The 57,671-nt window shown below is 69.4% G+C and carries 50 protein-coding genes, 2 tRNA genes and 1 pseudogene (1 of these 53 only partly in view); 19 read left to right on the top strand and 34 right to left on the bottom strand.

Annotated elements, in window-relative coordinates; all coding sequences use genetic code 11:
- Positions 1-773, top strand: partial view of a Stk1 family PASTA domain-containing Ser/Thr kinase gene (pknB, locus tag CR470_RS00805; protein ID WP_097865626.1) — the 3' portion only. 1,231 nt of this gene lie to the left of the window's left edge; 773 of the gene's 2,004 nt are visible here — the last part of the coding sequence; its start codon lies off the left edge, out of view; it ends in the stop codon at positions 771-773.
- Positions 774-875: 102 nt separating this feature from the next.
- Here pknB and CR470_RS00800 read toward each other — a convergent pair whose 3' ends face one another.
- The 6 genes from CR470_RS00800 to CR470_RS00775 all read right to left on the bottom strand — a co-directional run bounded on the left by CR470_RS00800 (position 876) and on the right by CR470_RS00775 (position 5,491).
- Positions 876-1,610: a class E sortase gene (locus CR470_RS00800; protein ID WP_097865625.1), complete on the bottom strand. Its 735-nt coding sequence runs from the start codon at positions 1,608-1,610 to the stop codon at positions 876-878.
- A 25-nt stretch (positions 1,611-1,635) separates the two neighbouring features.
- Positions 1,636-3,060: a class E sortase gene (locus CR470_RS00795; protein WP_097865624.1), complete on the bottom strand. Its 1,425-nt coding sequence runs from the start codon at positions 3,058-3,060 to the stop codon at positions 1,636-1,638.
- A complete protein-coding gene (locus CR470_RS00790) occupies positions 3,057-3,695 on the bottom strand; it encodes an aminodeoxychorismate/anthranilate synthase component II (RefSeq protein WP_097865623.1) in 639 nt (212 codons plus the stop codon). The genes CR470_RS00795 and CR470_RS00790 overlap by 4 nt, the downstream gene beginning before the upstream one ends.
- On the bottom strand, positions 3,692-3,880 hold the full coding sequence (locus tag CR470_RS00785; RefSeq protein ID WP_003967905.1) for a hypothetical protein: 189 nt from the start codon (positions 3,878-3,880) through the stop codon (positions 3,692-3,694). Before CR470_RS00785 ends, CR470_RS00790 begins: the two co-directional genes overlap by 4 nt.
- Before the next feature lie 78 nt (positions 3,881-3,958).
- Complete coding sequence (locus CR470_RS00780; protein WP_097865622.1) at positions 3,959-4,693, bottom strand: class E sortase; 735 nt, start codon at positions 4,691-4,693, stop codon at positions 3,959-3,961.
- A 30-nt stretch (positions 4,694-4,723) separates the two neighbouring features.
- Entirely contained in the window at positions 4,724-5,491 is a 768-nt protein-coding gene (locus tag CR470_RS00775; RefSeq protein WP_097865621.1) for a DUF881 domain-containing protein, read from the bottom strand.
- A gap of 142 nt (positions 5,492-5,633) precedes the next feature.
- Between CR470_RS00775 and crgA the strand changes: the two genes are divergently transcribed.
- The gene (crgA, locus tag CR470_RS00770; protein ID WP_097865620.1) at positions 5,634-5,888 is read left to right on the top strand and encodes a cell division protein CrgA; all 255 of its coding nucleotides are present in this window, start codon (positions 5,634-5,636) and stop codon (positions 5,886-5,888) included.
- 270 nt (positions 5,889-6,158) lie between these two features.
- Here the strand turns inward: crgA and CR470_RS00765 are convergent, their stop codons facing one another.
- On the bottom strand, positions 6,159-7,061 hold the full coding sequence (locus CR470_RS00765) for a rhomboid family intramembrane serine protease (RefSeq protein WP_097865619.1): 903 nt from the start codon (positions 7,059-7,061) through the stop codon (positions 6,159-6,161).
- A gap of 168 nt (positions 7,062-7,229) precedes the next feature.
- Positions 7,230-7,757 (bottom strand): peptidylprolyl isomerase, encoded by a 528-nt coding sequence (locus tag CR470_RS00760; protein ID WP_097865639.1) that lies wholly within the window; start codon positions 7,755-7,757, stop codon positions 7,230-7,232.
- 281 nt (positions 7,758-8,038) lie between these two features.
- Here CR470_RS00760 and CR470_RS00755 point away from each other — a divergent pair, with 281 nt between their 5' ends.
- A complete protein-coding gene (locus CR470_RS00755) occupies positions 8,039-8,758 on the top strand; it encodes a DUF5324 family protein (RefSeq protein WP_097865638.1) in 720 nt (239 codons plus the stop codon).
- 153 nt (positions 8,759-8,911) lie between these two features.
- Here CR470_RS00755 and CR470_RS00750 read toward each other — a convergent pair whose 3' ends face one another.
- The 3 genes from CR470_RS00750 to CR470_RS00740 all read right to left on the bottom strand — a co-directional run bounded on the left by CR470_RS00750 (position 8,912) and on the right by CR470_RS00740 (position 12,813).
- Positions 8,912-9,496 (bottom strand): TerD family protein, encoded by a 585-nt coding sequence (locus CR470_RS00750; protein WP_097865618.1) that lies wholly within the window; start codon positions 9,494-9,496, stop codon positions 8,912-8,914.
- 392 nt (positions 9,497-9,888) lie between these two features.
- The gene (locus CR470_RS00745) at positions 9,889-11,721 is read right to left on the bottom strand and encodes a hypothetical protein (protein WP_097865617.1); all 1,833 of its coding nucleotides are present in this window, start codon (positions 11,719-11,721) and stop codon (positions 9,889-9,891) included.
- Between the two features lie 207 nt (positions 11,722-11,928).
- Positions 11,929-12,813, bottom strand: coding sequence for a LysR family transcriptional regulator (locus CR470_RS00740; protein WP_257138304.1), 885 nt, complete (start codon positions 12,811-12,813; stop codon positions 11,929-11,931).
- A 224-nt stretch (positions 12,814-13,037) separates the two neighbouring features.
- On the opposite strand from CR470_RS00740, the gene CR470_RS00735 reads away from it, so the two are divergent.
- A complete protein-coding gene (locus CR470_RS00735) occupies positions 13,038-13,916 on the top strand; it encodes a carbon-nitrogen hydrolase family protein (RefSeq protein ID WP_097865615.1) in 879 nt (292 codons plus the stop codon).
- Positions 13,913-15,283, top strand: a complete 1,371-nt coding sequence (locus tag CR470_RS00730) for an APC family permease (protein ID WP_097865614.1) — start codon at positions 13,913-13,915, stop codon at positions 15,281-15,283. The genes CR470_RS00735 and CR470_RS00730 overlap by 4 nt, the downstream gene beginning before the upstream one ends.
- Before the next feature lie 310 nt (positions 15,284-15,593).
- Here the strand turns inward: CR470_RS00730 and CR470_RS00725 are convergent.
- Positions 15,594-15,666, bottom strand: a tRNA-Ala gene (locus tag CR470_RS00725).
- A gap of 178 nt (positions 15,667-15,844) precedes the next feature.
- Here CR470_RS00725 and CR470_RS00720 point away from each other — a divergent pair.
- Together CR470_RS00720 and CR470_RS00715 are read left to right on the top strand one after the other, a co-directional pair.
- Positions 15,845-16,393 carry a helix-turn-helix domain-containing protein gene (locus tag CR470_RS00720; RefSeq protein WP_097865613.1) on the top strand — a complete coding sequence of 183 codons (549 nt, stop codon included), beginning with the start codon at positions 15,845-15,847 and terminating at the stop codon, positions 16,391-16,393.
- Between the two features lie 137 nt (positions 16,394-16,530).
- The gene (locus tag CR470_RS00715) at positions 16,531-17,925 is read left to right on the top strand and encodes a serine/threonine-protein kinase (protein ID WP_097865612.1); all 1,395 of its coding nucleotides are present in this window, start codon (positions 16,531-16,533) and stop codon (positions 17,923-17,925) included.
- A 21-nt stretch (positions 17,926-17,946) separates the two neighbouring features.
- On the opposite strand, the gene CR470_RS00710 is transcribed toward CR470_RS00715, so the two are convergent.
- Entirely contained in the window at positions 17,947-19,296 is a 1,350-nt protein-coding gene (locus CR470_RS00710; protein WP_097865637.1) for a hypothetical protein, read from the bottom strand.
- Positions 19,297-19,618: 322 nt separating this feature from the next.
- A complete protein-coding gene (locus CR470_RS00705) occupies positions 19,619-19,753 on the bottom strand; it encodes a DLW-39 family protein (protein WP_003958712.1) in 135 nt (44 codons plus the stop codon).
- A gap of 291 nt (positions 19,754-20,044) precedes the next feature.
- On the opposite strand from CR470_RS00705, the gene CR470_RS00700 reads away from it, so the two are divergent.
- Entirely contained in the window at positions 20,045-20,422 is a 378-nt protein-coding gene (locus tag CR470_RS00700; RefSeq protein WP_097865611.1) for a DUF6344 domain-containing protein, read from the top strand.
- Between the two features lie 168 nt (positions 20,423-20,590).
- Positions 20,591-21,286: a DUF4352 domain-containing protein gene (locus CR470_RS00695; RefSeq protein ID WP_097865610.1), complete on the top strand. Its 696-nt coding sequence runs from the start codon at positions 20,591-20,593 to the stop codon at positions 21,284-21,286.
- A 169-nt stretch (positions 21,287-21,455) separates the two neighbouring features.
- On the opposite strand, the pseudogene CR470_RS00690 reads toward CR470_RS00695, so the two are convergent.
- From CR470_RS00690 to dnaA, 10 genes and pseudogenes are all read right to left on the bottom strand, one after another.
- A pseudogene (locus tag CR470_RS00690) lies at positions 21,456-21,750 on the bottom strand (DUF3303 family protein).
- Positions 21,751-22,239: 489 nt separating this feature from the next.
- A tRNA-Ile gene (locus CR470_RS00685) sits at positions 22,240-22,316 on the bottom strand.
- Between the two features lie 71 nt (positions 22,317-22,387).
- Positions 22,388-23,011 carry a DUF3566 domain-containing protein gene (locus CR470_RS00680; protein ID WP_097865609.1) on the bottom strand — a complete coding sequence of 208 codons (624 nt, stop codon included), beginning with the start codon at positions 23,009-23,011 and terminating at the stop codon, positions 22,388-22,390.
- 93 nt (positions 23,012-23,104) lie between these two features.
- The gene (gene gyrA, locus CR470_RS00675) at positions 23,105-25,744 is read right to left on the bottom strand and encodes a DNA gyrase subunit A (RefSeq protein WP_097865608.1); all 2,640 of its coding nucleotides are present in this window, start codon (positions 25,742-25,744) and stop codon (positions 23,105-23,107) included.
- A 47-nt stretch (positions 25,745-25,791) separates the two neighbouring features.
- Complete coding sequence (gyrB, locus tag CR470_RS00670) at positions 25,792-27,861, bottom strand: DNA topoisomerase (ATP-hydrolyzing) subunit B (RefSeq protein WP_097865607.1); 2,070 nt, start codon at positions 27,859-27,861, stop codon at positions 25,792-25,794.
- Between the two features lie 447 nt (positions 27,862-28,308).
- Complete coding sequence (locus CR470_RS00665; RefSeq protein ID WP_097865636.1) at positions 28,309-28,812, bottom strand: DUF721 domain-containing protein; 504 nt, start codon at positions 28,810-28,812, stop codon at positions 28,309-28,311.
- Between the two features lie 212 nt (positions 28,813-29,024).
- Entirely contained in the window at positions 29,025-30,155 is a 1,131-nt protein-coding gene (recF, locus tag CR470_RS00660) for a DNA replication/repair protein RecF (protein WP_097865606.1), read from the bottom strand.
- A gap of 67 nt (positions 30,156-30,222) precedes the next feature.
- Positions 30,223-31,107 (bottom strand): phosphogluconate dehydrogenase (NAD(+)-dependent, decarboxylating), encoded by an 885-nt coding sequence (gene gnd, locus CR470_RS00655; RefSeq protein WP_097865605.1) that lies wholly within the window; start codon positions 31,105-31,107, stop codon positions 30,223-30,225.
- 161 nt (positions 31,108-31,268) lie between these two features.
- Positions 31,269-32,399, bottom strand: a complete 1,131-nt coding sequence (gene dnaN / locus CR470_RS00650; RefSeq protein ID WP_003967886.1) for a DNA polymerase III subunit beta — start codon at positions 32,397-32,399, stop codon at positions 31,269-31,271.
- Positions 32,400-33,440: 1,041 nt separating this feature from the next.
- Complete coding sequence (dnaA, locus tag CR470_RS00640; RefSeq protein ID WP_097865604.1) at positions 33,441-35,309, bottom strand: chromosomal replication initiator protein DnaA; 1,869 nt, start codon at positions 35,307-35,309, stop codon at positions 33,441-33,443.
- A gap of 381 nt (positions 35,310-35,690) precedes the next feature.
- Here dnaA and rpmH point away from each other — a divergent pair, with 381 nt between their 5' ends.
- From rpmH to CR470_RS00595, 9 genes are all read left to right on the top strand, one after another.
- A complete protein-coding gene (gene rpmH, locus CR470_RS00635; RefSeq protein WP_003967884.1) occupies positions 35,691-35,828 on the top strand; it encodes a 50S ribosomal protein L34 in 138 nt (45 codons plus the stop codon).
- Between the two features lie 21 nt (positions 35,829-35,849).
- On the top strand, positions 35,850-36,221 hold the full coding sequence (rnpA, locus tag CR470_RS00630) for a ribonuclease P protein component (RefSeq protein WP_097865603.1): 372 nt from the start codon (positions 35,850-35,852) through the stop codon (positions 36,219-36,221).
- On the top strand, positions 36,218-36,577 hold the full coding sequence (gene yidD, locus CR470_RS00625; RefSeq protein ID WP_006125986.1) for a membrane protein insertion efficiency factor YidD: 360 nt from the start codon (positions 36,218-36,220) through the stop codon (positions 36,575-36,577). The genes rnpA and yidD overlap by 4 nt, the downstream gene beginning before the upstream one ends.
- 3 nt (positions 36,578-36,580) lie before the next feature.
- The gene (gene yidC, locus CR470_RS00620; protein WP_097865602.1) at positions 36,581-37,846 is read left to right on the top strand and encodes a membrane protein insertase YidC; all 1,266 of its coding nucleotides are present in this window, start codon (positions 36,581-36,583) and stop codon (positions 37,844-37,846) included.
- Positions 37,847-37,860: 14 nt separating this feature from the next.
- Positions 37,861-38,376 carry a Jag family protein gene (locus tag CR470_RS00615; RefSeq protein WP_097865601.1) on the top strand — a complete coding sequence of 172 codons (516 nt, stop codon included), beginning with the start codon at positions 37,861-37,863 and terminating at the stop codon, positions 38,374-38,376.
- 109 nt (positions 38,377-38,485) lie between these two features.
- A complete protein-coding gene (gene rsmG / locus CR470_RS00610; RefSeq protein WP_097865600.1) occupies positions 38,486-39,202 on the top strand; it encodes a 16S rRNA (guanine(527)-N(7))-methyltransferase RsmG in 717 nt (238 codons plus the stop codon).
- 327 nt (positions 39,203-39,529) lie between these two features.
- Positions 39,530-40,606: a ParA family protein gene (locus CR470_RS00605; protein ID WP_097865599.1), complete on the top strand. Its 1,077-nt coding sequence runs from the start codon at positions 39,530-39,532 to the stop codon at positions 40,604-40,606.
- On the top strand, positions 40,603-41,697 hold the full coding sequence (locus CR470_RS00600) for a ParB/RepB/Spo0J family partition protein (RefSeq protein ID WP_097865598.1): 1,095 nt from the start codon (positions 40,603-40,605) through the stop codon (positions 41,695-41,697). Before CR470_RS00605 ends, CR470_RS00600 begins: the two co-directional genes overlap by 4 nt.
- Positions 41,698-41,999: 302 nt before the next feature.
- A complete protein-coding gene (locus CR470_RS00595) occupies positions 42,000-42,617 on the top strand; it encodes a GNAT family N-acetyltransferase (RefSeq protein WP_097865597.1) in 618 nt (205 codons plus the stop codon).
- Between the two features lie 95 nt (positions 42,618-42,712).
- On the opposite strand, the gene trxA is transcribed toward CR470_RS00595, so the two are convergent.
- From trxA to CR470_RS00560, 7 genes are all read right to left on the bottom strand, one after another.
- Positions 42,713-43,045: a thioredoxin gene (gene trxA / locus CR470_RS00590; protein ID WP_097865596.1), complete on the bottom strand. Its 333-nt coding sequence runs from the start codon at positions 43,043-43,045 to the stop codon at positions 42,713-42,715.
- A gap of 45 nt (positions 43,046-43,090) precedes the next feature.
- Positions 43,091-44,062: a thioredoxin-disulfide reductase gene (gene trxB, locus CR470_RS00585; protein ID WP_097865595.1), complete on the bottom strand. Its 972-nt coding sequence runs from the start codon at positions 44,060-44,062 to the stop codon at positions 43,091-43,093.
- Between the two features lie 126 nt (positions 44,063-44,188).
- On the bottom strand, positions 44,189-45,157 hold the full coding sequence (locus CR470_RS00580; RefSeq protein ID WP_097865594.1) for an anti-sigma factor family protein: 969 nt from the start codon (positions 45,155-45,157) through the stop codon (positions 44,189-44,191).
- Positions 45,154-45,870 (bottom strand): RNA polymerase sigma factor SigM, encoded by a 717-nt coding sequence (gene sigM / locus CR470_RS00575; RefSeq protein WP_097865593.1) that lies wholly within the window; start codon positions 45,868-45,870, stop codon positions 45,154-45,156. The genes CR470_RS00580 and sigM overlap by 4 nt, the downstream gene beginning before the upstream one ends.
- A gap of 162 nt (positions 45,871-46,032) precedes the next feature.
- Positions 46,033-47,763 carry a protein kinase family protein gene (locus CR470_RS00570; protein ID WP_097865592.1) on the bottom strand — a complete coding sequence of 577 codons (1,731 nt, stop codon included), beginning with the start codon at positions 47,761-47,763 and terminating at the stop codon, positions 46,033-46,035.
- A 129-nt stretch (positions 47,764-47,892) separates the two neighbouring features.
- Entirely contained in the window at positions 47,893-50,055 is a 2,163-nt protein-coding gene (gene murJ / locus CR470_RS00565) for a murein biosynthesis integral membrane protein MurJ (protein ID WP_097865591.1), read from the bottom strand.
- Positions 50,056-50,105: 50 nt separating this feature from the next.
- Entirely contained in the window at positions 50,106-52,400 is a 2,295-nt protein-coding gene (locus CR470_RS00560) for a DUF6049 family protein (RefSeq protein WP_097865590.1), read from the bottom strand.
- A 180-nt stretch (positions 52,401-52,580) separates the two neighbouring features.
- Here CR470_RS00560 and CR470_RS00555 point away from each other — a divergent pair, with 180 nt between their 5' ends.
- Complete coding sequence (locus tag CR470_RS00555) at positions 52,581-54,023, top strand: CCA tRNA nucleotidyltransferase (protein ID WP_097865589.1); 1,443 nt, start codon at positions 52,581-52,583, stop codon at positions 54,021-54,023.
- 99 nt (positions 54,024-54,122) lie between these two features.
- Here CR470_RS00555 and CR470_RS00550 read toward each other — a convergent pair whose 3' ends face one another.
- The 3 genes from CR470_RS00550 to CR470_RS00540 form a co-directional block, all read right to left on the bottom strand.
- Entirely contained in the window at positions 54,123-55,391 is a 1,269-nt protein-coding gene (locus CR470_RS00550) for an MFS transporter (RefSeq protein WP_097865588.1), read from the bottom strand.
- A 127-nt stretch (positions 55,392-55,518) separates the two neighbouring features.
- Positions 55,519-56,601, bottom strand: a complete 1,083-nt coding sequence (locus tag CR470_RS00545) for an inositol-3-phosphate synthase (protein WP_097865587.1) — start codon at positions 56,599-56,601, stop codon at positions 55,519-55,521.
- A 59-nt stretch (positions 56,602-56,660) separates the two neighbouring features.
- A complete protein-coding gene (locus CR470_RS00540) occupies positions 56,661-57,368 on the bottom strand; it encodes a PadR family transcriptional regulator (protein ID WP_097865586.1) in 708 nt (235 codons plus the stop codon).
- Between the last annotated feature and the right edge of the window lie 303 nt (positions 57,369-57,671).

Here is a 57,671-nt window from a genome sequence, read left to right as displayed (position 1 = left end):
AGCCGTGCGAGGAGCAGGAGAAGGGCGAGATCTGCTCGCAGGATCCGGCGGTCGACGCGCTGATGGACAAGGACGGCACCGTCACGGTCGTCGTCTCCACCGGAGCGCCGAAGACCGAGGTTCCCAACGTCCTTGAGAAGTCCGAGGACGGCGCCCGCGAGGTCCTCGAGGAGAAGGGCTTCACGGTCAACGTCACCACGGAGGAGTCCGAGAAGACCGAGGGCACCGTGATCGAGCAGGACCCCAAGGGCGGCGCGAAGGCCGAGGAGGGGGCCGAGATCACCATCACCGTGGCCATGCAGACGACCGACCCGATGCCCGACGTGCGGACCCGTCAGTACGACGCCGCCGTGGCCCAGCTCAACCAGCTCGGGTTCACCAACGTCTCACGGGCCGACGTGGACTCGGAGAAGCCGGCCGGAGAGGTGGTCGAACAGACCCCCGCGGGCCCGAGCAAGCAGGCCAAGGACGTGCAGATCGTCCTGAAGGTCTCCAAGGGGCCGGCGCAGCCGGAGCAGGTCCAGATCCCCGGTAACATCGGCAACAGGCCGTACCAGGACGTGAAGGCCCAGCTCGAAGGGCTCGGCTTCGTGGTCGCGCTCTCCCAGGGTTCGGTCGACAAGCCGAACGCCAAGGTGATCACCAGCAGCCCGGCGCCGACCACCCAGGCGGACAAGGGCAGCACCGTCACCCTCGTGACCATCGAGGGCGGCGGGAACGGCGGAAACGGGAACGGCGGAGGCGGCCTCTTCGGAGGCATGGGCGACGACTGAGCCACCGCACCCCGCCCGGCACGGGAAGGGCCCCGGTCACCATGATGGTGACCGGGGCCCTTCCCGTGTGCGGCCGAGCGCGAGCGGCTGTCCCGCGGCGGCTCAGCGCAGTTCGACCGGCTTCGTGCGGTCCTTGTCGACCTTCTCCGTACGCTCCAGCTCGCCCCACACGATGTACCGGTACTTCGAGGTGTAGACCGGGGTGCAGGTCGTCAACGTGATGTAGCGGCCCGGCTCCTCGACGCCCGACTCCTCCGGGACCGGCTGGATCACGTCGACGTTGAACTTCGACGTCTCGGGGAGCGTCTTGTAGACCTTGTAGACGTACCAGGTGTCCTTGGTCTCGAAGACGACCGGATCACCGTTCTTCAGCTTGTGGATGTTGTGGAACTTCGCGCCGTGCCCGTCGCGGTGCGCGGCCAGCGTGAAGTTGCCCTCGTCGTCCCAGGGGAGGCCCGACTCGACCGGGTCCGTGTAGTAGCCCGCGATGCCGTTGTTGAGGGTCTCGGGGTCGGTGCCCTTCTTGACCAGCACCTCGCCGTTCTTCATGGCGGGCACGTGCAGGAAGCCGATGCCGTCCTTGGTGTCCAGGGCGCCCGGTCCGCCCGCCCACCTGCTGCGGACCGTGTCGCCCTGCTTGTCGGCCTCGCGGTCGGCGAGCACGTTGGTCCACCACAGGGAGTACGCGACGAACAGCGCGAGCACCAGGCCCGCGGTGATCAGCAGTTCGCCGAAGAGGCTGATGGCCGTCGCGACGGGGTGGCGGCCTCGCCGGCGGGCCGGGGGCGGGGAGGTGGACGTGTCGGCCCGCTCGTCGTGCTCGGTCCTCGCTGCCACCGCACCGTCCCTGTCGTGAGGATGTTCAGCCGACGAGCGCGTCGGGCTTTCCCTGGCTGCGCGGCCGTTCGTCGACCATCTTGCCCCAGACGATCATCCGGTAGGTACTCGTGAATTCCGGGGTGCAGGTCGTCAGCGTGAGGTACCGGCCCGGCCCCTTGAACCCGGAGCCCGCCGGTACCGGCGCGATCACCGAGATGTTGGACGGCGAGGTCTGCGGAAGGATGCCGGCCATCTCGTACGTGTAGTACGCGTCCTGCGTCTCGACCACGATCGGGTCGCCGGGGTTGAGCTTGTTGATGTAGCGGAACGGTTCGCCGTGGGTGTTGCGGTGACCGGCCACGGAGAAGTTGCCCTGCTTGTCGGAGGGCATCGCCGTCTTGAGCCTGCCCTCCCCGTAATGGCCGATCATCCCCCGGTCGAGCACCTTCTCCTTGTCGATGCCCTCGGCGATCGGGGCGACCACGTCCAGCTTGGGGATGTGCATGATGGCGAAGCCCTGACCGGGCTCGAACTCCCCGGGTTTCCGGTCGCCGTTGGCCCACTCGTCCTGGATCCGGTTGGTCTCCTTGCCGGCGATCTGCTCGGCCCGGATGTTGGTCCACCAGAGCTGGTAGGTGACGAACAGCAGCATCAGGACGCCCAGCGAGATGAACACCTCGCCGACCACCCGGCTGGCGACGACCGCCGGACTGTCCTTCGCCGCCTTCGCCGCGCGCCGGGCCTCCACCCGGGACATCGGAGCGGCCGGGGCGGCCGGGGCGGCCTGCTCCGCGACCGGTTCCGGGCGCCGCCGGCCGCGCCCCTTGGCCGCCCGCCGCCGCTCGGCCCGCCCGCCGGAGGGAGGGGGTCCGGGGCGGGCATCAGGGTCGGGCTCGGGCTCGGCCGGGATGCGGCTGATGACTTCGGTGCGGGGCTCGGCGGGCCCCCCGACGGCGGCGGCGATGACTTCGGTGCGCGGTTCGGCGGGGAGGTCCGGGGCCGGGGCCCGTTCCTCGGCCGGAGCTCTGCTCGCAGACGGCTCCTGGGGCCCGTACCAGTCGCGTTGGTACCCGGCGGGGTCGTACCACTCGTTCGGGGCTCCCTGGGGCTGCTGAGGCCCGTGGTGGGGCGCGTAACCGGCCTCGTGCGGCGGCGCCGCCGTGGGTACGTGTCCGAGCACGGGCTCCGGTACGTGTCCGAGCACGGGCCCAGGCCCGTACTCCGGCGCTCCGGGGCCCGGTCCGGGCGCCGGGCCCGTACCGGGTCCGGGCCCGGGTCCGTCCGCTCCCGGTCCGCCCGGGATGGTGCCCGCCCGGAACCACGGCGAGGTTCGCCCGCCGGGCAGCGGATCGTTGAGCGGGTCCGCGAGGCCGTCCACCGCCGCCACGAACGCGCCGTCGGCCCCGTACGCCCCTTGCGCGTAAGGGCCCTCCGGTCCGGCACCGTGTCCGGGGTGGCCTGCGGTCACGCGACGGCCTTGCCCACCACCGGCGCGAGCCCCGCCGACCGCGCGACGGCCCCCTGGTCCCCGCACTGTTCCAGCCAGTTGGCGAGCATCAGGTGTCCGTACTCGGTGAGCACCGACTCGGGGTGGAACTGCACGCCCTCCACCGCCCGGTCGCGGTGGCGCAGCCCCATGATGATGCCGTCCGCCGTGCGGGCGGTGACCTCCAGCTCCGGGGGCAGCGCGCCCGGTTCGGCGGCGAGCGAGTGGTAGCGCGTCGCGGTGAAGGGGGACGGCAGTCCGGCGAAGACCCCCTGGCCCTCGTGGGCCACGGGGGAGGTCTTGCCGTGCAGCAGCTCGGGGGCCCGGTCGACGACACCGCCGTACGCGACGGCCATCGACTGCATCCCCAGGCAGACGCCGAAGACCGGGACGCCGGTGTCCGCGCAGTGTCGCACCATCTCGACGCATACGCCGGCCTGCTCGGGCGTGCCGGGACCCGGCGAGAGCAGGACGCCGTCGAAGCCGTCCTGCGCGTGGGCGGTGGTCACCTCGTCGTTGCGCAGCACCTCGCACTCGGCCCCGAGCTGGTAGAGGTACTGGACGAGGTTGAAGACGAAGCTGTCGTAGTTGTCCACGACGAGAATGCGTGCGCTCACTGGTCGGCTCCTGCTCCACCGGCGCTCTCGCCGTCGACGGTCACGTCGCCGAACGGAAGCAGCGGCTCCGCCCAGGGGAACACGTACTGGAACAGCGCGTAGACGACCGCCAGAACCAGCACGAGCGAGATGACACCCCGCACCCATGCGTTGCCCGGCAGATGCCGCCAGATCCAGCCGTACATGCTGACCCCTCCATTCGGTACCCGCCCCAGACTAGAGGGCCGCGGCCGGGGAGGGGGTCGGCTGGGGAAAAGCCCGGGTCAGCCGGAAAGCTCCGGCGGCCTTCCGTCGCTCACCGGCCGCGTGGCGTCCAGATGCGCCCAGGCGATCAGCCGGTGGCTGCTGCCCCATTCCGGCTCGCAGGTGGTGAGCGTCAGATAGCGTCCGGCGTCCTCGAATCCGGAGCCGCGGGGCACCGGGTCGACGACGGCGGTGTCGGTGGGAACGGTCCGGTACGGCTTCTTCGCGATGCGGTACGTGAACCAGGTCGTGCCGTCGTTCACGACCACCGCGTCGCCGGGCCTCAGCTTCGGGAAGTCCTTGAAGGGGTCGCCGTACGTCCGCCGGTGCCCGGCCACCGCGAAGTTGCCCGTGTCACCGGGGCGGGCCGTTCCGCTGTAGTGCCCGAGCCCCTTCCGCAGGGTTCCGACCGCGGTGTTCTCCAGGACGGGCCACTCCCAGTCGGCGCCGAAGCGGGGGATGTGCATCATCGCGAAGGGTTTTCCGGCCCGGTACGGGACCGCGTTCGGGTTCTGGTTCGGTTCCGGGTTCCGTTCCGGGTCTTTTGAGGGGGAAGCCTCCGCGGAGGCGGGCGGCGGGGCCGGCGCCACGGGCTCCCGGGCCCACTGGCTCTGGAGGGTGTCGATCTCGCCCTCGGCCGCGTCGGCCGCTTTCACACCCGTCCAGAACAGGAAGTAGACGACGAAAAGGATGATCAGCGCACCCACGGTGATGCAGAGTTCGCTGAAGGTTCTGACGACGAGTCGCACCGACACCGGACGGCCTCCCCGGGGCTCAGCTCGGGCTCACTCCACAGGCTGTGCGTAATGGAGATCCACTGTGCCCGAGTACCCGGGAAGAGTCACCGCCTCGTTCTCGTCGACTTTCCAGCCCAGCCCGTACGCCTTCACGTACAGCAGGTAGTTCTGGATCGCGGTGGAGTCGTTGAGCGCCCGCTTGAGCTTGCCCGGGTCCCCGACCGCGGTGACCTTGTACGGCGGCGAGTAGACGCGGCCCTGGAGGATCAGCGTGTTGCCCACGCAGCGGACCGCGCTGGTGGAGATCAGCCGCTGGTCCATCACCTGGATCCCGCGCGCCCCGCCCTGCCACAGCGCGTTCACCACCGCCTGCAGGTCCTGCTGGTGGATGACCAGGTCGTTGGGCTGGGGTTCGGGGTAACCGGGGTTGGCGGTGGCGTCGGGGGGCGCGTCGTCGAGGGTCACGCTGACGGAGTCGCCGGTGATCTTCGTGGTGCCGGCCGCCTTCTCCAGCGCCTTCAGCCGGGCGTCCTCGGCCTTGGTGGAGCCGTCGTCCCGCTGGGCGAGGGCGTCGATGTCCGCGCGGGCGCCGGCGACCGAATCGTTCAGCTCGCCGTTCTTCTCGCTGCGCTCCCTGATCAGGTCGGAGAGCTTCAGCAGGGAGGAGTCGCTGCGCAGGTTGGTGCCCTTGGCGGTGTTGGCGCTGGTGACGAAGATCAGTCCGGCCAGGGCGAAAACAGCAGCGGTGAGCCCCCGGACCGCCCACGCGGAGGTGCGCCGGACCGGGCCTTCTGGGGAGTCCGCAGAATTGCTCAACGTACCCTTATCTCATCAGGCGCCAGAGAAGCACTACGCTAACGGACGCTCGGGGGAGGCAGCATGCCCCCTGGCACCCCGCCCCCGGCGCCCGCCACAGATCCCTGCGCGGTCACGCAGCGCATCGACAGGAGAGTCCCTCGTGCCGAAGTCACGTATCCGCAAGAAGGCCGACTTCACGCCGCCCCCGGCGAAGCAGGCAACGACCATCAAGCTGACCAACCGCAGTTGGGTCGCTCCGGTGATGCTGGCCCTGTTCCTCATCGGGCTGGCCTGGATCGTGGTGTTCTACGTGACCGAAGGCGACCTGCCGGTCGATGCCCTGGGCAACTGGAACATCGTGGTCGGCTTCGGCTTCATCGCCGGCGGTTTCGCCGTGTCGACGCAGTGGAAGTGACGGACCACCTCCGCACAAGCCTTGCCCTGAGTTACCCACAGAGTTATCCACAGTCGGGGGAAAAGGTCAGACGATCTGTGGATAACCTCCACTCGTGTTGACGCCGGTGTGACTGCAGCCTCCCTCGTCGAGGGGGGCTGCACCCCGTTGTCCGGGCGGAAAGACCCAGCTCAGCGACGAGGGGAACGACTGTTCCTCTTGCCATGCACAAGATTCTCCGCACACTGTGGACAACTTTGGTCCACCTGGGGGTGGAGGGCCCCATTCCGCTCAGGTGAGGGACATCGTGCGGGCGACGATCATCACGACCGTCGCCAGCAGGACAAGCGCACAGGTGCCGATCTGCACGGCCGTACGCCGCTCGCGCGGGGCGTGGACCATGGCGACGGCGATGGCGACGCCCGCGATCAGACCGCCGACGTGCGCCTCCCAGGCGATGCCGCCCCAGGTGAAGGTGAAGACCATGTTGATCGCCAGCAGCACCAACACCGGCCGCATGTCGTAGTTCATCCGGCGCATCAGAACGGCGGTGGCGCCGAACAGGCCGTAGACCGCACCGGACGCCCCGAGCGAACCCTGGTTGGGCGCGGCGATCAGATAGGTCAGGGCGCTGCCCGCGAGACCGGACAACAGATAGAGCGCGAGATAGCGGGAGCGGCCGAGCGCGGCCTCCAGCTGTCCGCCGAGCCACCACAGCCCGAGCATGTTGAACCCGATGTGCACCACTTCCTGGTGCAGGAACATCGAGGTCACCAGGCGATACCACTGACCCTCGGCGACGCCTTCGACCGATCCCGGCGGCGGGCTCGGGTCCCATGCCAGCCCGAGCAGCGTCAGATCGTTCACCAGCGCGGGCCGGACGGAGACCAGGAGGAAGACGGCCAGATTGACGCCGAGCAGGATCTTGGTGACCAGGCGCGGGTCGGCGGCCACCGCACCGCCCGCCAGCGTGCGCGGCCGGGCGGCGGCCGGGTGGTGCCCGGTGCCCGAGCCCTGGCGTACGCAGTCGGGGCACTGGAAGCCGACCGAGGCGCTGACCATGCACTCGGGGCAGATGGGTCGCTCGCAGCGCGTACAGCTGATGCCGGTCTCGCGGTCGGGGTGGCGGTAGCAGGTCGGCGTCGGCACACCGCTTCCCGCGGCTGCACGGTCTCCCGGCGGCTGCTGGTCCATCGGTCCTGGCCTGCCTCTCGGTCCTCGTCGCTCGGCGGCGCGAACAGGGCCGCCCCGCTGGTCCGCTCTGTATCAGTACGGACGGGCAGGGCGGTTGGTTCCCGCGAGGGGTCGTCCGGCGAGAGGTCTGCGGCGAGGTCTCCGGCCGGGCCCCTCGGGAAGCGATCGTCAGCGGGTCTCGACGACCACGGACTCGATCACCACATCCTGCAGGGGACGGTCGGTGCGCGGATTGGTCGGGGTGGCCGCGATGGCGTCGACGACCGCGCGGCCCGCCTCACCGGACACCTCACCGAAGATGGTGTGCTTGCCGGTCAGCCAGGCGGTGGGGGACACGGTCAGGAAGAACTGCGAGCCGTTCGTCCCCGGACCCGCGTTCGCCATGGCCAGCAGATAGGGCTGGGTGAAGCCCAGCTCCGGGTGGAACTCGTCGGCGAACTTGTAGCCGGGGCCGCCGGTGCCGTTGCCCAGCGGATCGCCGCCCTGGATCATGAAACCGCTGATGACACGGTGGAAGACGGTGCCGTCGTACAGCCGGTCCGTGGTTTTCTCCCCGGTCTCCGGATTGACCCACTCGCGCTGCCCGGTGGCCAGCTCGACGAAGTTCCGGACCGTCTTGGGGGCGTGGTTCGGCAGAAGCCGAATCTCGATGTCGCCCCGATTGGTCTTCAAGGTGGCGTAAAGCTGCTCGGCCACGGTCTGCCTTCCTTCGTCCTTCACCTGACGTCACATCCTTCGCTGACGTCCGCCGATCCTCCCACGGACCGGGAAATGTGCGGCCGGATGCCGGACGAAACGGCGCGTTCACCACCGAACCGTGGCATTGTCGTCGGCACACTTCACATGAACCGTTTCGGCCGCACACGGCGATCATGACCCGGATGCCCGTCCCGCATGCCGGGCTTGGACGCAACAGGCATGATTTCGAACTGGGCGGACAGGCGGAGTACCTACCCGCCACCAAGGAGGAGGATCTCGTGACCCGCATCGACAGCGTGCGCGCCGCAACCGACTCGGCGAAGGACAGCGCGCAGCACGCCGCGGAAGTGGTGGCGCCCTACGCCGACACGGCCAAGGAGCAGGCGGCCCACTACGCGCACGAGGCGCGCGTACGGCTCGCGCCCAAGGTGACGAAGGCGGCCCAGCAGGCCCGTGTCCAGTACGCGTCCCATCTCGCACCGCGCCTCGAACAGGCCCGTACGCACGTGCCACCCAAGGTCGACGAGGCCGCGCATCGCGCCAAGGCCTCCACCCGCAGGGCCGCACGGAGCGCCGCCGACTACACCGCCCCCCGCGTCGAACACGCCCGGTCGGTGGCCCTGCCCGTCGCCGAGCAGGCTTCCGCCCGCAGCGCGGCCGCCCTGGCGGCGCTGCGCACCCAGGTGACGGCCAAGGAGATCCAGAAGCTGGCCAGGAAGCACCAGCGGCGGGCCAAGGCGGGCCGGGCCGCGAAGGGGTTCCTGGTGCTGGGCGTCCTGGCCGGCGGCGCCTACGCCGCCTGGCGCTGGTGGGACAAGCAGGCCAACCCGGACTGGCTGGTCGAGCCGCCCGTCGCCACCGAGGTGGGCGACGAGCGTGCGCCGCTCAGCTCGGTCGACGGCAGCGACCGGGCCGACCTCGACCCGGAGGTCCAGGCCAAGCAGGCCGAGGCCGAGTCGGGCGAGGGGGGCACCCCCGGGCTCGACGACCGGCCCTGACCGGGCCGGCACGGGGCGCCCCGTGCGCACCCCCTGACAGAACGAACGCGGCTGCGGTAACCGCCCGGGCGGTTACCGCAGCCGCGTTCGTTCTGTCGCGTCCTCTCGCCCCGGATCGCCGTAAGACGGCGACGGAGCCCCGCCCCCTGGCGACTACCGGCTCACGGCGAAGCGCATCAGGGCCTGCTCGTCGCCCTGCTTGATCTTCCCGGTCTCGTTGATCACCTGGAGCTTCCAGCCCGCGCCCTCACGGATCGCCTTGGCCACGGCGACGCCGTTGTCCTGGGTGAGCATGCTCGGCCAGATGTCGGCGACCTGCTGCGTGCTGCCGCCCGTCGCGTCGTACACCTTGAAGCTGATGTTGCGCGCGTTGCTGAACGCGCTCCGCTTCTTGTACGCGGCGGCGATGAAGACGATCGCCGTGATGTTCGAAGGAATCTTGGCGAACTCGACGGTCACCGTCTCGTCGTCACCGTCACCGTGCCCGGTCTGGTTGTCCCCGCTGTGCACCAGCGAGCCGTTGCCCAGCGGGTCCAGCGAGTCCAGACCTGCCAGCCGCACCGGGTCCCCGCCCTGCAGCGCGATGGCGATCAGGTCGAGGTCCGTGCCGGCCTTCTGCCGGATCTTCCCCATCAGGCCGCCGCTGCTCCCGACGGTGGGGTCCCAGGACGCCCCGATGGACAGGTGGGTCACCCCACCCAGGTCGGCCGGGCCGTCTTCCTTCGTCAACGTGATCATGCCTGAGTCCTTTTTGTGGCTCGACTGTTTACGTATGAAGTGTGCCTGGTGCCTCCGGTACACGGTCCCGGAGGAAGCGCGCCGGTTCCGGATCGTACGAGATCGGGTCCCGGCAGGCGGCCAGGCGCTCGGCGGTCCTCCGATGCGAGAGAAGACGAGAAGGACCCCCCTGAGCCGCGTTATCGCAGTTCAGGGGGGCCACTGCAGGTGGAGCCCAGGAAATTCGAACCCGAAATCGTTACCTTCTTGTCCTGCGGTTTTACCGAAGAACCGGGCGTCCGATCCCGTTCCATCCTCCTGAGCCCCGCTCGATCCCCCTCGCACTCGTCAACCCTCTCGGATCGAGAGTCCGCTCCGTGAGCCCAGGCAGATGAGTGTGCGCTCGACGGGGGTTACCTCGCAGCGGTCGCCGCGCCGGTCATGGGCGCCAGCTTGTCGGCTTCGGCGACGGCGGCGCTCCAGCTGAACTCGTTGTTGTCGCTGAAGTAATAGTAGGTGGCGCCGTTGGGCATCATCGCGACCGTGATGCCGCCGTACCCGGACATGAACGGTACGTGGAACGGGCTGGTGTAGGCGGGGTTGTCGGCGGATGTGAACTCGACGCCCCAGAAGCCGTTCTGGTATCTCATGGGCTTGGTACCGGTGGTGGTCATGCCACGAGCCTGCGGTGTGCGTTGCATGCTGGCCGCGAGCAGTGCCGGGTCGAGTATCTGCGTGCCGTTGACGGTGCCGTGGTCGTTGTTGAGGAATTTCGCGAACCGGGCGACGGAGTCCTGTGTCCAGAACATGCCGTAGCCGCCGAAGGGTGCTCCGCCGGGCCTGTTGTCGGTGCGGGAGGAGATGAGGGAGTCGGGCCCGATGCCGATGGGTTCGAGCACGTCGTCGCGGAGCATGTCGAAGATGTCGGCGCCCGTACCGGTCTTCTCCTGCAGGTAGTTGTTCATCGCGCGGGTGGCGAGGAAGGTGTCCGAGGTGTGGTACACCCACTTGCTGCCCGGGGTGGCCTTACGGGGGAAGGACAGGGCGAGTCGCATCTTGTCGGCGTAGGACTCGGCTGCGAAGAAACCCGCCATGGTGCGGCCCGCCTCGTCCGTCTCGTAGCCGGGCCAGGTGTAGTTGCCGGTGGCCATGTCGAGGGTGTGGTCGAGGGTGACGCCACTCCACGCGCTGTTGCTGGTGGTCTCGGGGATCCGGTCGGAGAGCTTCTCCTGGGCCACGGCCGGGCCGTAGCGCTTCGCCAGACGCAGCATGGCTGTTCCCGCGAATGCCGACTTCGCGGTCGAGTACGAGGGCAGGAGCATCTGGCCGCAGAACGGGTACTCCCCTTGCCGGGTCCGGCAGTTGCCGACGTAGTGGACTTCGTCGAAGTAGAAACCGAAGGTGCTCAGTGCGGACGGCGTGATGCCGGAGCCGAACTTCGAGATATCCACCCCACTGCCCGGGTGGTCGGTCGTCAGCGCCGAGATGGGCTTGGTCGGGAGCCGGTCACCCACTTCGGAGGCGTACGCATCGCGCAGGTTCTCGGCGCCGTCGACGGGGCCGGGCCGGTAGTCGGCCGGTACCTGGCCCCACATGTCGAACTGGAAGTAGGCGCAGGTCTCGGTCGTTATCTGGTAGCGGACTTCGGATACCGATGTGGCGTCGAAGAGGAACGTCAGGGTGCCGTTGTGCACGCAGTTCGCGTTGCGCTCGATGAGTGCGAAGGGGAGCGAGGCGCGGGTGCGTTGGCCGTCGCCGTCCTCGTTCCACGCACGGCCGGGGCCCACCGCAAGGTTCCACGCCTGATTCCCCGTGTACTGCAGCCCCCGCTTCGCCGGGACGAGATGGCTGCCGTTCTGCACGAGGGCCATGTCGACCGGCGGCAGGTGTCGGGTGGCTGCTGCGTCTCCGTATCCGTGCGGGTCTTTCCGTACGCGGAAGCCGCCGGTGGTGGAGAGTCCCTCGAGGGTGAGGGTGCCTTCGAAGCTGTGGGTGGGTGGCGCCGCGTGCGCGGGGAGCGCGAAGGCGTTGTCGGGCACGGTGTCCTCGGCGGTGCCCCCGGTGAGTTGGCCGGCGGTGAGTTCGGTCCGGTTCACCGCACCGCTTCCGGTGAGCGGATCACCGGGTACGGGCACGGTTCCGGCGGGCGCCGCCATCGTCGGAGGCGGGGCGGCGAACAGCCCCACGAGCACGGCGGCGGTGGCGGCGGCACGGCGTAGCCGCCGGGATCGGAACGGTCTCGGCATGGTGCGAAGTCCTCTCGGGCCGGCAACTGATGCGGGATATCGCCGCATGGTGGGGCGCACCGGGGCCGCCGTCCAATGCCTGCCCGGTCTGGTCAGGCTGCCCGCCAGGCATACGTCCAGCTCTCCTGGGACTGCCGGCCGTCGGGCCGGCGGGCGATCACGCCTCGCGTCGCGGCGAGGGCTGTGGCCCGCAGTCGTCGCTGCGGTTCATAGGCGGGTGGCGGCCTGCGGCCCGTACCGCTCGATACAGAAGCGGGACAACCCGGCCGCGAATGCCTCGATGCTGCGCAGCGCATAGTGTCCGGCGTCCCACGCGGCGTGCAGGTGGATCTGCAGCGGCTCACCCACGCTGTCGAGGATCAGCAGCGCGCGCAGGTCGAAGCGGGGATCGTCGGAGACCACCGCGACACCATGGCCCGAGGCCGCCATGGCCTGTGCGACGTGCGGGGTATCGCATTCCAGCACGATGTCGTACGAGGCGTCCGCATCCTGCACGGCATGGTCCAGGATGCGGCGGGTGCCGTGCGCCGGGGTGAGGACGATGAGGGGCTCCGCGGCGAGTTCCCTGATGGTGACCTGGTCCCGGTCCGCCCAGGCGTGGTCGGCACGGACGTAGGCCCACAGCGGCAGGCGGGCCACCGGGAGCCCGGCGAAACGGCGCCTCGGAGGTGCCGAGGAGATGGCTACATCGGCGCCCCTCGCAAGGGCCTGGTACGCATACGCCGGGCTCTCCGCCTGCACGGTGACGAGCGGATCCTCCGGCCCCCAGGTGGCCAGGAACGGCGCGATCACGTCGGTGATGGTGGTGGGCGGCGCCGCCACGGTGATCCGCATGGCACGACCGGCAGCCAGCGCACCGACTGCGGCCTCGGCGGCGTCCGCGCGGGCGACCAGATCGCGGGCCAGTGGCAGGAAGCGTCGGCCGGCCGCCGTCAGGACCAACTGTTTGCCGCCGCGGTCGAAGAGGGTCATGCCCAATGCCGCTTCCAGGCCGCGCAGTTGGCGCGACAGCGACGGCTGGGCGACGTGGACCACCTCGGCGGCCCTGGTGACGGAACCGGTCTCCACGATGGTCAGGAAGTAGCGCAACACTCGGAGTTCCATGGCGATGGCCCCTCGGGAGATGGAGGAGGCAGGACACCTTCATGCCTCAAAGGCATGGTAATCAGCCCTCCCAAGTATTTGAGGCTATGGCTGACTGGCTGCATTCTTGTCCCACCCTCGGCCCCGCCATCCGGAGTCCATGGCCGTCGGCGCCCTGCATCTCCCGTCGGCTCCCCAGAGAAACCCTCCCTTCGATTGGCTGGTGTTCCCGCATGGCCCGCCCTCTGCCCCTGATCCTTGCCCAGGCACCCGGCCGCCCGGCCGACGACCTCGCAGGCTTCACCGCCGACGTGGAGCGGCGCGTGAAGCTGCGCGCACCCGGAGCCCTCGTGGTCTACCCCGAGCTGCACCTCGGCGAGAGTGCCCCTGGCGTGCCGGCGGCCCCGGAGAAGGCCGCCGAGCTGCTCGACGGCAAACGGGATGCGGCCTTCGCCGAGCTCGCGGGCGATCTGGGCATCTGGCTGGTCCCCGGCAGCGTCTACGAGCGGGGCACCGGTGACCGCGTCCACAACACGACACCGGTCTATTCACCGCGGGGCGAGCGCCTCGCCGCGTACCGCAAGATCTGCCCGTGGCGCCCGTACGAGACGACCACACCGGGCAACCGGTTCGAGGTCGTCGACCTGGTCGGGGTCGGCCGCATCGGACTGTCCATCTGCTACGACAGCTGGTTCCCGGAGATCTCCCGCCATCTGGCGTGGATGGGCGCCGAGTTGATCGTCAACGTGGTGCGTACGTCGACGAGCGACCGCGCGCAGGAGGTCGTCCTCAACCGCGCCAATGCCATCACCAATCAGGTCTTCGTCGCCAGCGTCAACTCCGCCGCCCCGTCCGGTATCGGCCGCAGCCTCGTCGTCGATCCGCAGGGCACGGTGCGTGCCGAAACCGTCGATGCCGGCGACTCCACCCTCACCGACGTGATCGACCTCGACGAGGTCAGCAACGTCCGCCGCTACGGCACCGCCGGCCTCAACCGGATCTGGAGCCAATTCCGCCCCGGTGACCCGGCCCTCGATCTCCCGCTGTACGGGGGCCGCATCGACCCCACCACCTGGAACCCCGCCCACACCACCGAGGAGCCACCACGATGAGCAGCGAGACCACAGGGAACACCGCGAGACTGAAGGGCGACCTGAGCCTGTTCTCCGTCGTCCTGTTCGGCCTGGCCTACATCTCCCCCGGCATCGTCGTCACGCTCTTCGGCGTGGTCGCCGCCACCAGCGGCGGCGTGGCCCCGACCGCGTTCGCCGTCGCCGCCCTCGCGATGCTGCTCACCGGGCTGAGTTACGCGAGGATGGCGCGCGCGGTGCCCGGCTCGGGGTCGGTCTACACCTACGCCCGCAAGATGCTCGACAGCCGCATCGGTTTCCTGTCCGGCTGGGCGATGCTGCTCGACTACTTCTTCATCCCGATGGTCGGCTGGCTGATCACGGCGATCTACTTCAACGCCCAGTTCCCCGGCATACCCAAGTGGGTCTGGCTGATCGTCTCGGTGGGCATCACCACCGTCATCAACATCTTCGGCATGAAGCTCGCGGACCGCGTCAACAAGGTCCTGATGTTCGTCGCACTGGGGTCGCTGGTCCTCTTCGCCACCCTGTGTGTCGTCTTCCTCGGCGAGAACGGCTCATCCGCCCCCGTCACGGACACCGTGTGGAACTCCGGTACGGCGATCGGCGCGGTCACCGCGGCCGCCGCCATCGCCGCGTACTCCTTCCTCGGCTTCGACGCCGTCTCCACGCTCGGTGAAGAGGCCAAGGGCGGGGCGAGGACGATCGGCCGAGGCATCATCGGCTGCGTCATCGCCGCCGGAGCGATCTTCATCGTGCTGTCCTTCGTGATGCAACTGGTCCACCCCGGCGCGGAGTTCGCCGACGTCGACGCGGCCGCCTACCACTTGAAGGTCCAAGTCGGCGGCGAGACGTACGCCGAGATCATCAACTTCGTCACCATCGCCGGATCCATCGCCTCCTGCATCGCCCTGCAAGCCTCCGCCGCCCGCCTCATGTACGTGATGGGACGCGACGGCGTACTGCCCAAGGCCGTCTTCGGCAAGCTGTCGACGAAGACGGGCACGCCCGTCCTGAACCTGCTGCTGACCGCGGCCGCCGGTGTCATCGCCATGAAGCTCGACCTGACCACAGCCACCTCGTTCATCAACTTCGGCGCCTTCCTCGGCTTCACCCTGGTGAACGTCTGCGTGATCGCCCACCTGGTCCGCGAACGCCGACAGGGCCGCACCCCCAACCTCTTCTCGCACCTGGTGATGCCAGCCATCGGCGCCGCCGTTTCCGTCTACCTCCTCACGAGGCTCGGTGATGTCGCACTCCAGATCGGCGGCGTCTGGCTGGCAATCGGCATCGTCTACCTGGCCGTCCTGACCAAGGGCTTCCGCCGGCCCGCACCGGAGATGACCTTCGACGACGACACCGAGGCCAAGGACAAGGTCACCGCGTAGCTCGCCTCCCGCTCCTGGGCTCGTCGTGCGGTATCACGACGCCAGCACCGGCCGAGCCGCCCACTGAACGGGCAACACCGTCAGGTCCGGAGTCGCGTCATCGTCCGGGCCTGCGGCATCGCCACCGACGACTTCCCATACGGGGCCGGCCCCTCGGGGAGCCGGGATTCGATCTGCACCCACAGGCGGCAGATGGCACCCGCGGGGAGGGGGGCCGCGTCAGCACCATCGGGCTGACACGTCAACACAGAAAACCAGGACAAAAACACCCCCCTGACTGCGTTTACGCAGGTCAGAGGGGTGTTGCAAGTGGAGCCTAGGAGATTCGAACTCCTGACATCTGCCTTGCAAAGGCAGCGCTCTACCAACTGAGCTAAGGCCCCGGGCCACAACGAACGAGGGCAACGCCCAGCACGTCCGCGCCAGGGCTACCGTCGCAGACCAGAGTACCGGGTGACCCCCGCAATTCTGCAAAAGGATAGGGACTCCCGGTGGCCGACCACGCTCCGTAAGATGCTCGCAAGGTTCGCAGCAGCGAAGCGGCAGCGATGGGGAGACGCCATGGACGCAGCGCAACAAGAGGCGACGGCAAGAGCCAGAGAGCTTCAACGCAGTTGGTACGGGGAGCCGTTGGGGGCGCTCTTCCGTCGACTGATCGATGATCTCGGCCTGAACCAGGCCCGGCTGGCCGCTGTTCTCGGGCTCTCCGCCCCGATGCTCTCCCAATTGATGAGCGGCCAGCGGGCCAAGATCGGGAATCCCGCGGTGGTCCAGCGCGTCCAGGCCCTCCAGGAGCTGGCGAGCCAGGTGGCCGACGGCAGCGTCAGCGCGGGCGAGGCCACCGACCGCATGGAGGAGATCAAGAAGTCGCAGGGCGGGTCGGTCCTGACCGCCACCGGCCAGACCACCTCCACCGGCAGCGCTCCCACCGTCCGCCGTGTGGTGCGCGAGATCCAGTCCCTGTTGCGGTCGGTCGCGGCGGCCGGCGACATCATCGACGCTTCGGACGCCCTCGCCCCGACCCACCCGGAGCTGGCAGAGTTCCTCAAGGTGTACGGAGCGGGACGCACCGCGGACGCGGTCGCGCACTACGAGGGGCACCAGAGCTAACGGCTCCGGGCCACGACGGACGACGGACCAGGGCACGCGCACCGCGCGACGCCCTGGTGCCGGCAGGGGCACGGGGGCCGGACACGGGCCGCGGCGGACGCCGCGGCACCACGGGAACGGGGAGCGGGCGCAGCGCAATGGGTGAGGTCTTCGCCGGTCGGTACGAGCTGATCGATCCGATCGGGCGGGGCGGGGTCGGCGCCGTCTGGCGCGCCTGGGACCACCGCCGCCGCAGGTACGTCGCGGCCAAGGTGCTCCAGCAGAGCGACGCGCACACGCTGCTGCGCTTCGTCCGCGAGCAGGCGCTGCGCATCGAGCACCCGCATGTCCTCGCCCCGGCCAGCTGGGCCGCCGACGACGACAAGGTCCTGTTCACCATGGACCTGGTGAGCGGCGGCTCGCTCGCCCATGTCATCGGCGACTACGGCCCGTTGCCCCCGCGCTTCGTCTGCCTGCTGCTGGACCAGCTGCTCTCCGGCCTCTCCACGGTGCACGCCGAAGGAGTGGTGCACCGCGACATCAAGCCCGCCAACATCCTGATGGAGGCGACCGGGACGGGCCGCCCGCATCTGCGCCTCTCCGACTTCGGCATCTCGATGCGCAAGGGCGAACCCCGGCTGACCGAGACCAACTACGTGGTCGGCACGCCCGGCTACTTCGCCCCCGAGCAGATGATGGGCGCCGAGCCCGACTTCCCCGCGGACCTCTTCGCGGTCGGCCTGGTCGCGCTCTACCTCATCCAGGGCCGGAAGCCCGACTCCCAGGCGCTGGTCGAGCACTTCGCCGCGCACGGCACCCCGAGCGCCCCCAACGGCATTCCCGAGCCGTTGTGGCAGGTTCTCGCCGGTCTGCTCCAGCCGGACCCGCACGCCCGGTTCCGGACCGCGACGGGCGCGCGCAAGGCCCTCACCGCGGCGGTCGAGATGCTGCCCGAACCCGGCCCGGACGACGAGCCGGTGGAGGTGTTCGACCAGATCGGGCCGCTGCCGGCGGGATTCGGCCCCGACGGGCCCGTAACGGCCCCTCGGCAGCCCGAGGAGCCCGCGCCCGCCCCCGCCGCCGGGCCGCCGCGGCCGGCCGTTCCGGGGCCCGGTCAGCAGGCCTACGCACCGCCCCCCACGTCGATGTCGGAGACCGGCAGCTTCCACCTCGCGCCCCCGCCCGGAACCCCGCCCCCACAGCAACAGCCCTACCAGGAGCCAGGTTTCCAGGAGCCAGGGCTCCAGCAGCCGGGGCCCCAGCAGCAGCCGGCCGTCCCGTCCACCGTGGACACGCCGCCCCCGTACGCCGTCGGCGCGCCGGACGCCTCCCGGGCGCCGACCTCCGGCGTACCGCACGAACCCCTCGCCACCCGCGCCTACACCGCCCAGGAGCCGCACCCACCGGTGCCGGCCCCGCCGGTTCAGCACGCCGCGCCGCACGTTCCCGGGCGCCGAACGCGTCCGGGACCGCCCCCGAAGGTGGCGGTCCCGGTGCTGGTGGTGGCGCTGATCTGCTTCGCGGTCGGGATCTGGGCCCTGACCCAGATCTGAACGCTCCCGCCGCCGGGCCGACTACCGGCCCTGCGGCGGCTGGTGGCCCCCACCGGCCGGCGAACCGACGGCCGGCGAACCGGAGGCCGGGGCCCCGGCGGCGCGACGGCGGGCCAGCAGCGTCCAGACGCCCAGCCCGAGCACCAGCACGGACCCCGTACCGATACCGGCCGCGGCGACCACCGTCATCGGACCGCTCTGCGCGGCCTCCCGGGCGGTCTTCCCCTTCCGGGCCACCTCCCGGTCCTGGTCGGTGACGCCGAAGACCCCGGCGTCACCCTCGTACGGAGACGTCTCGGCGTCGTTCTTCACCTGGACCGCCAGCTCGAAGGGGATCGGCTCGTCGCCGTAGGACTCCTTGAGCTTCGGGCTGAGGGACACCGACAGGTAGTACCAGCCCGCGAAGCGCATGCTGCTGACCTGGGGCGAGGGGTCGAACCTGTTGCGGTAGGCCACCGGCGGCAGCGGCCTCAGGGACGCGGAAGCGGGCCCTCCGGAATACGAGAGCGTGGCGTCGGAGACATGCCCCTGGGCGGGGTTGCCCAGCGACAAGGTGAGCGCGTTGCCCACGAACTCCTTGTTGTCGCCGGTGCTGTTGGAGAGCCCGGCGGTGGCGTGGATCTGCTGTCCCCAGTCCACCGGCACCCGGTAGAAGCGGGTCTGCCCCGGGGCGACCGTGTCCTGCCAGCGGCCGTTCTCCAGGCTGGTGGCCTCGGAGTACCCGGCCCCGCCGGACCGCTTCCGCTGCTCCCCGGTCAGCGGCTTCGCCGGGGCCGAGGGCCAACTGTCGGGCCCGTCGGTCGGCATGGCCGCCGCGCTCTTCAACCGCGGCTCCTGAAGGAAGCGCAACTCCAGTTCCCAGGCGTCGGTGTTGGAGGCGTCCTTGCTCTCGCGCTCGACGAGGACGTCGTACTGGCCGCTCTCCTGGCAGATGGTGCTGCCTTCTTCGACGGTCCGGGAGACGTACGCTGCGATGGGACGCGCGTACTCGCCCGCGCCGAAGTTCGCCCGCGCCGAACTGCACTGGGTGTCGTCGGTCTCCCGGAGACTGACGTTGATGCCGTCGCCGTAGGCGACCTTGCCACTGTCGCCGGGCACCGCGACCGCCGAGACATAGGCGGCGGAGACATCGTCCAGCGTGACCCGGTAATAGAGCTTCTCGCCCGGCCTGATCGTGCTGCGGTACGGGACGCCCTCGTCGAGTTCGGACGCCTCGACGTTCGCCGTCGCGCCCTGCACGTTCTTCGCGTCGGGGTCGAACGCGTACGCCCCGGGGCCGGCCGCGTACGCCTGCCCCGGCAGGGCCGCCACCGCGCACATCGCCGCGAGCACCGCGGCCACCACCCGGCCCCTGTTGCGCTGCCTCTTCACGCGCTTCCCCTCGTCGTCCTCACGCGCCGGTGCCGTCGACCGCCCGGCCGCGATGCCGGTCCATCCTGCCCCGCCCCCACCGCCGGTGTCTCCGGCCCCTGCCGCATTGCCCCTCTTGTCCGCGTTACCGCCCTCGCCGACACCCATCAGGGTTCACCAGAGCAATTTATGTATGTGCTCAAGCGAACTCAAGAGGCCGAGGGGCAGAGAGGTACGGGCGTCACACGCGCACTACAAAGGGCCCGCACGCCGGCGAACGGGCCCCGAACAGCACGAAGCCCCGGCCGCTCAGCGACCGGGGCCCGTAACAGACTGTGCCGTCTCACACACCCGAACCTGCGGGCACGGAGTCGGTCGCCTCCGTCCACAGATCCTGCTCGGCGCGATCCGCCTGGATCTGGCGGTACACGAGGAGCCCGCCGATGGCGGCCAGTGCGACCAGGAGAAGCTTCTTCACCGCGCGACCTCGTCTTTCCTTGGCGTAAGGGCCTTCTGCCGCCGACTATACACACCGGCCGATACCGATCGGTGACCTGCCCGGGACCCCGGAGCAACCCCTCGACGACGTCCGGAACGACCCCCCGGCGCGCTCTTCCGACCGCTCACGAGGGCCTGTCCACTCCGGTTGCACCATACGAGTGGTGTTCATCTGAAGATCGGCGCAGAGCGGGCGTCGCTCCTCGAAATCACGGCCCGGATCCACATGATCGGAGAAGTCAGCAACCGGACCGTCCGAAAGCGAGGGGCCATGAGCACCTTCCAGCCCAAGAACCTCTGGACCGCCTTCATCACCGCCTTCTTCGCCCTCCTGGCGTCGCTGGGCCTCGCCACCGCCACGGCGAACGCCGCGAACGCCACGAACGCCGCAGCGCAGCCGAGCGCCACGACCCAGGAGCACACGGCCGCCACCGCGGCAACTCCGATCGCCCCCTCGGTCCGATGGACCCTTCCGCGTGACCGGGCCCTTCCGCCCACGATGAAGCAGCGCATCCGCGCCGAGGCCCACGGCTCCTCCCCGGCCACCCGGCACCTGTCGCTCGACCCCGCGGAGACCGGCCGCACGACCGGCCCGGCCGGCTCCCACCACTCAGCCCCGGAAGGCGACTCCCCGGCGCCACCCCCCTGATCCCGGCGCCCACCGCACTCCGGGGCCCCTGGTCCGGTTCACACCGGCCGGGGGCCCTTCCGTGTGCCCGGGGCCGTCCCGAACGACGCGTCAGAACCGCCGGCGAGCGGTCCGCGGTGCGCCGGACGACCATGGAAGGGTCCGGCGCACCGCCGAAAGGACCGTTCGATGAGCTCTCGTGGCACCACCTTCGCGGCCTTCGGGACCGCCGTCGCGCTCCTCACGCTCACGGCCTGCTCCTCGGCCTCCACCGGTACGGCGTCGAGCCCGGGCAGCGCCGTACCGGCGGCGGCGACCAGCAGCCCGGACGACGGCGCACCGCCGGGCGCGGAGATCCTGGGCAGGCCCCGGACCGGGGAGCCGTTCAAGCTGACCATCACGTACTCGGACACGCCCAAGCTGGACGAGTTCGAGGTGACCGTCGACGAGGTCCGATGCGGCGACCCCCTGGACCCGAAGGTCCTCGCGCACGCGTCCGACTTCGTGACCGAGCCGACGCCCGCTCCCACGCCCGAGGAGGGCAAGCAGTACTGCGTGGTCACCATGGAGGTGCTGAACGTCGGAAAGAGCGAGGCCGACTGGAGCGCGGACGGAGCGACCACGCTCAACGTCGGCGACATCGCGTACAGCCCGACCGAGAGCGACAACGAACTCGCGAGCCACTACGCGCAGTACTGGTCCGACCAGGGCAAGGCTGACCCGTCCGCCGGTATCAACCCTGGAAGCAAGGGCCCGATGCACGGCGTCTTCCAGATACCGGCCGCCGACAGGCCCACGACGGTCTGGGTCGCGTCCGACCACTTGCTGGAGACCATCGACGGAGTCGAGCCCGGCTACCTGGTCCAGCTCGATTCATCGGACTGAGAACGGGCCGGCCTCGCCCGGTCCCACCGACGCGAGACCCCCGGCCATGGGTGACCAGGGGTCTTCGTTCTGGGGGCCGGCAGGAGGTGAACGCCGTACGTGGATCCCGATCCACGGATGCGTCGCGACTCCGGGTCACCGGTCCGAGCGCTGCGGGCGGCCGAACCGTTCAGCCCTGCTGCAGTGCGGCAAGGCCCTTCCGCAGGTCTTCGCTGTTCATTACCGGCTGGATCTCGATCTTCGCGCCGAGTCCCTCGAAGAGCGGCTCCCCGATGGTGGGCAGCAGCGAACTGTCCTGCATGTCGAAGACGAAGGTGCAGCACCGTCCGCCCTCGCTGGGCCCGAAGTAGGCCGCCTGGCTTGAGCCGTTCCGTCATCGCCTGCATGAGCTTCGGCATTGTGCCGCTCTTGATCGCTTCATTCGCGATCTGTGTGTCCATATGAGCTCTCAGCATGACCCTCATGGCATCGCTCCTTCCATCCACCGCGACCGGCGCGTTTCCGTCCGCGCGCGCCCTGACGTTCAGTGACGTCCGGCTCAGCCTTTCCCTGAGCGGTCAGGCCGGCAACTTCTTGCCCTCCATCCGGGGCTGCCCTCCCTCAACACCTCCCGCACCGAGCGCAGTCGCCTCACGCGCGACGAGGAGTCGGGCCGGCACTCCGGCCGCGGGGCTCGGGCACCCAGGCTCTGCGCGGCAGGTCTGGTCCTCACCTGGAGCGAGAACCGCGGAGACCGCCCGCACCACCGGCCCGGCCGGCCCCCACCACTCAGCCCCGGAAGCGACTCCCCGGCGCCCACCGCACTCCGGGGCCCCTGGTCCGGTTCACACCGGCGGGCGAGCCCGCACATACTCGCAGGCCGTGCTCCGCCGCACCTCCGGATCCGCTGAACGCCTGATACCGGCCGCACATGGCAAAGGCCCCCCACCGTCTCCGGTGAGGGGCCTTCGTGCTGGTGGGGCTAACAGGATTTGAACCTGTGGCCTCATCCTTATCAGGGATGCGCTCTAACCAACTGAGCTATAGCCCCGCCGCGCTGTCGCGCTGACTTCTGAAGATTAGCGCACGTCGGGGCCAGTCCCAAAATCGATACCCGGCGCGCTACTCGTCCTCGGCCAGCGTGAGCTCCACGCCTCCCACGAAGCCCGCCGACAGGTTGTAGATGAAGGCGCCCAGCGTCGCCAGCGCGGTGGCCAGCACCACGTCGATCACGGCGATGACCGAGGTGAAGATGAGCACGCGCGGCAGCGACAGGAACGACTGCAGATCGAAGCCGTTGCTCTCGTTCGAGCCGGTGGCCTCGCTGATCGTGCCGCCGACGGTCTCGAAGACGCCCATCGCGTCCATGACCATCCACAGCACCGCCGACGCCACCACCGTGCAGATGCCCAGCGCGATCGACAGCAGGAAGCTGACCTTCATCACCGACCACGGGTCGGCCTTGGCCACCCGCAGGCGGGCCTTGCGGGTACGCGGAGTGGTCCGCGCCCCCGTGCGCGGCTTGCGCGCCGCCTGAACGCCGCCCACGCCCTGCGCACCGCCCAACGTGCCATCGGCCGGCTGTCCGGGGCGCGGCTGGCCGCCCTGGGTGCCGCCACCGGGCGCCTGGTACGCCTGGGGCGGGTGGTACGGCCCCGACGGCCCCGGTGCGGGCTCACGCTCACCGGGCAGGGGCCCGGTCGCGTAACCCTCGTACTGGGGCTGAGGCCCTCGTGTGTCCGTCACAGTGCCCCCTTGGGAGTCCGTGGCAGGGCCACGGGCACCGTTCGCTCCAGCTCCGGAAGCGGCCGAACCGGCGCCCGTGGCTCCACTCACGCTCTACTCCTCGTGCTCCCCGGTCGAAGGCTCCGTGCCCTCGACAGTGCCCTCACTCACGCCCTCGGCGTGAACCTCGGCCATCTCGCCGTCGACGTCATCGGCCCCATCGACCTCTTCCGCCTCACGACCGGCCTCGGCGTTGCGCGCGATGCCGACGACGGCGTCGCGCTTGCCCAGATTGATCAGTTGGACGCCCATGGTGTCACGGCCCGTCTCCCTGACTTCATTGACTCGCGTACGAATCACACCACCGCCGAGCGTGATGGCGAGAATCTCGTCGGTCTCCTCGACCACCAGCGCACCGACGAGCGATCCGCGGTCCTCCACGATCTTGGCTGCCTTGATGCCGAGGCCGCCGCGGCCCTGGACGCGGTACTCGTCGACGGGAGTCCGCTTCGCGTACCCGCCGTCGGTAGCGGTGAACACGAACGTACCGGGCCGGACGACATTCATCGAGAGCAGTTCGTCGCCCTCGCGGAAACTCATCCCCTTGACGCCCGAGGTGGCACGGCCCATCGGGCGCAGCGCGTCGTCCGTCGCGGTGAACCTGATCGACTGGGCCTTCCTGCTGATGAGCAGCAGATCGTCCTCGGCCGACACCAGCTCGGCGCCGATCAGCTCGTCGTCGCCGCCGTCCGGCATCTCGCGCAGGTTGATCGCGATGACACCGCCCGAGCGCGGCGAGTCGTAGTCCTTGAGCGCGGTCTTCTTCACGAGACCGCCCTTCGTCGCCAGGATCAGGTACGGCACGGCCTCGTAGTCGCGGATCGCGAGGATCTGGGCGATCTTCTCGTCCGGCTGGAAGGCCAGCAGGTTGGCGACGTGCTGGCCGCGCGCGTCCCGGCCGGCGTCCGGGAGCTCGTAGGCCTTGGCCCGGTAGACCCGGCCCTTGTTCGTGAAGAACAGCAGCCAGTGGTGGGTCGTCGAGACGAAGAAGTGGTCGACGATGTCGTCTTCCCGCAGCTTCGTCCCACGCACGCCCTTGCCGCCGCGCTTCTGCGAGCGGTAGTCGTCCGTCTTCGTGCGCTTCACATAACCGCTGCGGGAGATCGTGACGACGATGTCCTCCTCGGCGATCAGGTCCTCGATGGACATGTCACCGTCGAAGGGCACCAGCTGGGAGCGCCGGTCGTCGCCGAACTTGTCGACGATCGCCGCCAGCTCCTCGCTGACGATGGTGCGCTGCTTGGCGGGCGACGCCAGGATCTCGTTGTACTCGTTGATCTTCGCCTGGAGCTCGTCGTGCTCGGCGGTGATCTTCTGGTGCTCCAGCGCGGCCAGCCGGCGCAGCTGCATCTCCAGGATCGCGTTCGCCTGGAGCTCGTCGATCTCCAGCAGGCCCATCAGGCCCTCGCGCGCGATCTCCACCGTGTTGGAACGCCGGATGAGGGCGATGACCTCGTCGATGGCGTTCAGGGCCTTGAGGAGGCCGCGCAGGATGTGCGCCCGCTCCTCCGCCTTGCGCAGCCGGAACTTCGTCCGCCGGACGATGACCTCGATCTGGTGCGTCACCCAGTGGCGGATGAACGCGTCGATCGACAGCGTGCGCGGCACCCCGTCGACGAGCGCCAGCATGTTCGCGCCGAAGTTCGTCTGGAGGTCGGTGTGCTTGTACAGGTTGTTCAGGACGACCTTGGCGACCGCGTCCCGCTTGAGGACGACGACCAGGCGCTGACCCGTACGCGAGGAGGTCTCGTCGCGGACGTCCGCGATCCCGCCGACCTTGCCGTCCTTGACCAGGTCGGCGATCTTCTGCGCGAGGTTGTCGGGGTTGGTCTGGTACGGAAGCTCCGTGACGACCAGGCACTGACGGCCCTGGATCTCCTCGACCGCGACGACCGCGCGCATCGTGATGGAGCCGCGCCCGGTGCGGTACGCCTCCTCGATGCCCTTGCGGCCCACGACCAGCGCGCCGGTGGGGAAGTCGGGGCCCTTGATGCGCTCGATCAGCGCGTCCAGCAGCTCCTCGTGCGAGGCCTCGGGGTGCTCCAGGTACCACTGGGCACCGGAGGCGACCTCACGGAGGTTGTGCGGCGGGATGTTGGTCGCCATGCCGACCGCGATGCCCGCGGAGCCGTTGACCAGCAGGTTCGGGAAGCGCGCCGGCAGGACCGTCGGCTCCTGGTTGCGGCCGTCGTAGTTGTCCTGGAAGTCGACGGTCTCCTCGTCGATGTCCCGGACCATCTCCATGGACAGCGGCATCATCTTGCACTCGGTGTACCGCATGGCGGCGGCCGGGTCGTTGCCCGGGGAACCGAAGTTGCCGTTGGAGTCCACCAACGGCATGCGCATCGACCAGTGCTGCGCGAGGCGCACCAGGGCGTCGTAGATGGAGGAGTCGCCGTGCGGGTGGTACGTACCCATGACGTCGCCGACGACGCGGGCGCACTTGTAGAACCCCTTCTCGGGGCGGTATCCGCCGTCGTACATCGCGTACAGCACCCGGCGGTGGACGGGCTTGAGTCCGTCCCGTACGTCGGGCAGCGCACGCGAGACGATGACGGACATCGCGTAGTCGAGATAGGAGCGCTGCATCTCCGTCTCGAGCCCCACGGGCTCGACGCGCATGCCCACTCCGGGGACGATCGCTTCCTCGGGCATCACGGGTTCAGGTGTCACAGGGGTGTTCTCGTCGGCCATTGCTGGTCAAAGTCCTTTCGAGCTGCGGCGTCGCTGGTACGGCCGACTCAGATGTCGAGGAAGCGGACGTCCTTGGCGTTGCGCTGGATGAACGAGCGTCGCGCCTCGACGTCCTCGCCCATGAGCACCGAGAACAGGTCGTCGGCCTGCGCGGCGTCGTCCAGCGTCACCTGGCCGAGGACCCGGTGGTCGACGTCCATGGTCGTGATGCGCAGCTCTTCGGCGTTCATCTCGCCGAGGCCCTTGAAGCGCTGGATCGAGTCTTCCTTGATCCGCTTGCCGTTCTGCTTGCCGAGCGCCACCAGGGCGTCGCGCTCACGGTCCGAGTAGGCGTACTCGAAGTCGTCCCGGCCCCACTTGATCTTGTAGAGCGGCGGGCGCGAGAGGTAGACGTTGCCCTGCTCCACCAGGGGCCGCATGAAGCGGAAGAGGAACGTCAGCAGCAGGGTGTTGATGTGCTGACCGTCGACGTCGGCGTCCGCCATCAGGATGATCTTGTGATAGCGGAGCTTCTCGATGTCGAAGTCCTCGTGGACCCCGGTGCCGAACGCCGAGATCAGCGCCTGGACCTCGGTGTTCTGGAGGATCTTGTCGATCCGGGCCTTCTCGACGTTCAGGATCTTGCCTCGGATGGGCAGGATCGCCTGGTACATCGGGTTACGGCCGGATTTCGCCGAACCGCCGGCGGAGTCACCCTCGACGATGAAGATCTCGCACTTGGTGGGGTCGTTCGACTGGCAGTCGCTGAGCTTGCCCGGCAGCGAGGCGCTCTCCAGCAGCCCCTTGCGGCGGGTCAGGTCGCGAGCCTTGCGGGCCGCCACCCGGGCGGTCGAGGCGGCGATGCCCTTGCGGATGATGTCGGCGGCCTCGTTGGGGTTCCGGTCGAACCAGTCCGTCAGCTGCTCGTGGACGACCTTCTGCACGAAGGTCTTGGCCTCCGTGTTGCCCAGCTTGGTCTTCGTCTGGCCCTCGAACTGCGGCTCGCCCAGCTTCACCGAGATGATCGCGGTGAGGCCCTCGCGGACGTCCTCGCCGGTGAGGTTGTCGTCCTTCTCGCGCAGCAGCTTCTTGTCGCGCGCGTACCGGTTGACCAGCGAGGTCAGCGCCGCACGGAAGCCCTCCTCGTGCGTACCGCCCTCGTGCGTGTGGATCGCGTTGGCGAAGGAGTAGACGCCTTCGGTGTACTGCGTGTTCCACTGCATGGCGATCTCGGCCGAGAGGAGACGGTCCTTGTCCTCGGCCTCGATGTCGATCACCGACTGGTGAATGACGTCGCCCTTGCGGGAGTTGAGGTACTTCACGAAATCGACGATGCCGTTTTCGTAGTGGTACGTGACCGTGCGGGCGGCCTCCTCCTCGGCGGGCTCGACCGCGTCCGCGCTGTCCGCGCCCGCCGTCGCCTTCGCCGACTCCCGCTCGTCGGTGAGCTTGAGGGTGAGGCCCTTGTTGAGGAACGCCATCTCCTGGAAGCGGCGCGAGAGGGTCTCGAAGCTGTACTCGGTGGTCTCGAAGATGTCCCCGTCGGCCCAGAAGGTGACCGTCGTGCCGGTCTCCTCGGTGGCCTCGTGCTTGGCCAGCGGGGCGGTCGGGACGCCGAGCTTGTAGTCCTGGGTCCAGCGGTGGCCGTCGGTCTTGACCTCGACGGCGACCCGGGTGGACAGGGCGTTGACGACGGAGACGCCGACGCCGTGCAGACCGCCGGAGACGGCGTAGCCGCCGCCGCCGAACTTGCCGCCCGCGTGCAGGACCGTCAGCACGACCTCCACGGCCGGCTTTCCTTCGGACGGCACGATGCCGACCGGGATGCCCCGGCCGTTGTCGATCACACGCACCCCGCCGTCGGCGAGGATCGTGACGTCGATGGTGTCCGCGTGGCCCGCCATCGCCTCGTCGACCGAGTTGTCGACGACTTCCTGCACGAGGTGGTGCAGGCCGCGCTCACCGGTCGAGCCGATGTACATGCCAGGCCGCTTGCGGACCGCGTCCAGCCCTTCCAGCACGGTGATCGCGCTGGCGTCGTACGAGGCGGCGACCTCGCCGTGCTCACCGACTGTGGACGGAATGTTCTCGTTGGGGTTGCCGGAATCGGCCACGAAGCGCCCTTTCTGGCACAGCACAGGCCGTTCTCCGGACAGGCGGGAGCGGCTGCGTCGTTCGGCTTGTATCGACGACTCCCGCCTCAGCGGCGGGATTACTCACCAGTCTACCGGTAGCACTGACACGAATGGTGGTTTGCCGGTACCTGAGTACGCATGTGCCGCCCTGAATGAGCGACTGACGACTCCCCATATTCAGGAAGGGGCCCCAAGAGGCCCTGACGGGCTTTGAGCGCTTCGGCCTGTCAACCTCTCGCTACGGTGAGGGACGCTCCGGCCGTACCGCCCGGTTTCCTCTCGTACGAACCCTGACGAACCCACCCACACGCCCGTCCAGTACACGACAATATTACGCCGAAAGTGCAGCTCAGCGCGGTGAGCGAAGGTCCGTACAGAAGTAGGGGAGGGGGCAGGAACCCGACCGCGGGCGCACGGCGGCCCGCCGCCCCCGACCGGCGGCCCGGACCCTCACCCGTAGGTGTCGCCCGACCCCTTGCTGCCGGGTGCCCGCAACGGCCCGAACCGGCGCTCCGGGCCCCCCGGCCCGACCACCTTGATCATCCGTACGGTGCCCTGCCCCAGATCCGCGTTCAGCCGGGCCACCAGCTGCGGAGCCAGCAGCCGCAGCTGCGTCGCCCACGCCGTCGAGTCGCAGCTCACGGTCAGCACCCGGGCGTCCGGATCGTCGTCGTACCGCAGAGGTACGCAGTGATTCGCCAGATCGTCGCCGACGATCTGCGGCCACCGCCCCATCACCCCGCCGACCGCCGCGGGCGTCTCCCAGCCCCGCTCGGTGATCAGCCGGTTGATCGCGGAGCCCAGCGGCTGCGGGTCCCGGCCGTCCGACCGGGCGCCCGAGCGCAGCCCGCCGCCGCGCCGGGCCTGCTTCTTCTGCTGCGCCGCCGCACCCCGTGCCCTGGCCTGCTCCTTCGCCGCCCGCAACGCGACCCGGGCGAGATCCACGCCGGTCACCTCGGGCGGCTTCGACACCCCTGGAGACGCCCCTGACGAGGTCCCGGAGGAGGAGGGCCCTGAGGAAGCCCCGGAAGCGGCAGGATCCGGCAATGCCTCTCCCGCCCCACCCGGTCCACCGGCCCGGCCCGCGCCTTTCGCGCGAGCCGCTCCCGTACCGCCCGCGCGGGAGGCCGAGCCCCGTCGGCCCGCCCCGCGCTCGCCCCGGCCGGTCATACGCGCTCCACCTCGCCCGCGGTCACCGCGTACCGTGCCCCCGCCAGCACGCCCGGAACGTCCTGGGCCACCGCGGCCGTCACGAGCACCTGCTCGCCCGGAGCCACCAGCTCCGCCAGCCGCTCACGGCGGCGGGCGTCCAGCTCGGCGAAGACGTCGTCGAGCACCAGCACCGGCTCGTTGCCCTCGGAGCGCAGCAGCTCGTACGAGGCCAGCCGCAGCGCCAGCGCGTAGCTCCAGGACTCACCGTGACTCGCGTACCCCTTCGCCGGCATCCCCCGCAGACCGAGCACCAGATCGTCGCGGTGCGGGCCGACGAGGGTCACACCCCGCTCGATCTCCTGCTTGCGGACCCCCACGAGCGCCGCGATCAGCTGCTCGTACAGCTCGTCGCGGGTGCGCTCGGGACCCACGTCCTCACCGACCGAGCTGCGGTACTCCAGCGCCACCGGACCGCCACCCGGCGCGACGTCCCCGTACGCCTTGTCGGCCAGCGGCTGGAGCGTGGCGATCAGATCGAGGCGCTGCGCGAGCAGCTCGGCGCCCACCCGGCCCAGGTGCTGGTCCCAGACGTCGAGCGTGGACATGTCCATCGAGCGGCCACCGTGCCGGCGCGCCATCGCCGCGGACTTGAGGAGCGTGTTGCGCTGCTTCAGCACCCGCTCGTAGTCGGAGCGGACCCCGGCCATCCGGGGCGAACGCGCCGTGATCAGCTCGTCCAGGAACCGCCGCCGCTCACCGGGGTCGCCCTTGACCAGGGCCAGGTCCTCCGGCGCGAACAGCACGGTCCGTACGATCCCGAGCACGTCACGTGGTCTGACCTGCGAGGACCGGTTGACACGGGCCCTGTTGGCGCGGCCCGGATTCAGCTCCAGCTCGATCAGCTGCGAACGCTCGCCCTGGGTGACCGCCGCGCGGATCACCGCCCGCTCCGCTCCCATCCGCACCAGCGGGGCGTCCGAGGAGACCCGGTGGCTGCCGAGGGTGGCGAGATAGCCGACGGCCTCGACGAGGTTGGTCTTGCCCTGCCCGTTGGGGCCCACGAACGCGGTGACGCCCGGGTCGAGAGGGACCTCGACCCGGGCGTACGAGCGGAAGTCGGCCAACGAGAGATGGGTGACGTGCATGGTGGCCGACCTCTCCCGTTGGTGCTTCGCAGGTTGTTGCGCCGCCGACACGTCGCCGGCGGTCCGATCAGTTCTCGGACTTGGACTCCACCGCGTGCCCGCCGAACTGGTTGCGCAGCGCGGCGATCATCTTCATCTGCGGCGAGTCGTCCTGGCGCGAGGCGAACCGCGCGAACAGCGACGCCGTGATCGCGGGCAGCGGCACCGCGTTGTCGATCGCGGCCTCCACCGTCCAGCGGCCCTCGCCCGAGTCGGCGGCGAAGCCCCGGAGCTTCTCCAGGTGCTCGTCGTCGTCGAGCGCGTTGACCGCGAGGTCGAGCAGCCAGGAACGGATGACCGTGCCCTCCTGCCAGGAGCGGAAGACCTCACGCACGTCGGTGACGGAGTCGACCTTCTCCAGCAGCTCCCAGCCCTCGGCGTAGGCCTGCATCATGGCGTACTCGATGCCGTTGTGGACCATCTTCGCGAAGTGGCCGGCGCCGACCTTGCCCGCGTGGACGGAGCCGAAGTCGCCCTCGGGCTTCAGCGCGTCGAAGATCGGCTGGACCTTCGCCACGTTCTCCTCGGCGCCGCCGTACATCAGGGCGTAGCCGTTCTTCAGGCCCCAGACCCCGCCGGAGACGCCGCAGTCGACGAAGCCGATGTCCTTGAGGCCCAGCTCGGCGGCGTGCTTCTCGTCGTCGGTCCACCGTGAGTTCCCGCCGTCGACGACGACGTCGCCGGGCGAGAGCAGCTCGGCGAGCTCGTCGATCGTGGACTGGGTCGCGGCACCGGCCGGGACCATGACCCAGACGACCCGCGGGCCCTTCAGCTTGCCCACAAGCTCTTCGAGACTGTGGACATCGGCGACATCCGGGTTGCGGTCGTAACCGATGACGGTGTGGCCTGCGCGGCGGATGCGCTCGCGCATGTTGCCGCCCATCTTGCCGAGGCCGACGAGACCGAGCTCCATCAGAGATTCCTTAAGCGTCGTGGCGATAAGCGTCGGGGCGTTTGCGCCCAGGACCGAGCCTACGCCCGGCCGGGGACAGCGCGGCGGGCCCGCTCCGCGCCGAGCGGGCCCGCCGGAAACTGCCGCGGATACGTCCCCCGATCAGCCGGGGGATGCCGGGATCAGCCGGAGAGGCGCACCGGCATGATCAGGTACTTGTACGCGTCGTCCGCCTCGGCGTCGACGGCCGGGCGGCCGCTGAGCAGGGCGGGCTTGGTGGACGTGGTGAACGAGAGCTGGGCGACCGGCGAGTCGATCGCGCTCAGACCGTCCAGCAGGAACGTCGGGTTGAAGGCGATCGAGATGTCGTCGCCCTCCAGCACCGCGTCCACGCGCTCCACAGCCTGTGCGTCGTCGCTGGAGCCTGCTTCGAGGATGAGGACGCCCTGCTCGAAGCTGAGCCGTACGGGGGTGTTGCGCTCGGCGACCAGGGCCACACGCTTGACGGCCTCGACGAAGGGGGCCGTCTCGATCACCGCGACGGAGTTGAACTCGGTCGGGAAGAGCGTGCGGTACTTCGGCAGGTCGCCTTCGAGCAGCCGGGTGGTCGTACGCCGTCCGGCGCCCTCGAAGCCGATCAGGCCCTCGCCCGCGCCGGAGCCGGAGAGCGCCAGGGTGACCGTGTCGCCGCTGGTGAGTGCCTTGGCGGTGTCCAGGAGGGTCTTGGCGGGCACCAGGGCGACCGCCGACGCGTCGGCGTTCTCCGGCTTCCACAGGAACTCGCGGACCGCGAAGCGGTAGCGGTCGGTGGAGGCGAGGGTAACCGTGTCGCCCTCGATCTCGATCCGCACACCGGTGAGCACCGGCAGGGTGTCGTCGCGGCCGGCGGCGATGGCGACCTGGGCGGCGGCCGAGGCGAAGACCTCACCGGGAACGGTGCCCGTGGCGGTCGGCATCTGCGGCAGCGCGGGGTACTCCTCCACCGGCAGGGTGTGGAGGGTGAAGCGGGAGGAGCCGCAGACGACCGTGGCCCGCACACCGTCGGTGGAGATCTCCACCGGGCGGTTGGGCAGGGCGCGGCAGATGTCGGCGAGCAGCCGGCCGGAGACGAGCACCGTGCCGTCCTCGTCGATCTCCGCGTCGACCGAGACCCTGGCGGAGACCTCGTAGTCGAAGCTGGAGAAGCTGAGAGCCCCGTCCTCGGCCTTCAGCAGAAGGCCCGCGAGAACGGGCGCCGGCGGACGGGCCGGGAGGCTGCGGGCCACCCAGGCCACCGCCTCCGCGAGTACATCGCGCTCCACCCGGATCTTCACCGGAACCGCCTCCTGCTGTTGCTCGCTCGCCCTGCTGGCCTTCGTCGTCTGGACCGGAGCTCCCTGCCGAGGGCTGGGGAGGCTCCGGGGTCCAGTCTGACGTACGGCACCGACAGTCGTTGCTGCTCGGGGTCAAGTCGGGCCGAGAGCTTCGCGGCGGTCGACGGTCGAGTTGTACACAGGCCCCACTTCGAAGCTGATTCCTGGCTAACTCTGGGTGGTAGTAGTAGTAGGCCTTGTGGATACCGTGGATAACGTCGTTTGCGCAGGTCAGCGACTGTTTTTTGTCCACCGGTCCTGTGGGTGGCGCCCGTGGACAACCGGGGCTTTCTGTGGACGGGCGAAAGTTCTGCACACCCGATGCACAGGAGGGGGCCACTTCTCCCCAGGCCTGTCCCCAGCTTTACCCACGTTCCCCACAGCCCAACCGACCACCTTGGTGTGACGCCTTTCACTCCGGGCGGTGAGAGCGTGTGTTGTGTTGCCGAACAGTGGACAGGGGTGTGGAGAAGCAGGGGGAAGCTGGGGACAAGAGGCCTCAGCCTGTGGGCTGCCGGTGGACAACGTCGCCGGTCCCCTGTGGACGGAAATTCTGTCCACAGGCTGTGGATGAAGGTTGACCACAAATCCCCAGCCACGTGACCTGGCCTGATGGAGTATCGGCAGCGCGCCCTGTGGACGCAATATGGACAACTTCCCAGTCCCCAGGCTGTGGACGGAAGATTTCTCCCTCATCTGTGGAGAAGGCCCTCTGAGCAGCCCGTATTCGAACAGCGCGGGTGCGACGGGGTGCTCGACGCGGGGCCCGGTGACGCCCAGGAGTGCTCTCCGAAGGCTTCGGAAGGCCTTCCACTGGTCCTCGGAGAGCACGCGGAGCGCCCTTGGAGGGCCGTCGGGGCCCCTCGGAGGGCTCCGAAGAGCGCTCGGTGGGCCCTGGAGGGCTCTCGGCCGGCTCCGGAGAACGCGAAAAAAAAAGGTGCTTGCCGCGGACCGTGGTGGTCCGTGACAAGCACCCTGGGAACGCGCCCGGAGAAGCCGGCGTCAGCCGTTCTTGATGCGGTTGGTCAGCTCGGTGACCTGGTTGTAGATGGAGCGGCGCTCCGCCATCAGCGCGCGGATCTTCCGGTCCGCGTGCATCACCGTCGTATGGTCGCGGCCGCCGAACTGCGCACCGATCTTCGGCAGCGAGAGGTCGGTCAGCTCGCGGCACAGATACATGGCGATCTGGCGCGCCGTCACCAGGACCCGGCTGCGCGAGGATCCGCAGAGGTCGTCAACGGTGAGGCCGAAGTAGTCGGCGGTCGCCGCCATGATGGCGGGCGCGGTGATCTCCGGCGCCGATTCCTCGCCGCCCGGGATCAGGTCCTTGAGGACGATCTCGGTCAGCCCCAGGTCCACCGGCTGCCGGTTCAGTGAGGCGAAGGCGGTCACCCGGATCAGCGCGCCCTCCAGCTCACGGATGTTGCGCGAGATCCGCGACGCGATGAACTCCAGGACCTCCGGCGGGGCGTTGAGCTGCTCCTGCACCGCCTTCTTCCTGAGGATCGCGATCCGGGTCTCCAGCTCGGGCGGCTGGACGTCGGTCGTCAGACCCCACTCGAAGCGGTTGCGCAGCCGGTCCTCCAGTGTCACCAGCTGCTTGGGCGGCCGGTCCGAGGAGAGCACGATCTGCTTGTTCGCGTTGTGCAGCGTATTGAAGGTGTGGAAGAACTCCTCCTGCGTCGACTCCTTGCTCGCCAGGAACTGGATGTCGTCGACCAGCAGGATGTCCACGTCGCGGTAGCGCTTGCGGAAGGTGTCGCCCTTGCCGTCGCGGATCGAGTTGATGAACTCGTTGGTGAACTCCTCCGAGCTCACGTACCGCACCCGGGTCCCCGGATAGAGGCTCCGCGCGTAGTGCCCGATGGCGTGCAGCAGGTGGGTCTTGCCGAGCCCCGACTCCCCGTAGATGAAGAGGGGGTTGTACGCCTTCGCGGGCGCCTCGGCGACGGCGACGGCCGCGGCGTGCGCGAACCGGTTGGACGCCCCGATGACGAAGGTGTCGAAGAGGTACTTCGGGTTCAGCCGGGCGTGCGGTTCGCCGGGGCCCGGCGCGGGGGCCGGCTGGGCGCCCATCGGGCCGGGGACCGAGCCGCCGGTCCGCCCGGGGCCGTGACCGCCCTGGCGGGGGCCCGGCTGCTGGTCCTGGCGGTCGGGGCGCTGCTGTTCGTACCCCTGGCGCTCGGGAGGCTGCGACCGGTAGTCGTGCTGCGGCTGCTGGGGGCGCCCGGTGCCGTACGGCTCGCGCCACTGCTCCGGGGGCTGGTACTGCTCGTTCTCGCGCTCCCGGTACGACTCGCTCTCGCGGTACGGCTCGCCGGAGGGCTGCTCGCGGTCCTGGTACCCGCCGTGCCGCGGCTGCTGCCAGGAGAGGTCCTCCTGGGTACGCGGCCAGGCGCCGGGCTCCGGGCGCTGCTGCTGGTAGTCGGGGTAGGCGGGCCGGGCCGTCGGCATGCCGTCGTCGGAGGGCCGGTGGCCGTATCCGTCGTACGCGTCGCCACGCGGAGCGTCCTCACGCGGCTGCGCCGGGTAGCGGTGGCCCTGCTGGCTCTGGTGCGACTGGTGCATCGGGGGCGCCGGCGGGGAGGGCGGCTCGCCCGCCGAGTCGTCGACGGTGATCGCGATCCGGATGGGGCGGCCGCACTCGCGGGTCAGCGTCTCGCTGAGGAGCGGAGCGAGCCGGCCCTCCAGGACCTGCTTGCCCCATTCGTTGGGAACGGCCAGCAGCGCGGTGTCGGCGACGAGTGCCAGGGGCTGGCAGCGCTCGATCCACTGCTTGTCCTTCGGTGCGATGCCCTGCTGACCCTCCCCGAGGAGTTGTTCCAGCACTCGCGGCCACACTGCGGCAAGATCGGCAGGTACGTCAGCCACAAGGCACGCTCTCTCGCATGTCCCACGAATGTGTGGTTCTCGGGACGGGATGGGTCGGGTCGGGTGAGGCCCGGCAGTCGGGAAGGAAAAGAACCGGAGTTCAGCCACGGTAGTCAGGCCGACCCGCGCGGTTCAAGTTGTTGTCCACAGGCTGTGCACAATGAGGGGTCACGCGAAGCCGGTTTGACCGGATGGCGTAGCCGCGCGTACCGTGACCAGGTCGAGTTGTCGATGGCTGCTGCCGCCTGCCTCCGATGGGCAAAGATCACGATCTGTGATTGTGAAGCGGTGCACTAAGGCGTTTACGCGAGTTCCTCGTGGGCGCACGGTGACAGCCAGGCGATGTCCCGCCAACACACGAATCATTTCTGGAGCCCCCGAGTGAGCAAGCGCACCTTCCAGCCGAACAACCGTCGTCGCGCCAAGACCCATGGCTTCCGGCTGCGCATGCGTACCCGTGCCGGCCGTGCGATTCTCGCGAACCGCCGTGGCAAGGGCCGCAGCAGCCTGTCCGCCTGATACCGCTTACAGGTCCATGACGTGCTGCCTACCGAGAATCGGCTGAGGCGGCGCGAGGACTTCGCGACCGCGGTACGACGAGGACGTCGAGCCGGACGTCCACTGCTCGTCGTCCATCTACGCAGCGGTGATACGGACCCGCACGTGACGGGGGAGACTGTTCCCCCACCGCGTGCGGGTTTCGTTGTCAGCAAGGCCGTGGGGGGCGCAGTCGTCCGTACCGCGGTGAAGCGGAAGCTTCGCCACCTGGTCCGCGACCGGCTGGCTCAGCTGCCCCCCGGTAGCCTTGTTGTCGTACGGGCGCTGCCCGGTGCGGGCGACGCCGATCATGCACAGCTGGCCCGAGACCTGGACGCCGCTCTTCTGCGGCTGCTGGGAGGGGGCGCGCGATGAAGTACCCGCTGCTGGCTCTCATCAAGCTGTACCAGTGGACGATCAGTCCACTCCTCGGGCCTGTCTGCCGGTACTACCCGTCGTGTTCCCACTATGGATATACGTCGATCGACAGGCACGGTGCCATCAAGGGAACAGCGCTGACCGCCTGGCGCATCCTGCGGTGCAATCCGTGGTCACCCGGCGGTGTGGATCATGTCCCGCCACGCAAGCGTCCGCGGTGGCACGAGCTGCTGCGCAATGCCCTGCGCGGCGAAAAGGGCGGGGAGTCCGCCGCTGATGTGCCGTCCGGGGGGTCGGTCTCCGAACCTCCGAGCCCGGCCGCAGAGACCTCGCCCAATGCTCAAGGAGCCTGATTAGTGGACACGATTGCCAGTCTGTTCAGCTTTATCACCACACCCGTCTCATGGGTCATCGTTCAGTTCCACAAGGTCTACGGGGCGCTGTTCGGCGACGACTCCGGCTGGGCCTGGGGCCTGTCGATCGTGTCCCTGGTGGTGCTGATCCGGATCTGCCTGATCCCGCTCTTCGTGAAGCAGATCAAGTCGACCCGCAATATGCAGGTGCTCCAGCCGAAGATGAAGGCGATCCAGGAGCGCTACAAGAACGACAAGCAGCGTCAGTCCGAAGAGATGATGAAGCTGTACAAGGAGACGGGTACCAACCCGCTCTCCTCGTGCCTTCCCATCCTGGCGCAGTCCCCGTTCTTCTTCGCCCTGTATCACGTGCTGTCGTCCATCGCCTCGGGCAAGAAGATCGGCGCGATCAACCAGGACCTGCTGGACAGCGCACGTCAGGCGCACATCTTCGGTGCCCCGCTCGCCGCGAAGTTCACGGACAGCGTCGAGAAGGTCACCTCGCTCGACGCATCTCTGACGGACGTCCGGATCGTCACCGCGATCATGATCGTGCTGATGTCTGCCTCGCAGTTCTTCACCCAGCGCCAGCTGATGACGAAGAACGTCGACCTGACGGTGAAGACCCCGTACATGCAGCAGCAGAAGATGCTGATGTACATCTTCCCGGTCATCTTCGCCGTGATGGGCATCAACTTCCCCGTCGGTGTCCTCGTCTACTGGCTGACCACCAACGTCTGGACCATGGGTCAGCAGATGTACGTGATCAACCAGAACCCGACGCCGGGCAGCAAGGCGCAGGACGCCTACCTCCAGCGACTCCTCAAGAGCGTGACCTCCCATGGCGAGGTGCGCGGCCGCACCCGGCGCAAGATGGTCAAGGCGATCGTCGCCAAGGGTCCCGACCGCAACGACATCGAGCGCAAGTTCATCACCGGCCTCGGCAAGCTGGGTTTCGCGGCCCAGGAGGACGGCACGGTGCAGAAGAGTGAGACCGCGGCCGTCGACGCCGAGGGCAGCCAGGCGCCCAAGCGCCAGCAGCCCAAGCGCCAGACCAAGGCGAAGCGCCAGACGGCCGGTGCCACGGCCGGTGGAGCCAAGGACACGGAGCCCGCGGACGCCGGCTCCAAGACCTCCCTCGAGAAGCAGGACGCACCGCAGGACGACAAGCCGAAGTCGGCGGGCAAGCCCGCCTCCGGCTCCTCACGCCAAGCCAAGTCCGGACAGCGCAAGGGCCCGCAGCGGCCCAAGCACCCGTCCAAGAAGTAAGAAGGAGTCCATCCGTGACGGAAGGCACCACCTCCACGGCCGCCGCTGAGGCCGGCAGCGACACCCTGACCCGCCTGGAGCAGGAGGGCGAGATCGCGGCCGACTACCTTGAGGGACTGCTCGACATCGCCGACCTCGACGGCGACATCGACATGGACGTCGAGGCGGACCGGGCCGCGGTGTCGATCATCAGTGAATCGGCGCGTGACCTCCAGAAGCTCGTGGGCCGCGACGGTGAGGTCCTGGAGGCGCTCCAGGAGCTGACGCGGCTGGCCGTCCACCGGGAGACGGGCGACCGCAGCCGTCTGATGCTGGACATCGGTGGCTTCCGGGCCAAGAAGCGCGAGATCCTCGCGGCGCTGGGTGCCAAGGCCGCGGACGAGGTCAAGAGCTCGGGCGAGCCGGTGAAGCTGGACCCGATGACGCCGTTCGAGCGCAAGGTCGTGCACGACGCGATCGCCGCGGCCGGTCTCCGGAGCGAGTCGGAGGGCGAGGAGCCGCAGCGCTTCGTCGTCGTTCTCCCGGCCTGACCGGATCCTTGTACTGTCGGCCCCGTCTGTTCGCAGGCGGGGCCGATCTTTGTCAGCCCGATAGTCAGCCACCCACAGTGCGCTAGTGCGGTATGGAAGGACGGTTCCCGTGACGGAGGCAGCAGAGCTCCCCCAGGCACCTGCGGAGGCGCAGGCGGTGTTCGGAGAGCTCTTCCCGGAGGCTGTCCGGTACGCGGAGCTTCTCGCGGATGCCGGGGTCAAGCGAGGCCTGATCGGGCCGCGTGAGGTCCCCCGGCTGTGGGAGCGGCACCTGCTGAACTGCGCGGTGCTCTCCGAGGTCGTGCCCGAAGGCGTCACCGTCTGCGATGTGGGCTCCGGCGCGGGTCTGCCCGGCATCCCGCTGGCTCTGGTGCGCCCCGATCTCAAGATCACCCTGCTGGAGCCGCTGCTGCGGCGGACGAACTTCCTCCAGGAAGTCGTCGAACTGCTCGGCCTGGACCACGTGACGGTCGTGCGCGGCCGTGCTGAGGAGGTCCTCGGGACGCTTCAGCCCGTGCACGTGGTGACCGCCCGTGCGGTGGCGCCTCTGGACCGGCTGGCGGGCTGGGGCGTGCCCCTGCTGAAGCCGTACGGGGAGATGCTCGCGCTCAAGGGCGACACCGCCGAGGAGGAGCTCAAGGGCGCCAGGGCCGCTCTCAGCAAGCTCGGTGTCCTGGAGACCGAGGTGCTCCACGTCGGTGAGGGTTTGGTCGATCCGCTCTCTACCGTGGTCCGTGTGGTGGTGGGAGAGAGCCCGGGTGGTGTGAGGTTCGCCGCAAAGAAGGCCAAGGCCGCGCGGACGGAGCGGACGCGCAGGCGTCGATGAGGGGCACTGCGGGACGGCGGCGCCGTCCGGGCGGGAGGTCTGTCCGGCCGGCCGATATGCGGATTCTGTCGGGTCTTGAGCCGCTTAGCAGTTGTTCTACCGGAAAGTAGCGATACGTACCTCGTGCGGAGTGTCGTGGCCTGGTAGTTGCTTCGCGGGGGCATCGTGTTTCACGTGAAACGTCGCTCTCTGCTGCAGGGAATCATCGGCCGCGGTCGTGCGGCTGCCACGCCGCGCGACCGCAAGCCCGGACGGGTTGCCGAGTTGTCCACACGCACGGATTCATCCACAGAACAGCGGGCCTCGCTGGTTCACGACCCCGAAAGCATGGCAGGCTCTGTTCATTGCGAGCCTGAAGTCGAGGAGAGTGAATCCTTGCGGTCCGACGCCAACATCGCGGGACCGATGACCGACCCGGTCCCCGGTCCCCGAACCGAGTCCGTGGGTGAGGGTGTTTCACGTGAAACACCGCCGCCGATGGACGACACACCCATCGGCCGAGCCGCTCAGCTGGCGGTCGAGGCCCTCGGCCGCGCCGGCGAAGGGCTGCCCCGCCCTGACCGCACCCGCGTCATGGTGGTGGCCAACCAGAAGGGCGGCGTCGGGAAGACGACCACGACGGTCAACCTTGCCGCTTCCCTGGCCCTGCACGGTGCACGCGTTCTGGTGGTCGACCTCGACCCGCAGGGGAACGCCTCCACGGCTCTGGGCATCGATCACCACGCCGATGTTCCCTCGATCTACGACGTCCTGGTGGAGAGCCGCCCGCTCTCCGAGGTGGTCCAGCCCGTACCGGACGTGGAAGGTCTCTTCTGCGCCCCCGCCACCATCGACCTCGCCGGTGCGGAGATCGAGCTGGTCTCGCTGGTGGCACGGGAGAGCCGGCTCCAGCGGGCCATCCAGGCGTACGAGCAGCCGCTGGACTACATCCTCATCGACTGCCCGCCCTCGCTGGGTCTGCTGACGGTGAACGCGCTGGTGGCCGGGGCCGAGGTGCTGATCCCCATCCAGTGCGAGTACTACGCACTGGAAGGCCTGGGGCAGCTCCTGCGGAACGTCGACCTGGTGCGGGGCCACCTGAATCCGGATCTGCACGTCTCGACGATCCTGTTGACGATGTACGACGGCCGGACGAGGCTCGCCTCGCAGGTCGCCGAGGAGGTCCGCACCCACTTCGGCAAGGAAGTGCTGCGGACGAGCATTCCGCGGTCGGTGCGCATCTCGGAGGCGCCGAGCTACGGGCAGACCGTGCTGACCTACGACCCGGGGTCCAGCGGTTCGCTCTCGTATCTTGAGGCCGCCCGGGAGATCGCCCTGCGGGGTGTCGGGATGCACTACGAGGCTCAGCACGCCCACACGAGCAGTCAGAACAGCCAGCAGAACGTCTCGGAGGGCATTCAGTGAGTGAGCGTCGTAGAGGACTGGGGCGTGGGCTCGGTGCGCTGATCCCCGCCGCTCCCCAGGAGAAGCAGGTGTCGGCGCCCGGAGGCGGTGCTGCGTCGTCCGGCGCGGGCCCGGTTCTGACGGCGGAGCGCGGGGTGGCCGCTGCGAAGGTGACCGCGCTGCCGTCCGTCCCGGTGGTGCCGGAGCCGGCATCCACCCCGGAGGGCCGGTCCGATCAGGATGCCGGGACGTCCGGCGCGTACTTCGCCGAGCTGCCGATCGGGACGATCACCCCGAACCCCCGCCAGCCTCGTGAGGTCTTCGACGAGGACGCCCTGGCCGAGCTGGTCGTCTCCATCAAGGAAGTCGGCCTTCTCCAGCCGGTCGTCGTCCGGCAGGTGGGCTCGGGCAGCTACGAGCTGATCATGGGTGAGCGTCGGTGGAGGGCCTGCCGTGAAGCGGGCCTGGAGCGGATTCCCACCATCGTCCGCGCCACGGACGACGAGAAGCTGCTGCTGGACGCGCTGCTGGAGAACCTCCACCGGGCTCAGCTGAATCCGCTGGAAGAGGCCGCTGCGTACGACCAGCTGCTCAAGGACTTCAAGTGCACCCATGATCAGCTGGCGGACCGGATCGGTCGCTCGCGTCCGCAGGTGACGAACACACTGAGGCTCCTGCGGCTTTCGCCGCCGGTGCAGCGCCGGGTCGCCGCAGGTGTTCTATCGGCGGGCCATGCCCGTGCGCTGTTGTCCGTGGACGACTCCGAGGAGCAGGACCGGCTGGCCCACCGCATCGTGGCCGAGGGCCTTTCGGTGCGTGCGGTCGAGGAGATCGTGACGCTCATGGGCTCGCACCCCACGAGCTCTGTGAAGCCCAAGGGCCCGAGGGCCGGTGGCCGTCTGTCCCCCGCTCTGACCGACCTGGCGACCCGTCTGTCCGACCGTTTCGAGACCCGGGTGAAGGTCGACCTGGGGCAGAAGAAGGGCAAGATCGTCGTCGAGTTCGCCTCGATGGAGGACTTGGACCGGATTCTCGGCAGTCTCGCCCCGGGCGAAGGCCGTGTGCTGGAGCGCGGGCTCGCGGAGACGTCCGAGGAGGACGACAAGGGCTGAGCAGCGGGACCCGAGGAGGGCGGGCTGTGCGCCGGTGCATACCGGAACACGGCCCGCCCTTTGCTCTCTCTCGGTATCCGCATCACCTCTGGGTGGATACGATGCGTTCTGGGACGGCGTATCCACGGTGATCGACCTCAGAGGAGGGCGGAGGCCTTGCGGAGAGTGAGCCGCGGTCGGCTCGTCACGGTCGGGCTGGGCCTGGGCGCCGTCGGGGGATTCGTCGGCAGTCTGTTCCATGAACGGAGCGCACTGGCAGCCGCACGTGGTGCGGCGGGCGAAGGAAGTGAGGGATCGCCGTCATGGGTCGTCGGCTCGCACCACTCACCCTGGACAACCTTCCGGATCTCCCCGAGCGTTGCCGTTCGTGCGTCTTCTGGGAGCTTGACCCGGTCAGCGGGGAAGCCGCGGTAAAGGCGGGCAAGCCGGAGTTGGAGAAGGAAGCCTGGGTGTCCGCGGTCCTCCTGGAGTGGGGGTCCTGCGGCCGGGTGGTCTATGTGGACGACGTGCCGGCGGGCTTCGTGCTCTACGCCCCGCCCGCGTACGTCCCCCGCTCGACCGCTTTCCCGACCAGCCCGGTCTCCCCCGACGCCGTCCAACTCATCACCGGGCGGATCATTCCCGCGTACCAGGGTCAGGGGCTGGGCCGGGTCATGGTGCAGACGGTGGCCAAGGACGTTCTGCGCCGGGGATTCAAGGCGATCGAGGCGATCGGAGACGCGCGGTCCGGGCAGACCACCTGCGTACTCCCAGCGGACCATCTGCTGGCCGTCGGCTTCAAGACGGTGCGGCCGCATCCCGTGTACCCACGGCTGAGGCTGGATCTGCGGACGACGCTTTCCTGGAAGGAAGACGTGGAGATGGCGCTCGACCGGCTTCTGGGGGCGGTTCAGAAGGAACCGGTGTTGCGGCCGCTGTGAGGACGGGCCCCTGCCGGCCGCACGTGAAACGGGCCCACCCCTACAAGGGATGGGCCCGTTTCACGTGAAACATTGCGCCGGGCGCCGGCGCGCGGTTACGCGCTGATGAAGCCGTCGAGGTCGCGGAGGATCGCGGCCTTCGGCTTGGCGCCGACGATGGTCTTGGCGACCTCGCCGCCCTGGTACACGTTCAGGGTGGGGATGGACATCACGCCGTACTTGGCGGCGGTGGCCGGGTTCTCGTCGATGTTGAGCTTGACGATCTGGATCTGGTCGCCGTGCTCTGCTGCGATCGCCTCCAGCGACGGGGCGATCTGGCGGCACGGGCCGCACCAGGCGGCCCAGAAGTCCACCAGAACGGGCTTGTCGCTCTTGAGGACGACCTCATCGAAGGTGTCATCCGTAACGTGCTTCAGGTCGCCGGCCACGGCGGCCTCCTTAGTCTTTGGGGGGTGGGGGTGCGGTGCGGACGGTCAGACGGCGGGGGTCTTCTCCGGCTCGGCGGGCTCAGCGTCGGCCAGGGCCGCGAGGAAGCGCTCGGCGTCCAGGGCGGCGGAGCAGCCGGTGCCCGCTGCCGTGATGGCCTGCCGGTAGGTGTGGTCGACCACGTCTCCGGCGCCGAAGACGCCGGTGAGGTTGGTGCGGGTGGAGGGTGCCTCGACCTTCAGGTAACCCTCGTCGTCGAGCTCCAGCTGGCCCTTGAAGAGCTCGGTGCGCGGGTCGTGGCCGACGGCGATGAAGAGGCCGGTCACGGGGAGCTCGGAGGTCTCGCCGGTCTTGGTGTTGCGCAGGGTCAGACCGGAGAGCTTCTGGTCCCCCTTGACCTCGGCGACCTCGCTGTCCCAGGCGAACTTGATCTTCGGGTCGGCGAAGGCCCGGTCCTGCATGGCCTTGGAGGCACGCAGGGTGTCACGGCGGTGGACGATCGTGACGGACTTGGCGAAGCGGGAGAGGAAGGTCGCCTCCTCCATCGCGGTGTCGCCGCCGCCGATCACGGCGATGTCGTGGTCCTTGAAGAAGAAGCCGTCGCAGGTGGCGCACCAGGAGACGCCGCGTCCGGAAAGGGCGTCCTCGTTGGGCAGTCCGAGCTTGCGGTGCTGGGAACCGGTCGTGACGATGACGGCCTTGGCGCGGTGGACGGTGCCCGCGGTGTCCGTGACGGTCTTGACCTCACCGGTGAGGTCGACCGCGACCACGTCGTCGGGGATCAGCTCGGCGCCGAAGCGCTCGGCCTGGGCCCGCATGTTGTCCATGAGCTCGGGGCCCATGATGCCGTCCTGGAAGCCGGGGAAGTTCTCCACGTCGGTGGTGTTCATCAGCGCGCCCCCGGCCGTGACGGCGCCCTCGAAGACCAACGGGTTCAGCGAGGCGCGGGCGGTGTACAGCGCGGCGGTGTACCCGGCCGGTCCGGAGCCGATGATGATCACATTACGGACGTCGCTCACGGGTTTCTTCCTCGTTTCTGCAGACTGCCTAACTGCCTACGGGGTCGGTTCAACGACTCTCACCCCACCCAACGGATCCTACGGCTGATGCATTCCCGAACGTGCCGCGGCGGTCGCGGACGGTTTTCAGGGGCGGTCGTAGGTGCGGGTGAGCAGCAGCTGTCCGGTGCTCTCCGGGGCGGTGTCCACACAGGAGGAGGCCACGAGATAGGCCTGGACGTGTGAGGGGTCGCTCGGATGCGGAAGGACGACGAGATAGGTGTCCGTTCCCTGGTACGTCCCCTTGTCGAGGGCGAGGGCCGGCGTGGTGCGGCCGGTGGCCTGCTGGACACAGGGAGGGACGACGACGGCAGGGGCCTGCAAGGGGCTCCTGGACGCCTCGGCGTCGGGGGTGAGGGCCTCGCTCGTCGACTTGGTGTCCGCGCCCGGCGGCACCTTTCGGGCGCCGGGGCTCTCCTGGCCGCCCCCGCCACCGAGGAGGCCCTGTACCTGGGATTCCAGCGTGCCGTCGGTATAGGCGTGCGCGCCGCTCTCCGCGGTGCTGACTCCGCTGTCGGCCGCGGTCTTGGAGGAGTCGCCGGACGGGGCGATGGACTGGAGGAAGAAGACGCTCATGCCGATGACCGCCGTGCCGAACGCGGTGCCGAGGACCACAGCGCGCCGCCGTCGACGGCTGGGACGGCGGCCCGGCCCGGTAGCGGCGGAGGACCGGCCCGCAGGACGGTCCGGGACGGAGGCGCCTCCGCTCCCGGAAGCGGGCTTGCTTGTCGCACGGGCGGTCGTCGTGTCTTCGGCGGTCGTTGTTTCACGTGAAACAACGACTGGTTCGTCCACGGCGGGAGCGGTGGGGCGGACCTCCGCCGCGAGGGCCGCGTCGATGCGGGCGGAGACGTCCTCGGGCATCGGCTCGGGGGCGGGCATCGTTCCGAGCAGCTCGCGGATCTCTTCCAGGGAGTCCCGGACCTCTGAGCAGAGGTCGCACCCCGCTACATGCTGCCGGACTTCCGCAGTACGGGAAGGGGAGAGCAGCCCCTCGGTGAGATCGGAGATCTCGGAGATCTCCGGGTGCTGAGCCGTGTCGGCCGTGGAGGTCACGGGCGCCCACCTCCTCCCTTCGTAGCGGCAGGATCGCTTGCTCCTGCGTCTCTGGGTCCTGACGCAGGTGGGACGGATGCTCCGGGCGTCCGGTTCCTTCCGGCCACGCCGTTCTCCCCGTCAGGGGTCTGCCCCCCGGCTCCCGCGCGCAGATGGCGGACCAGGGGGGCCAGTCTCGCCCGGCCCCGGGCGCATCGGCTTTTCACCGTGCCGGTCGGCACCTCGAGGACGCCGGCTGCCTCCGCGACGGAGTAGCCCTGCATGTCGACGAGGACGAGGGCCGCCCGCTGCTCGGCGGGCAGCGTGGCCAGGGCTTCCTGGAGCTGGCGGTGGAGGTCCTGCCGCACGGCGGGGGCCTCGGCCGACTCGTGGGGTTCCAGGAGCTGATCGAGCCGTTCGGCGTCGTCCACGGGGGACGTCTTGCGGGAGGCGGCCTTGCGGACCCGGTCGAGGCAGGCGTTGACGGTGATCCGGTGCAGCCAGGTGGTCACCGCGGACTGGCCGCGGAAGGTGTGGGCGGCGCGGAAGGCGTTGACGAGGGCGTCCTGGACGGCGTCGGCCGCTTCTTCCCTGTCCCCCAGAGTGCGCAGCGCCACGGCCCAGAGCCGGTCGCGGTGGCGGCGTACGAGTTCACCGAAGGCGTCGGGGTCGCCCGCCACATGCTGGGCGAGCAGATCCGAGTCGCTCGGTGCCTCTGGTGGAACGGAATCCACCGTGCTCCCCCTCCGAACCGCATCCGATGTCATATGTGGGCCGCGCCCGGCGAAGCGGTGCGGCGGGGAGAAGCCTGCCGTCACGGGTGTGACGGGCGCAACCCTTGTCGCCGCGCGTGCTCGGTGGGCGCGTGGTCCGCCCCACAGTAACGGGGCGGTGGATCAGCCGAGGACGGAGATGTCGGTGATGCCGCCCCGGTAACCGCCCGTGCCGTCCGAGGGGAGCTCCGTGATGTGGATCAGGACGTAGCGCGTGCGGACGGGCTCATCGAGCTTCTCCTGCAGCTTCGATCCCGCGACGGTCCGCTTGGCGATCGGCTGGTCGAAGTCGGCCGTGGTGGACGGGGACGAGGCGCCCGGGGAGGCGGCGAGCACGGTCGTCGTCTGCCCCTTGCGGTACAGGGCAACGTCGATGCCGGAGACGTCCCGCACCTTGCCGAGGTCGACGATGATCCCGCTGCCCTGCTTGCGTTGGGGGAGGTTGCCGAAGTTGGCGAAGCCCTCGTACCGCGGGGTGACCCAGTGCGTTCCGGAGTTGCCGTCGATGGTGTTCGGCACCTCCCGCTCCTTGATGCCGGAGCCGTCGGGCATGAACTCCGTGGCCCCCGCGATGTCCAGGGGTTCGGCGGACGGAGCGGGCTTCTCGTCCTTGTTCTTGTCGTCTTCGTTCGGTTCGGTGACGCCGGTGTCGTTGGAGCCCTTGGTGCGGTCGAGCAGTGCCTCCGCGAGCTGCCAGCTTCCGAGGCCCAGCGCGGCGATGAGGAGCGCCGAGACGGTCCACTTGAGCGCGCGGCCGGCACGGCTCTGGAGCGGGGCCGGAGGGGCCGCCATCACGGGCTGGGCGACGGCGGACGGATGGGAGGACGGGCGCCCGTACGTGCCCTGCTGATAGGTCGTGCGCTGGTACGCCGGCGGCGCGGTGAACGTGGGTTCCGGAGGAAGGATGCGCGGCATGGCCGCGACGGCCTTGGCCAGCTCGTCGGGGGTGGTGCAGGGCGGTTCCTGCCGGGAGGCGGTGGCGCCGTCGTTGGCGAGCGCCCGCATGGCGAGCTCGGAGAGACCGCGGTGGATGCCGGCCCGGACCTGGTCCGGGGCGATGAGCCCCATGTTCTTGGGGAGCCCGGCGAGCCCGTGTGCGTCGCTTCCGTACGGCCAGCGGTGGGTCAGCGCGGCGTACAGGAGGGCGCCGATGGCCTCGGTGTCCGTCCGGAGGGGGTGTTCCGCGGTGATGCCGCGCAGGGCGGCGTTCACGGCGAGGCCGCGGATGCGGTACTGCCCGGTGGAGCTGCGCAGGACCGCGCCGGGGGTGAGGCGCAGATGGGACAGGCCCTCGCGGTGGGCGGCGGCCATCGCCTGGGAGAGCTGGCTGACGAGCTGGTAGGCGTCGTGGGCCTCCATCGGCCCGGTGGCCAGCAGAGCGGTGAGCTCGGTGGCGTCCGGCAGCCATTCGTGGACCACGTAGACGAGGTCGTTCTCCTCGACGGCGTCCAGGACCTGGACGAAGCGGGGGTCGCCGAGCAGGGCCGAGGAGCGGGCGGCGGCCAGCACCGAGCGGGCCCGCGGGTGGTCCGCGGGCAGCAGGTGCACGCCCACCGCCCGGCGGAGCTTCTCGTCGACAGCACGCCAGCTGCTGAAGCCGTCCAGGCGGGTGACGCACTCCTCCAGGCGGTAGCGCCCGGCGAGTTTGTGACCGCTGTGCAGATCGGGTGACGCCGGAACGGCCTCGGAACGCTCCCGCCCACCGTCCGTGTTCTCGGTGTCCTTGGGGCTCGCGCCCTTGGTGTCCTTGGCTTGCGCCGTCCCGTCGGTCGTGGCCTCGTCCGCCTTGGCGGCCAGCGGCTCGTCGCCGCTGTTGTCGGTCACGTCGACGGCAGCCGTGCTACGTTCCGCCACCGTCGTTCCTGCCTCCCCATCCGTTGCGCGATGCCAGCCAGCTCTGCACAGTCACGCCAATTGTGCCCACACTCCGGCGCTATGCACGACACGCGGAGTGCGGCGATGGTTGTGCGGGCGCGTGCTCATTCAGCGTCCGAGCCGTCCACGGACCATGCCCACCAGGCCGTTGACCTCTTCGATGCGCATCTTCTTCGCCGCGACGAAAAAGATGCCGAGGAGGAGGACGCCGCCGCAGATCAGCGCGGCCAGCGAGCCGAGAGCGCCGGTGCCGACCAGTTCCAGGATGCCGAATCCGGCGGCGCCGCCGACCAGTGCGGCGGGCACCGCGGCCATGCAGAGGCGGGCGTAGGTGCGCACGATGTGCGCGCCGTCCAGGTCGCCGCCCAGCCGGTCGCGCAGCCGGCGCCAGGCGACGCCGACGCCGACCGCGTAGGCCAGACCGTAGGAGAAGGCCATGCCGACGACCGCCCAGCGGGCGGGCAGGACGACGTAACAGAGTGCGGAGGCGGCGGCGTTGGCGGCGGCCACGATGACCGTGTTGTAGAAGGGGGTGCGGGTGTCCTCGTAGGCGTAGAACCCGCGGAGGACGACGTACTGCACGGAGTACGGGATCAGGCCGAGCGCGAAGGCCATGAGGATGAAGCCCATGGAGCGGGCGGCCTCGATGCCGCTGGACGCGTACAGCAGGGTGGCCATCGGCAGGCCGAGCGCCAGGAAGGCGAAGGCCACCGGGACGATGGCGACGGCCGAGTTGCGCAGTCCCTGCGAGATGTCGTCGCGGACCGCACCCGGGTCGTTGTCGTGGGCGGCGCGGGAGATGCGGGGCAGCAGAGCAGCCATGACCGAGACGGTGATGATGGCCTGCGGCATGCCCCAGATCAGCTGGGCGTTGGAGTAGGCCAGGAACCCGGTGCCGTCGTGGCCCGAGGCCGCGCCGGCCGCCGTGGACAGCTGGGTGACGACCAGCACACCGGCCTGGTTGGCGAGGACGAAGAGCACGGTCCACTTGGCCAGCTTGATGGTCCTGCCCAGCCCGTGGCCCTTCCAGTCGAACCGGGGGCGGAAGCGGAAGCCCGTCTCGCGCAGGTAGGGGATCATCGCCAGGGACTGGACGACGAGGCCGAGCAGGGTGCCGATTCCCAGCAGCCGGACGCCCTCCGGCGGGATGGTGTCCACGCCCATCTGTGACTCACCGGATGTGCCGTAGACCCAGATGAACAGCCCGAACGTGATGATCATGACGATGTTGTTGAGGACCGGGGTCCACATCATCGCGCCGAACCTGCCGCGGGCGTTGAGGATCTGACCCATCACCACGTGCACGCCCATGAAGAAGATGGTCGGCAGGCAGTAGCGGGCGAAGGTGACGGCGACGCTGTTGGCGGCGACGTCGTTCGCGATCGTGGGTGACAGCATGTGGATCAGCGTCGGCGCGGCGAACACCGCGACGGCGACGATCGCACCGAGCGCGACCATCACCAGCGTCAGCAGCCGGTTCGCGAAGGCCTCGCCGCCGTCCTCGTCGTTCTTCATGGCACGGACGAGCTGCGGGACGAAGACCGAGTTCAGACCGCCGCCGACGGTGAGGATGTAGATCATCGTCGGCAGGGTGTACGCGATGGTGAAGCTGTCGCCGAGCAGTACGGCGCCGAGTGCGGCGGTGATCACCAGGGACCGCACGAACCCGGTGAGCCGGGAGACGAGGGTGCCGGCGGCCATGACCGCGCTGGACTTGAGGATTCCGGAGACCTTGCCGCCGCCGCCCTGGGCGGGCGCGGGTGCGGGAGCCGGTTCGGGCTGGGGCGGTACGGGGGGCTTCCCCGACCCCTCCTGGTCCCGGAAGAGATGGGCGAAGGCGTCCGGCTCCTGCCGGTCGTCCGACGCCTGAGTGACGAGGGCGTCGACTCCGACGAACTGCGTGGTCGCCGGGCGGTCCCCGTACGGCAGGTGCCGTGAGGGCCCCGCCGGCTCGGGGGGCGGCGTCTGGGCCCAGATGCGCGGGTCGGGGGCGTACGGAGTGGTGGGCGGCTGCTGGTAGAGCGGCCCCGGCTCCTGGTACGTGCCGGGAGGCGGCGGTGGGTGCGCGGCGCGGTCGTAGAGCGCCTCGCCCACCGGGTCCTGGGCGGCCAGGCCCTGCGCCCGGTAGGGGTCGTCCTCGTAGGCGTGCTGGAGGTACGGGTCCGGCGGCACGGAGCCGTCCTGGCCCGCGCCCGGAGGAACCGGAGGCCCGCCCGGAGACGCTGCTCCGCCCGCGCCCTGGCCGCGGTCACCGTCGTACGGCGCGTTCATGGAAACCCCTACCTCATCGTCCCCGGCCGACCGGCCACGACAGACATCGCTCAACGGTCCACTTTCTCACCCGTTCCCGACGGGGCCCCGCTTTCCGGACCGGTGTCCGGAGTCGGGTCACTCGGCTGCTCGGGTCCGCCGCCGTTGCCGTCCGCCGTGTCGCTTGCCACGGCGCGCTTGCGGTGGCTGTACATCCTGACGCCCGCCAGCACCAGGAGCAGCAGACCGCCGGCGATGACGAGCAGCACGGTGGGCGTCACCTCGGAGACCTTCACGGTGAAGGTCATTTCCTCGCCGTACTGGGTGCCGTCCTCCGTGAACAGCCGGGCTGTCACCTGGGCGCGGCCGTTGGCGCTGGTCGCCGTGTCGAACTTCACCGACTGGCTGTGGCCCCCCGCGACGCCGACCGGCAGTTCGGCCGTGCTCCCGTCGTCGTTGAACTTGAGCCGGATGTTGTCCGAGGTCAGCTGGAGAACCAGCCGGTCCACGCCCTGCACCAGCTTGTTCTGCACGGTGACGGGGATCGTCGCGCTGCGCCCGGAGAGGGTGACGTCGGACTTCTCGATGAGCTGCACCTCGGAGGTGAGGCTCTGCAGGTAGTCGCGGACCGCGTCCCGGTACTGCTGCGCGGCCAGGGACCGTCCGCGCCAGGACGTCGACATCGAGCGGTTGACGGCGTTGCCGAAGGGCGTCACCACGCGCTCGGGCTGCGTCAGGATCGTCTCGAAGCTGTCGAGCGAGCCCTGGGTGGTGCGGATGTCCTGGAACGCCTGCGTGGGCAGTTCCTGGGCCCGGAGCTTCTTGGGGTACGCGGAGGCCCGGGGGACCTTGGCGGTGGCCCTCGGGTCGGGCTTCACCTCGGCGGCGGCGACGAGGTCGAGGGGCTGGGTCCAGCGGTTGCCCGCCAGGCCCTCCAGAGCGCGGGCCATCGTCTGGGCCTGTGCGGCGGTGGGCATCCGCGGCGGGGCCACGACGATGCTGCGCTCGTTGTCCGGCGCCTGCTCGGTCAGTGCGAGGGTCTGGGCGAGGAACTTCTGGACCGCGCGGGTGGCGGAGCCCGCCCTCGACATGTCGCCGTCGAACAAGGTCGACAGCCGCGCGTCCGCGACGACCGCGGTGGTGCCTCCGCCGATCGGCCGCGCCGCGGTCGGCGTGTACGGAAGTTTCGTGGTCTCCCGGAAGCTGTCGCTGCGGGCGATCACGTTGTGGGCCCCCGCCGAGGTCGCCACATCGACGATGGAGGAGTCCACGGCGCCGTTCACGGGCCAGGCGAAGTCGGTGGACGGCTTCACATGGAGGATGGTCTCCACCGTGGTCGCGGCCACCGCGGACGCGTTCTGCAGATGGCTGAGCGTTCCGGAGACGTTCTTGCCGCGGTGCGCGATGGAGGCCAGATCGGGGTCGGCGAACGGCAGCGCGACCACCTTGCCGTCCTCCACCACCTTCTCCAGCGCGGTGAGCCACTGCTTGGCGACGGCCTGGTTCTTGCCCGGGACGGTCGTGTCATCCGACTCGACCTCGTACTTCCCGGCCATCGCCGCGACGCTCGCCAGAAGGTCCGGGTCGACGACCCAGGTCACGGGGAGCCGACTGCCCAGGGACACCATCTGCTCCAGCCGGCCACCGGGCGCCAGTTCCTTGGCCAGGTCGTCGTCGGTGAACACGGGGGTCTGCTGTTCGTCCGAGCGGGTCTCCGCCGTGACGTGGGGAGACGCGATCAGGGGCCAGAGGAAGGTGAGCTTCGTCCTGCTGTCGCTCGCCTCGGGCTGCCAGGGCAGGTACGAGCGCTCGATGCCCAGTACCCGCTCGTAGGGGGTGGTGGTCGTACGGCCGGAGACCGAGACGCCGAGCTGGTAGACGCCCGGGTCGTCCAGGCCGAGCTTGTCGACGGGCACGGTGAGCGTGAAGTCCTGGCTGATCCCCTTGGCGAGCTTGGGGAACTTCACCGTGTACTTGTCCCCGACGGTGGCCGGGTCGACGCCCGGAACGTACGCGGAGCGCTTCGCGGCGTCGTCGACCTCTCCACGGCCGGAGAGCCGGGGGCCGACCCGCAGGTCGACCTCGGCGCTGCTGACCGTCTCCTTGCCCCTGTTGGTGAGTGTTCCGGAGACGGTCAGGGTGTCGTCCTCCGCCGGAACGCTCGGGGAGAGCGTGTTCAGGGACACATCGACCGTACGGGAGCCGGTGGGGGCCTTGGCGGGCTTGGCGGCCGGAGCGGCATCCGCGGCCGGAACGGCCAGCAGACCGGCCAGCAGCGGTGCTCCGAGCACCGCTGAGGCCGTGCGCCGGAGCCACCGGCGGGCAGGAGAGGGACGCGTCCCCTGGAAGTCTGCCGCCTCGGCCACGCGCCTACCCGTCCCTCGTCGTCATCAGATGCTGTCGATCGCTCGGTCCTGCGTCCCCGCATGGTAACGAGGTGCGGCGGGCCGAAGTGCTGGGGTCCATCGCACATGATCGCGGGTATCCCGCAGGGTCCCCGTAAACGATGACGCCCCGGCCGGTCCGTGCACGTACCCTTTTCTGTTGTGCCGAACGCCAACGAAGAGAACGCCAGTGCACTGAGCCAGGTGCAGCACCGCGCGGTGAGTGAACTGCTCCGGGTGTCCCCGGTAGCCGACGACCTCGCCCGTCGATTCCAGGAGGCCGGATTCGGCCTCGCGCTGGTCGGCGGCTCGGTCCGCGACGCACTGCTGGGCAGGCTCGGGAACGACTTGGACTTCACCACCGATGCCCGCCCCGAGGACGTGCTCAAGATCGTCCGGCCCTGGGCCGACTCGGTGTGGGAGGTCGGGATCGCCTTCGGCACCGTCGGTTCCCAGAAGGACGGCTATCAGATCGAGGTCACGACCTACCGGTCCGAGGCCTACGACCGGACCTCGCGCAAGCCGGAGGTCTCCTACGGCGACTCCATCGAGGACGACCTCGTACGCCGCGACTTCACGGTCAACGCGATGGCCGTGGCTCTGCCGCAGAAGGAGTTCGTCGACCCGTACGGAGGTCTCAAGGACCTCGCCGAGCGGGTGCTGCGCACTCCGGGCACGCCCGAGGCCTCCTTCTCCGACGACCCGCTGCGCATGCTGCGCGCGGCCCGCTTTGCCGCGCAGCTCGACTTCGAGGTCGCCCCCGACGTCGTCACCGCCATGACGGGGATGGCCGCGCGGATCGGCATCGTCTCCGCCGAGCGGGTCCGCGACGAACTCAACAAGCTGCTGCTCTCTCAGCACCCGCGCAAGGGTCTGGGGCTCCTGGTCGACACGGGGCTGGCCGAGCAGGTGCTGCCCGAGCTTCCCGCACTGCGCCTGGAGAGTGACGAGCATCACCGTCACAAGGACGTCTACGAGCACTCGCTGACCGTCCTGGAGCAGGCCATCGGCCTGGAGGAGGACGGACCCGACCTCGTGCTGCGTCTGGCCGCGCTGCTCCATGACATCGGCAAGCCGAGGACCCGCCGCTTCGAGAAGGACGGCAGGGTCTCCTTCCACCACCACGAAGTGGTGGGCGCGAAGATGACGAAGAAGCGCATGACCGAGCTCAAGTACTCCAACGAGCTGGTCAAGGACGTGTCGAAGCTGGTGGAACTGCACCTGCGCTTCCACGGGTACGGCGACGGAGAGTGGACCGACTCCGCGGTGCGCCGGTATGTGCGCGACGCCGGGCCGCTGCTCGAACGTCTCCACAAGCTGACCCGGTCGGACTGCACGACCCGGAACAAGCGCAAGGCGAACGCGCTCTCCCGCACCTATGACGGGCTGGAGGAGCGCATCGCCCTGCTGCAGGAGCAGGAAGAGCTCGAATCGATCCGCCCCGACCTGGACGGCAACGAGATCATGCAGATCCTCGGTGTCGGTCCCGGCCCGGTGATCGGCAAGGCGTACGGGTTCCTGCTGGAGCTGCGCCTGGAGCACGGGCCGATGGAGAGGGATGCGGCGGTGGCGGCACTCAAGGAGTGGTGGGCGCGGCAGGACTGAGCCCGGCGGGGCGGTGTTTCACGTGAAACATCAGCCGTTGGATGTGCCGAGGGGCGTTGTTTCACGTGAAACAACGCCCCTCGGCACATCCATGACCGGTTACCGGTGGGCGTCGGTGCGTCGCCGGCGGAACATCGCCGCCGCGACCACCGCGTACAGCACCGACACGACCGTCACGACGGCGACTGATCTGCCGTCCGGCGGGAGCATCAGGGCCGCCACCCCTGCGGCGCTCACGAACGCGACGTTGAAGAGCACGTCGTAGAGCGCGAAGACCCGGCCGCGGAAGGAATCGTCGACCGAGGTCTGCACGACCGTGTCGGTCGCGATCTTCGAACCCTGGGTCACGACGCCGAGCACGAACGCGGCGATCAGCATCGGGGCGGGAGCGAAGGAGAGGCCCAGGGCGGGCACCAGGACCGCCGCCGCGCCGGCGCAGCCCACGATCCATCCGTACCGGCCGAGCTGACCCACCGCCCATGGGGTGAGGACGGCGGCGACGAAGAACCCCGCGCCGGACACCCCGACCGCCAGACCGAGCAGCGCCAGCCCGTCGGACTCGGTGTCCGACCAGGCGTAGCGGCACAGCATGAGCACCATCACGGTGAGCGCGCCGTAACAGAAGCGGATCACGGTCATCGCGGCCAGTGCCCCGGCCGCATGTCTCCGCTGTGCCAGATGGCGCAGCCCGGCGATGAGCCCGCGTGCGGTGACGGCCAGAGCGGACCGCAGCCGCAGGGGCCTCCCGTCGGTATCCGGTCCCAGCAGGGTGCGGGGCAGGCTCAGGGACGCCAGCGCGGAGAGCAGGTAGAGCATCGACCCCAGCAGGACGACCGCCGCGTCGGACTCGTCAGCCACCAGCCGCACGACGAAAGCGAGGCCGCCTCCCGCGGTGGCCGCCAGGGTGCCCGCGGTGGGGGACAGGGAGTTGGCGACGACGAGGCGGTCGGTGTCGACCACCCGGGGCAGGGCGGCGGAGAGACCGGCCAGCACGAAACGGTTGACGGCGGTGACGCACAGGGCCGAGGCGTAGAAGAGCCAGTCGGGCACCGAGGCGAGAATCAGCAGGGCCGTGGAGCAGGCCAGAGCGGCCCGCAGAAGGTTCCCGTAGAGGAAGACCTGCCGTCGGGGCCAGCGGTCCAGCAGAACCCCCGCGAAGGGCCCGATCAGGGAGTAGGGCAGGAGGAGTACGGCCATCGCGGAAGCGATGGCGGCGGCCGACGTCTGCTTCTCGGGGGAGAAGACGACGTACGCGGCGAGGGCGACTTGGTAGACGCCGTCGGCGGACTGGGACAGCAGCCGCACGGTGAGCAGGCGGCGGAAGTTCCGCAGGCGCAGCAGGGTGCGCAGGTCACGCGCGACAGACATGGGAGCAAGCGTCACACACGTAGGGGGTCCGCGGGCGGATTGCCCGGGGACCCCCTACGTGCGGCAGGAAGAGGTGAGCGTCTCCGCTCAGCGCTCCGGTGAGGCTGTGTCAGCCGAGAAGGCCGGTTCAGCTCTCGGTGTCGCCGTTGATGAACCTCTCGACGTTCTCGCGGGCCTCGTCGTCGAAGTACTGCACCGGCGGGCTCTTCATGAAGTAGCTGGAAGCCGAGAGGATCGGGCCACCGATGCCGCGGTCCTTGGCGATCTTCGCCGCACGGACGGCGTCGATGATGACACCGGCCGAGTTCGGGGAGTCCCACACCTCGAGCTTGTACTCGAGGTTCAGCGGAACGTCGCCGAACGCGCGGCCCTCGAGGCGCACGTACGCCCACTTGCGGTCGTCCAGCCAGGCCACGTAGTCCGAGGGGCCGATGTGGACGTTGTCCGCACCGAGCTCACGGTCACGGATCTGCGAGGTGACGGCCTGCGTCTTGGAGATCTTCTTGGACTCCAGGCGCTCACGCTCGAGCATGTTCTTGAAGTCCATGTTGCCGCCGACGTTCAGCTGCATCGTGCGGTCCAGGATGACACCGCGGTCCTCGAAGAGCTTCGCCATCACGCGGTGCGTGATGGTGGCGCCCACCTGGGACTTGATGTCGTCGCCGACGATCGGGACACCGGCCTCGGTGAACTTGTCCGCCCACTCCTTGGTGCCGGCGATGAACACCGGGAGAGCGTTGACGAACGCGACCTTGGCGTCGATGGCGCACTGCGCGTAGAACTTCGCAGCGACCTCGGAACCGACGGGCAGGTAGCAGACGAGAACGTCGACCTGCTTGTCCTTGAGGATCTGGACGACGTCGACCGGGGCGTCCGCGGACTCCTCGATCGTCTCGCGGTAGTACTTGCCCAGGCCGTCGTGGGTGTGGCCGCGCTGGACGGTCACGCCCGTGTTCGGCACGTCCGCGATCTTGATGGTGTTGTTCTCGCTGGCGCCGATGGCGTCCGCGAGGTCGAGGCCGACCTTCTTCGCGTCGACGTCGAAGGCGGCGACGAACTCGACGTCACTGACGTGGTACTCGCCGAACTGGACGTGCATCAGACCGGGCACCTTGCCGGCCGGATCGGCGTCCTTGTAGTACTCGACGCCCTGCACCAGCGAGGCGGCGCAGTTGCCCACGCCTACGATGGCTACGCGAACCGAACCCATTCCGGTTGCTCCCTGTGTAATCGGTGTTTCCGATGAAGTCGCCGCGGAGTGCGATGACTTCACTTGGCGGTGTCGTCGGACGGATCCGGCCGGGTGTTGTCCCGATGCCGGGGCAGGCCGCCCGTCTCTCCAGGTGTGTCCTGCTGAGCAGAGCCCTCGGGCGAGGATCGTCGCCGATCCCGCCCCGACCGCTCGCTCTCGATGAGCTCGTTCAGCCAGCGCACTTCGCGCTCCACGGACTCCATGCCGTGTCGCTGCAGCTCAAGTGTGTAGTCGTCGAGTCGTTCACGGGTGCGGGCGAGGGAGGCGCGCATCTTCTCCAGGCGCTCCTCCAGCCGACTGCGGCGGCCTTCGAGCACCCGCATCCGCACCTCGCGTTCGGTCTGGCCGAAGAAGGCGAAGCGCGCTGCGAAGTGCTCGTCCTCCCAGGCGTCCGGACCGGTGTGCGACAGCAGCTCCTCGAAGTGCTCCTTACCTTCTGCCGTCAAGCGGTAGACGATCTTCGCCCGCCGCCCTGTCAGTGAGGAGGAGGGAGTGGCCGAGCGTCCGGCGGCCGGCGTGGTGTCCGCCGGGACACCGGCGGGCTCCTCGATCAACCAGCCGCTGGCGACCAGCGTCTTGAGGCAGGGATAGAGCGTTCCGTAGCTGAACGCACGGAAGATCCCCAGCGAGGTGTTGAGGCGTTTGCGCAGCTCATAGCCGTGCATCGGCGATTCGCGGAGCAGGCCGAGGACAGCGAACTCGAGGATGCCGGAGCGTCTGCTCACCGGTGCCTCCCCCTTCTCCCGCTGTGTCCGTCGGCACGGTCCACCGGAACCACTGGCGTACTTATGCCGCGCTGATGTATCGACTCGATACATCAGCACGATAGATCGGTACGTCCTGTTCGACAAGGGCGACCTTCGTGAACGGCGTCACATCAACAATTCCCAGGGTTCGACTTGCGTTATTTGGGGTGAAGTTCGGCGCTAGGCAGGTTTTGACCGTGCGTAGTCTGTGCGGCATGCAGACCACCGGGAACCGCGAGGCGCTTTCGTGCGTCAGTCATCGCGGACTGCCGGATGTACTGC

The sequence above is a fragment of the Streptomyces sp. rh34 genome (assembly GCF_002551245.1).
GTDB lineage: Bacteria > Actinomycetota > Actinomycetes > Streptomycetales > Streptomycetaceae > Streptomyces.
Note: the sequence above shows the minus strand (reverse complement) of the source record. Positions and strands in the feature narration are given on the sequence as shown.

Bases quoted from the DNA above. Each gene is read 5' to 3' on its own strand.
- recF (WP_097865606.1), bottom strand. From the start codon at position 30,155: ATGCACGTCACCCATCTCTCGTTGGCCGACTTCCGCTCGTACGCCCGG.
- CR470_RS00595 (WP_097865597.1), top strand. From the start codon at position 42,000: ATGGGTCGTCGGCTCGCACCACTCACCCTGGACAACCTTCCGGATCTC.
- murJ (WP_097865591.1), bottom strand. From the start codon at position 50,055: ATGAACGCGCCGTACGACGGTGACCGCGGCCAGGGCGCGGGCGGAGCA.
- CR470_RS00550 (WP_097865588.1), bottom strand. From the start codon at position 55,391: ATGTCTGTCGCGCGTGACCTGCGCACCCTGCTGCGCCTGCGGAACTTC.
- CR470_RS00700 (WP_097865611.1), top strand. From the start codon at position 20,045: ATGAGCACCTTCCAGCCCAAGAACCTCTGGACCGCCTTCATCACCGCC.
- CR470_RS00735 (WP_097865615.1), top strand. From the start codon at position 13,038: ATGGCCCGCCCTCTGCCCCTGATCCTTGCCCAGGCACCCGGCCGCCCG.
- CR470_RS00720 (WP_097865613.1), top strand. From the start codon at position 15,845: ATGGACGCAGCGCAACAAGAGGCGACGGCAAGAGCCAGAGAGCTTCAA.
- CR470_RS00750 (WP_097865618.1), bottom strand. From the start codon at position 9,496: ATGATCACGTTGACGAAGGAAGACGGCCCGGCCGACCTGGGTGGGGTG.
- CR470_RS00745 (WP_097865617.1), bottom strand. From the start codon at position 11,721: ATGCCGAGACCGTTCCGATCCCGGCGGCTACGCCGTGCCGCCGCCACC.
- yidD (WP_006125986.1), top strand. From the start codon at position 36,218: ATGAAGTACCCGCTGCTGGCTCTCATCAAGCTGTACCAGTGGACGATC.
- CR470_RS00605 (WP_097865599.1), top strand. From the start codon at position 39,530: ATGGCAGGCTCTGTTCATTGCGAGCCTGAAGTCGAGGAGAGTGAATCC.
- CR470_RS00730 (WP_097865614.1), top strand. From the start codon at position 13,913: ATGAGCAGCGAGACCACAGGGAACACCGCGAGACTGAAGGGCGACCTG.
- CR470_RS00695 (WP_097865610.1), top strand. From the start codon at position 20,591: ATGAGCTCTCGTGGCACCACCTTCGCGGCCTTCGGGACCGCCGTCGCG.
- CR470_RS00545 (WP_097865587.1), bottom strand. From the start codon at position 56,601: ATGGGTTCGGTTCGCGTAGCCATCGTAGGCGTGGGCAACTGCGCCGCC.
- CR470_RS00765 (WP_097865619.1), bottom strand. From the start codon at position 7,061: ATGGACCAGCAGCCGCCGGGAGACCGTGCAGCCGCGGGAAGCGGTGTG.
- CR470_RS00715 (WP_097865612.1), top strand. From the start codon at position 16,531: ATGGGTGAGGTCTTCGCCGGTCGGTACGAGCTGATCGATCCGATCGGG.
- gyrA (WP_097865608.1), bottom strand. From the start codon at position 25,744: ATGGCCGACGAGAACACCCCTGTGACACCTGAACCCGTGATGCCCGAG.
- gnd (WP_097865605.1), bottom strand. From the start codon at position 31,107: ATGGAGCTCGGTCTCGTCGGCCTCGGCAAGATGGGCGGCAACATGCGC.
- CR470_RS00785 (WP_003967905.1), bottom strand. From the start codon at position 3,880: ATGTACGGCTGGATCTGGCGGCATCTGCCGGGCAACGCATGGGTGCGG.